The sequence below is a fragment of the Paenibacillus sp. J22P15 genome (genome assembly GCF_056269345.1).
In genome coordinates, this window is record NZ_JBWDNT010000003.1 from 115344 (window position 1) to 173014 (window position 57671).

General features: G+C 44.8%; 60 protein-coding genes (1 of these 60 only partly in view). 46 read left to right on the forward strand and 14 right to left on the reverse strand.

Going from position 1 to position 57671, the window contains the following annotated elements; translation table 11 throughout:
* Positions 1–11 precede the first annotated feature (11 nt).
* On the forward strand, positions 12–533 hold the full coding sequence (locus AC0YN6_RS08835; protein WP_475746396.1) for a DUF420 domain-containing protein: 522 nt from the start codon (positions 12–14) through the stop codon (positions 531–533).
* A 70-nt stretch (positions 534–603) separates the two neighbouring features.
* Here AC0YN6_RS08835 and AC0YN6_RS08840 read toward each other — a convergent pair whose 3' ends face one another.
* Entirely contained in the window at positions 604–1539 is a 936-nt protein-coding gene (locus tag AC0YN6_RS08840; RefSeq protein ID WP_475746397.1) for an NAD(P)-dependent oxidoreductase, read from the reverse strand.
* Between the two features lie 139 nt (positions 1540–1678).
* On the opposite strand from AC0YN6_RS08840, the gene AC0YN6_RS08845 reads away from it, so the two are divergent.
* The 7 genes from AC0YN6_RS08845 to AC0YN6_RS08875 all read left to right on the forward strand — a co-directional run bounded on the left by AC0YN6_RS08845 (position 1679) and on the right by AC0YN6_RS08875 (position 9992).
* A complete protein-coding gene (locus AC0YN6_RS08845) occupies positions 1679–3028 on the forward strand; it encodes a glucose-6-phosphate isomerase (protein WP_475746398.1) in 1350 nt (449 codons plus the stop codon).
* Between the two features lie 36 nt (positions 3029–3064).
* Complete coding sequence (locus AC0YN6_RS08850; RefSeq protein ID WP_475746399.1) at positions 3065–3697, forward strand: YigZ family protein; 633 nt, start codon at positions 3065–3067, stop codon at positions 3695–3697.
* Between the two features lie 242 nt (positions 3698–3939).
* Entirely contained in the window at positions 3940–4740 is an 801-nt protein-coding gene (gene cysT / locus AC0YN6_RS08855) for a sulfate ABC transporter permease subunit CysT (RefSeq protein WP_475746847.1), read from the forward strand.
* A gap of 5 nt (positions 4741–4745) precedes the next feature.
* On the forward strand, positions 4746–5543 hold the full coding sequence (locus AC0YN6_RS08860; RefSeq protein ID WP_475746848.1) for a sulfate ABC transporter permease: 798 nt from the start codon (positions 4746–4748) through the stop codon (positions 5541–5543).
* A gap of 3 nt (positions 5544–5546) precedes the next feature.
* On the forward strand, positions 5547–6611 hold the full coding sequence (locus AC0YN6_RS08865) for a sulfate/molybdate ABC transporter ATP-binding protein (protein WP_475746400.1): 1065 nt from the start codon (positions 5547–5549) through the stop codon (positions 6609–6611).
* A gap of 34 nt (positions 6612–6645) precedes the next feature.
* Positions 6646–7716, forward strand: coding sequence for a sulfate ABC transporter substrate-binding protein (locus tag AC0YN6_RS08870; protein ID WP_475746401.1), 1071 nt, complete (start codon positions 6646–6648; stop codon positions 7714–7716).
* A 182-nt stretch (positions 7717–7898) separates the two neighbouring features.
* Entirely contained in the window at positions 7899–9992 is a 2094-nt protein-coding gene (locus AC0YN6_RS08875; protein WP_475746403.1) for a transglycosylase domain-containing protein, read from the forward strand.
* Between the two features lie 92 nt (positions 9993–10084).
* Here AC0YN6_RS08875 and AC0YN6_RS08880 read toward each other — a convergent pair whose 3' ends face one another.
* A complete protein-coding gene (locus tag AC0YN6_RS08880) occupies positions 10085–10432 on the reverse strand; it encodes a hypothetical protein (protein WP_475746404.1) in 348 nt (115 codons plus the stop codon).
* 164 nt (positions 10433–10596) lie between these two features.
* On the opposite strand from AC0YN6_RS08880, the gene AC0YN6_RS08885 reads away from it, so the two are divergent.
* The 12 genes from AC0YN6_RS08885 (at position 10597) to fur (ending at position 18920) form a co-directional block, all read left to right on the forward strand.
* Positions 10597–11055, forward strand: a complete 459-nt coding sequence (locus AC0YN6_RS08885) for a DinB family protein (protein ID WP_475746405.1) — start codon at positions 10597–10599, stop codon at positions 11053–11055.
* Positions 11056–11181: 126 nt separating this feature from the next.
* Complete coding sequence (locus AC0YN6_RS08890) at positions 11182–11493, forward strand: DUF1806 family protein (RefSeq protein WP_475746407.1); 312 nt, start codon at positions 11182–11184, stop codon at positions 11491–11493.
* A complete protein-coding gene (locus tag AC0YN6_RS08895) occupies positions 11490–12209 on the forward strand; it encodes a PIG-L family deacetylase (RefSeq protein WP_475746408.1) in 720 nt (239 codons plus the stop codon). Before AC0YN6_RS08890 ends, AC0YN6_RS08895 begins: the two co-directional genes overlap by 4 nt.
* A gap of 228 nt (positions 12210–12437) precedes the next feature.
* Positions 12438–12671, forward strand: a complete 234-nt coding sequence (locus AC0YN6_RS08900; protein WP_475746409.1) for a hypothetical protein — start codon at positions 12438–12440, stop codon at positions 12669–12671.
* Between the two features lie 286 nt (positions 12672–12957).
* Positions 12958–13947 carry an ABC transporter substrate-binding protein gene (locus AC0YN6_RS08905; RefSeq protein ID WP_475746849.1) on the forward strand — a complete coding sequence of 330 codons (990 nt, stop codon included), beginning with the start codon at positions 12958–12960 and terminating at the stop codon, positions 13945–13947.
* A gap of 17 nt (positions 13948–13964) precedes the next feature.
* Entirely contained in the window at positions 13965–14960 is a 996-nt protein-coding gene (locus AC0YN6_RS08910; RefSeq protein ID WP_475746410.1) for a FecCD family ABC transporter permease, read from the forward strand.
* A 1-nt stretch (position 14961) separates the two neighbouring features.
* Complete coding sequence (locus tag AC0YN6_RS08915; RefSeq protein WP_475746411.1) at positions 14962–15762, forward strand: ABC transporter ATP-binding protein; 801 nt, start codon at positions 14962–14964, stop codon at positions 15760–15762.
* Positions 15759–16268 carry a HugZ family pyridoxamine 5'-phosphate oxidase gene (locus tag AC0YN6_RS08920; RefSeq protein ID WP_475746412.1) on the forward strand — a complete coding sequence of 170 codons (510 nt, stop codon included), beginning with the start codon at positions 15759–15761 and terminating at the stop codon, positions 16266–16268. The genes AC0YN6_RS08915 and AC0YN6_RS08920 overlap by 4 nt, the downstream gene beginning before the upstream one ends.
* Positions 16269–16288: 20 nt before the next feature.
* Positions 16289–16744, forward strand: a complete 456-nt coding sequence (locus AC0YN6_RS08925; RefSeq protein ID WP_475746413.1) for a DinB family protein — start codon at positions 16289–16291, stop codon at positions 16742–16744.
* A gap of 319 nt (positions 16745–17063) precedes the next feature.
* A complete protein-coding gene (locus AC0YN6_RS08930) occupies positions 17064–17474 on the forward strand; it encodes a DUF4265 domain-containing protein (RefSeq protein ID WP_475746414.1) in 411 nt (136 codons plus the stop codon).
* Between the two features lie 32 nt (positions 17475–17506).
* Positions 17507–18289 carry an SDR family NAD(P)-dependent oxidoreductase gene (locus tag AC0YN6_RS08935; protein WP_475746415.1) on the forward strand — a complete coding sequence of 261 codons (783 nt, stop codon included), beginning with the start codon at positions 17507–17509 and terminating at the stop codon, positions 18287–18289.
* Between the two features lie 151 nt (positions 18290–18440).
* On the forward strand, positions 18441–18920 hold the full coding sequence (gene fur / locus AC0YN6_RS08940; protein WP_475746416.1) for a ferric iron uptake transcriptional regulator: 480 nt from the start codon (positions 18441–18443) through the stop codon (positions 18918–18920).
* A gap of 245 nt (positions 18921–19165) precedes the next feature.
* On the opposite strand, the gene AC0YN6_RS08945 is transcribed toward fur, so the two are convergent.
* Both AC0YN6_RS08945 and AC0YN6_RS08950 read right to left on the reverse strand, forming a co-directional pair.
* Positions 19166–19348 carry a cysteine-rich CWC family protein gene (locus tag AC0YN6_RS08945; protein ID WP_475746417.1) on the reverse strand — a complete coding sequence of 61 codons (183 nt, stop codon included), beginning with the start codon at positions 19346–19348 and terminating at the stop codon, positions 19166–19168.
* 21 nt (positions 19349–19369) lie between these two features.
* A complete protein-coding gene (locus tag AC0YN6_RS08950; RefSeq protein ID WP_475746419.1) occupies positions 19370–20176 on the reverse strand; it encodes a Cof-type HAD-IIB family hydrolase in 807 nt (268 codons plus the stop codon).
* A 146-nt stretch (positions 20177–20322) separates the two neighbouring features.
* On the opposite strand from AC0YN6_RS08950, the gene AC0YN6_RS08955 reads away from it, so the two are divergent.
* The 3 genes from AC0YN6_RS08955 (at position 20323) to AC0YN6_RS08965 (ending at position 22638) form a co-directional block, all read left to right on the forward strand.
* Entirely contained in the window at positions 20323–21747 is a 1425-nt protein-coding gene (locus tag AC0YN6_RS08955; protein WP_475746420.1) for a S41 family peptidase, read from the forward strand.
* Between the two features lie 68 nt (positions 21748–21815).
* Entirely contained in the window at positions 21816–22037 is a 222-nt protein-coding gene (locus AC0YN6_RS08960) for a DUF1450 domain-containing protein (protein ID WP_475746421.1), read from the forward strand.
* Positions 22038–22134: 97 nt separating this feature from the next.
* Positions 22135–22638 (forward strand): ferritin, encoded by a 504-nt coding sequence (locus AC0YN6_RS08965; protein ID WP_475746422.1) that lies wholly within the window; start codon positions 22135–22137, stop codon positions 22636–22638.
* An 88-nt stretch (positions 22639–22726) separates the two neighbouring features.
* Here the strand turns inward: AC0YN6_RS08965 and AC0YN6_RS08970 are convergent, their stop codons facing one another.
* Positions 22727–23755, reverse strand: a complete 1029-nt coding sequence (locus AC0YN6_RS08970; RefSeq protein ID WP_475746423.1) for a Leu/Phe/Val dehydrogenase — start codon at positions 23753–23755, stop codon at positions 22727–22729.
* Between the two features lie 203 nt (positions 23756–23958).
* On the opposite strand from AC0YN6_RS08970, the gene AC0YN6_RS08975 reads away from it, so the two are divergent.
* Positions 23959–24528, forward strand: coding sequence for a GNAT family N-acetyltransferase (locus AC0YN6_RS08975; RefSeq protein WP_475746424.1), 570 nt, complete (start codon positions 23959–23961; stop codon positions 24526–24528).
* Between the two features lie 340 nt (positions 24529–24868).
* Here AC0YN6_RS08975 and AC0YN6_RS08980 read toward each other — a convergent pair whose 3' ends face one another.
* Both AC0YN6_RS08980 and AC0YN6_RS08985 read right to left on the reverse strand, forming a co-directional pair.
* On the reverse strand, positions 24869–25861 hold the full coding sequence (locus AC0YN6_RS08980; protein WP_475746425.1) for an HD domain-containing phosphohydrolase: 993 nt from the start codon (positions 25859–25861) through the stop codon (positions 24869–24871).
* Between the two features lie 18 nt (positions 25862–25879).
* The gene (locus AC0YN6_RS08985) at positions 25880–28114 is read right to left on the reverse strand and encodes a UvrD-helicase domain-containing protein (protein WP_475746426.1); all 2235 of its coding nucleotides are present in this window, start codon (positions 28112–28114) and stop codon (positions 25880–25882) included.
* Positions 28115–28184: 70 nt separating this feature from the next.
* On the opposite strand from AC0YN6_RS08985, the gene AC0YN6_RS08990 reads away from it, so the two are divergent.
* From AC0YN6_RS08990 to AC0YN6_RS09000, 3 genes are all read left to right on the forward strand, one after another.
* The gene (locus AC0YN6_RS08990; RefSeq protein ID WP_475746427.1) at positions 28185–28745 is read left to right on the forward strand and encodes a GNAT family N-acetyltransferase; all 561 of its coding nucleotides are present in this window, start codon (positions 28185–28187) and stop codon (positions 28743–28745) included.
* Positions 28746–28852: 107 nt separating this feature from the next.
* A complete protein-coding gene (locus tag AC0YN6_RS08995; RefSeq protein WP_475746428.1) occupies positions 28853–30145 on the forward strand; it encodes an MFS transporter in 1293 nt (430 codons plus the stop codon).
* Positions 30145–32130 carry a glycosyltransferase family 39 protein gene (locus tag AC0YN6_RS09000; protein WP_475746429.1) on the forward strand — a complete coding sequence of 662 codons (1986 nt, stop codon included), beginning with the start codon at positions 30145–30147 and terminating at the stop codon, positions 32128–32130. The genes AC0YN6_RS08995 and AC0YN6_RS09000 overlap by 1 nt, the downstream gene beginning before the upstream one ends.
* Positions 32131–32152: 22 nt before the next feature.
* Here AC0YN6_RS09000 and AC0YN6_RS09005 read toward each other — a convergent pair whose 3' ends face one another.
* Together AC0YN6_RS09005 and AC0YN6_RS09010 are read right to left on the reverse strand one after the other, a co-directional pair.
* Positions 32153–32488, reverse strand: coding sequence for a DUF1904 family protein (locus AC0YN6_RS09005; RefSeq protein WP_475746430.1), 336 nt, complete (start codon positions 32486–32488; stop codon positions 32153–32155).
* Between the two features lie 110 nt (positions 32489–32598).
* A complete protein-coding gene (locus AC0YN6_RS09010) occupies positions 32599–33525 on the reverse strand; it encodes an RluA family pseudouridine synthase (protein WP_475746431.1) in 927 nt (308 codons plus the stop codon).
* A gap of 188 nt (positions 33526–33713) precedes the next feature.
* On the opposite strand from AC0YN6_RS09010, the gene AC0YN6_RS09015 reads away from it, so the two are divergent.
* Together AC0YN6_RS09015 and AC0YN6_RS09020 are read left to right on the forward strand one after the other, a co-directional pair.
* Positions 33714–35264, forward strand: a complete 1551-nt coding sequence (locus AC0YN6_RS09015) for a stalk domain-containing protein (RefSeq protein ID WP_475746432.1) — start codon at positions 33714–33716, stop codon at positions 35262–35264.
* A 156-nt stretch (positions 35265–35420) separates the two neighbouring features.
* Positions 35421–37313: a B12-binding domain-containing radical SAM protein gene (locus tag AC0YN6_RS09020; protein WP_475746433.1), complete on the forward strand. Its 1893-nt coding sequence runs from the start codon at positions 35421–35423 to the stop codon at positions 37311–37313.
* Between the two features lie 74 nt (positions 37314–37387).
* Here AC0YN6_RS09020 and AC0YN6_RS09025 read toward each other — a convergent pair whose 3' ends face one another.
* The 3 genes from AC0YN6_RS09025 to mnmL all read right to left on the reverse strand — a co-directional run bounded on the left by AC0YN6_RS09025 (position 37388) and on the right by mnmL (position 40070).
* The gene (locus tag AC0YN6_RS09025; RefSeq protein ID WP_475746435.1) at positions 37388–38368 is read right to left on the reverse strand and encodes a type I phosphomannose isomerase catalytic subunit; all 981 of its coding nucleotides are present in this window, start codon (positions 38366–38368) and stop codon (positions 37388–37390) included.
* Positions 38369–38427: 59 nt separating this feature from the next.
* A complete protein-coding gene (gene mnmM, locus AC0YN6_RS09030; RefSeq protein ID WP_475746436.1) occupies positions 38428–39021 on the reverse strand; it encodes a tRNA 5-(aminomethyl)-2-thiouridylate-methyltransferase MnmM in 594 nt (197 codons plus the stop codon).
* 83 nt (positions 39022–39104) lie between these two features.
* On the reverse strand, positions 39105–40070 hold the full coding sequence (mnmL, locus tag AC0YN6_RS09035) for a tRNA modification radical SAM protein MnmL/YtqA (protein ID WP_475746437.1): 966 nt from the start codon (positions 40068–40070) through the stop codon (positions 39105–39107).
* Positions 40071–40351: 281 nt separating this feature from the next.
* Between mnmL and AC0YN6_RS09040 the strand changes: the two genes are divergently transcribed.
* Positions 40352–40561, forward strand: a complete 210-nt coding sequence (locus tag AC0YN6_RS09040; protein WP_475746438.1) for a hypothetical protein — start codon at positions 40352–40354, stop codon at positions 40559–40561.
* Positions 40562–40714: 153 nt separating this feature from the next.
* Positions 40715–41482, forward strand: coding sequence for a tRNA (guanosine(46)-N7)-methyltransferase TrmB (gene trmB, locus AC0YN6_RS09045; RefSeq protein ID WP_475746439.1), 768 nt, complete (start codon positions 40715–40717; stop codon positions 41480–41482).
* Here trmB and AC0YN6_RS09050 read toward each other — a convergent pair.
* Positions 41479–42051 (reverse strand): phosphatase PAP2 family protein, encoded by a 573-nt coding sequence (locus AC0YN6_RS09050; RefSeq protein WP_475746440.1) that lies wholly within the window; start codon positions 42049–42051, stop codon positions 41479–41481. The two genes, trmB and AC0YN6_RS09050, sit on opposite strands and share 4 nt — an antisense overlap.
* 668 nt (positions 42052–42719) lie before the next feature.
* Here AC0YN6_RS09050 and AC0YN6_RS09055 point away from each other — a divergent pair.
* The 5 genes from AC0YN6_RS09055 (at position 42720) to AC0YN6_RS09075 (ending at position 45952) form a co-directional block, all read left to right on the forward strand.
* Positions 42720–43958: a glycosyltransferase family 2 protein gene (locus AC0YN6_RS09055; RefSeq protein ID WP_475746441.1), complete on the forward strand. Its 1239-nt coding sequence runs from the start codon at positions 42720–42722 to the stop codon at positions 43956–43958.
* A 282-nt stretch (positions 43959–44240) separates the two neighbouring features.
* Positions 44241–44738: a translation initiation factor IF-3 gene (infC, locus tag AC0YN6_RS09060; RefSeq protein WP_475746850.1), complete on the forward strand. Its 498-nt coding sequence runs from the start codon at positions 44241–44243 to the stop codon at positions 44736–44738.
* A 34-nt stretch (positions 44739–44772) separates the two neighbouring features.
* The gene (rpmI, locus tag AC0YN6_RS09065) at positions 44773–44970 is read left to right on the forward strand and encodes a 50S ribosomal protein L35 (RefSeq protein ID WP_076268012.1); all 198 of its coding nucleotides are present in this window, start codon (positions 44773–44775) and stop codon (positions 44968–44970) included.
* A 50-nt stretch (positions 44971–45020) separates the two neighbouring features.
* The gene (gene rplT, locus AC0YN6_RS09070) at positions 45021–45380 is read left to right on the forward strand and encodes a 50S ribosomal protein L20 (protein ID WP_475746442.1); all 360 of its coding nucleotides are present in this window, start codon (positions 45021–45023) and stop codon (positions 45378–45380) included.
* A gap of 209 nt (positions 45381–45589) precedes the next feature.
* Positions 45590–45952 carry a hypothetical protein gene (locus AC0YN6_RS09075; protein ID WP_475746443.1) on the forward strand — a complete coding sequence of 121 codons (363 nt, stop codon included), beginning with the start codon at positions 45590–45592 and terminating at the stop codon, positions 45950–45952.
* Positions 45953–45966: 14 nt separating this feature from the next.
* On the opposite strand, the gene AC0YN6_RS09080 is transcribed toward AC0YN6_RS09075, so the two are convergent.
* Complete coding sequence (locus AC0YN6_RS09080) at positions 45967–46428, reverse strand: GNAT family N-acetyltransferase (RefSeq protein WP_475746444.1); 462 nt, start codon at positions 46426–46428, stop codon at positions 45967–45969.
* 557 nt (positions 46429–46985) lie between these two features.
* On the opposite strand from AC0YN6_RS09080, the gene ilvB reads away from it, so the two are divergent.
* The 10 genes from ilvB to AC0YN6_RS09130 all read left to right on the forward strand — a co-directional run.
* Positions 46986–48731 (forward strand): biosynthetic-type acetolactate synthase large subunit, encoded by a 1746-nt coding sequence (ilvB, locus tag AC0YN6_RS09085; protein WP_475746445.1) that lies wholly within the window; start codon positions 46986–46988, stop codon positions 48729–48731.
* A complete protein-coding gene (gene ilvN, locus AC0YN6_RS09090; protein ID WP_054028363.1) occupies positions 48728–49213 on the forward strand; it encodes an acetolactate synthase small subunit in 486 nt (161 codons plus the stop codon). The genes ilvB and ilvN overlap by 4 nt, the downstream gene beginning before the upstream one ends.
* Positions 49214–49336: 123 nt before the next feature.
* A complete protein-coding gene (ilvC, locus tag AC0YN6_RS09095) occupies positions 49337–50329 on the forward strand; it encodes a ketol-acid reductoisomerase (protein ID WP_475746446.1) in 993 nt (330 codons plus the stop codon).
* A 123-nt stretch (positions 50330–50452) separates the two neighbouring features.
* Entirely contained in the window at positions 50453–51997 is a 1545-nt protein-coding gene (locus AC0YN6_RS09100) for a 2-isopropylmalate synthase (RefSeq protein WP_475746447.1), read from the forward strand.
* 279 nt (positions 51998–52276) lie between these two features.
* Positions 52277–53356 (forward strand): 3-isopropylmalate dehydrogenase, encoded by a 1080-nt coding sequence (gene leuB, locus AC0YN6_RS09105; protein ID WP_475746449.1) that lies wholly within the window; start codon positions 52277–52279, stop codon positions 53354–53356.
* Between the two features lie 144 nt (positions 53357–53500).
* Entirely contained in the window at positions 53501–54049 is a 549-nt protein-coding gene (locus AC0YN6_RS09110) for a peroxiredoxin (protein ID WP_076268005.1), read from the forward strand.
* 311 nt (positions 54050–54360) lie between these two features.
* Complete coding sequence (locus AC0YN6_RS09115) at positions 54361–54777, forward strand: hypothetical protein (protein ID WP_475746450.1); 417 nt, start codon at positions 54361–54363, stop codon at positions 54775–54777.
* A gap of 123 nt (positions 54778–54900) precedes the next feature.
* Entirely contained in the window at positions 54901–55725 is an 825-nt protein-coding gene (gene sigI, locus AC0YN6_RS09120; RefSeq protein ID WP_475746451.1) for an RNA polymerase sigma factor SigI, read from the forward strand.
* On the forward strand, positions 55722–57107 hold the full coding sequence (locus AC0YN6_RS09125; protein ID WP_475746452.1) for an anti-sigma factor domain-containing protein: 1386 nt from the start codon (positions 55722–55724) through the stop codon (positions 57105–57107). The genes sigI and AC0YN6_RS09125 overlap by 4 nt, the downstream gene beginning before the upstream one ends.
* A 200-nt stretch (positions 57108–57307) precedes the next feature.
* Positions 57308–57671, forward strand: partial view of an ATP-binding protein gene (locus AC0YN6_RS09130; RefSeq protein WP_475746851.1) — the beginning only. 1007 nt of this gene lie beyond the right edge of the window; only the first 364 of its 1371 coding nucleotides appear in the window; the start codon lies at positions 57308–57310; its stop codon lies off the right edge, out of view.

Sequence of the window (57671 nt, forward strand, 5' to 3'; positions counted from 1 at the left end):
GGATTTGTTTGATGAAGGAAAAAAACTATACACCGCTCATTTCAATCTTAACCATTGTGCTTGTCGGGTTAATTGCTGTTCTGTTTTTCCTGCCTGCATACGAGGGTGAGATTCACTTTGACGTAACGATTTTGCCATTGCTGAATGCGATTTTTAACTGCTTTACTTTCATCGCACTCTGCATAGCGCTTACTGCGATTATGAAAAAAAATGTACGCATGCACCGTGCGTTCATCGGGGCTGCATTTACGTCCACCACATTATTTCTAGTTTCCTACGTGGCATATCATTATTTGACGGAATCAACGAAATATGGAGGAGAGGGCATCCTGCGCTCGATCTACTTCTTCATCCTTATCACGCACATCTTACTTGCGATTGTTGTTGTACCGCTTGCTTTAATTTCAGTTGTGCGCGGACTGCAGATGAACGTTGAGAAGCATCGTAAAATTGCAAGATGGACGATGCCGATTTGGCTGTACGTCAGTCTTACTGGCGTAGTCGTTTACTTAATGATCTCTCCATATTATTAAGAAACCTTAATTCCCATCCATAAAATAGGGATCGTCCACAGTGTTGAACTGCGGACGATCCCTTTTTGAATTAATTATTGTCGCGACTACCGAGTTTGCGGCCAATCCATTGCTCATAGGCTTGGCCGACGCTGGACATATCAAGTTCGTTAAGCCCCATTGACTCGCCAACCTGGAATAAACCTTTCGTTGCCTCTAGCAGTGGAGTAGGCACCTTCAGATTGTCTGATAAGACGGACGAAAGTCTTAAGTCCTTTAACATCAGCTCAAGCGAAAATTGAACGTCATAGTTGCCTTCGAGCAGCTTGGGTCCCTTCATTTCGGCAGCCTTGCTTGCTGCACCGCCTGATTGAACAAGCTCGATGAAGGAAGCGCCATCGATGCCGCCGCTAGCAGCTATAGCCATTCCTTCTGCAAGCGCAACAACGTTTATTCCGACAATTGTATTGTGAGCTAGCTTAGCTATGGAGCCGCTGCCGCTTGCACCCATTGGAATAACCTTGCGGCCCATTGCCAGCAACACGTCTTCGACTTCACTGATCCTGTCCGCATTGCCGCCAGCCATAAATACTAGCGTGCCGCCTTCAGCGGCCGGCTTGCTGCCTGTTACTGGAGCATCTAGGAAAACAGCGCCGACAGCATCTGCGGCTGCAGCTAGCTCCTTAGCAAGCGTTGGCGATATCGTGCTGCTATCAATAAGCGTAATGCCGCTGCGGGCAGCCGAGAAAATACCGTTATCACCCCAATAGACTTCGCGTATAGCTGCATCATTGCTAATCATTGTAATGATGATATCAGCAGTGCTCGCGACCGCTGCTGGTGATTCAAGCTCCTTAGCACCAAGCGCAAGCAGTGTCGTTGCTTTGCCGGGTGTCCGGTTGTATACCGCTACCTCAAAGCCTTTGCGTAATAAATTCGCAGCCATTCCAAGACCCATAACACCTAGTCCAATAAATCCGATCTTTTTCATGTAAATTTCCTCCGCACTCCATCGTTTTTTATTCAAGTATACAGATCTTTCACTAATATTTCATGGTTTGTTGCTTGTTTTTATAGGTCAAATCCGATATTGTAGATGCTAAGTTGAAAAGCATTATAAAGGTGAACCATATTGGTTTACAACATTTTAGGAGGTTTCCATTTACATGAGTAAAACAGTTCAGTTCGATTACAGCAAGGCACTGGGTTTCGTTGGCAAGCATGAGATTGATTATTTGACGGAATCGGTTCGTCTAGCGCATGAGCAATTACATAACGGAACGGGCGCAGGTTCAGACTACCTTGGCTGGATCGACCTTCCGACAAACTATGATAAAGAAGAGTTCGCTCGGATTCAGCAAGCTGCTGAGAAAATTAAATCGGATTCTGAGGTTCTAATCGTTATTGGTATCGGCGGTTCTTACCTTGGCGCACGCGCAGCTATTGAGGCGCTTTCGCACTCGTTCTATAATATTTTGCCAAAAGAACAACGCAAAACACCTCAAGTATTGTTTGCCGGCAACAACATCAGCTCGACATACGTGAATCACCTACTGCAATTGGTAGAGGGCCGCGACTGGTCGATTAACGTTATCTCGAAATCCGGTACGACAACTGAGCCTGCAATCGCATTCCGCGTATTCCGCGCAGCGCTTGAGAAGCAATATGGCAAAGAAGAAGCTCGTAAACGTATTTACGCAACGACAGACAGCGAGAAGGGCGCTCTTAAGAAGCTTTCTTCCGAAGAGGGCTATGAGTCGTTTATTATTCCTGACGATGTAGGCGGACGTTACTCTGTACTTACAGCGGTAGGCTTGCTGCCGATCGCAGCTGCAGGAATCAATATTGAATCGATTATGCAGGGCGCAGCAGACGCATCCAAAGAATACAGCAACCCTAATCTTGCTGAGAACGAAGCTTACCAATACGCAGCAGCTCGCAACGCGCTGTACCGCAAAGGCAAAGTAACGGAAATTCTCGTCAATTACGAGCCATCCCTACACTTCGTTTCCGAGTGGTGGAAACAGCTGTTTGGCGAGAGCGAAGGCAAAGACTTTAAAGGGATCTTCCCGGCAGCTGTAGATTTCTCGACAGACCTGCACTCGATGGGCCAGTTTATCCAAGAGGGTAACCGTAATATTTTTGAAACGGTCATTCAAGTACAAGAAGTGTCTGAGCATATCACCATCGAACACGATGCAGCAGATCTTGATGGCTTGAACTTCTTGACAGGCAAAACGATGGACTTCGTTAACAAGAAAGCATTTGAAGGAACGCTTCTGGCTCACACAGACGGACAAGTTCCGAACTTTATCGTCAACATTAAAGACATGACACCATACACATTCGGATACCTTGTTTATTTCTTCGAAAAAGCATGCGGAATCAGCGGCTACCTGATGGGTGTTAATCCATTCGACCAACCGGGTGTTGAAGCATACAAAAAGAACATGTTCGCATTGCTTGGCAAGCCAGGCTTCGAGAAAGAGAAAGCTGAGCTTGAAGCTAGGCTGTAATCAACCGGTTTGAACGGGATATGGGAGTCATAGCCTATGCTTGAAAGATATAGTACCGTCAGACAACAGGCTAGTGCAGAGATCGTAATTAAGAAGTCCCGTTTCATCGGATATGCGAAGCCAGTGGAAACAGAAGAGGAAGCTGTTGCTTTCATCAATGAGATCAAGCAGCTGCATAAGCAGGCGACACATAACTGCTCGGCTTATATGGTGGGTGAACGTGACCAATTCCAGAAGGCATCGGATGATGGTGAACCAAGCGGGACGGCTGGTAAGCCGATTCTTGAGGTCATCAAGCATAAGGGGCTTAAAAATGTCGCCGTCGTCGTGACGAGGTATTTTGGAGGCATTATGCTCGGTGCCGGCGGACTCGTCAGAGCTTATACAGATGGCGCGGTTGCCGGGATTGAGGCGGCTGACGAAATCGTCAATGTGCTGCATCGCGAGGTTTTCGTTGATGTAGACTACACATGGTACGGTAAGCTGGAAAATGTACTGCATACGAAGGGAACACGGGTAGGCGGGACTGATTTTACAGATCGCGTCATCGTTAGATGTTTGCCGGAAGAGCCTGATGCAGACGCTTTTATAGCTTGGGTAACTGATCTGACACAAGGACAAGCTATCCTTTCAGAAGGAGAAAATGTCTATTATATTGATGGTGAATAGTAGAAGAGGAGTATCAGCGAAAGCTGATACTCCTTTTTCTTGTATCAGGGATTCCAACATCTAGAACATGTATAAGAGAAACCTATAAAAGCAATAAGATTTTCCAAATTTATTATTGACTTAATCCCAGTTTGGATGCTACATTATTAATACCTAGTAATTTAATAGGAATTATGTTTTTAATTGTTTGCAACACCTACGGCACGAGCCGATGGTCTGGAGGTTAAGTCACAGTGAATGCTATGTTTCGTGGTAAAGGGTGGAGCTTCGGTTTCAGAAGCACCATAATGCTCTATTTTGTCATCTTAATTGTTCTACCAATCGTTGGCATTTACACGCAATCATTCTCGCTTGGATGGACCCCTTTCTGGGAAAGCGTATCTGATCCATTGGCTTGGAAAGCCGTGCTGCTTACGGTTAAATTAGCGGTTATCGCAACGATACTCAACATGTTTTTTGGCACGATGATCGGCTGGGTGCTTATTCGCTATCGCTTTCCCGGACGACGCCTGCTCAACAGTTTAGTTGATTTACCGTTTGCTTTGCCTACAGCCGTTGGCGGGCTTATGATCCTGCTTCTGCTCGGGCCAAATAGTCTGGTAGGGGGCCTCGCCCAAAAGGTTGGCATCGAAATCGTGTTTCATGAACCTGCTATTGTGGTAGCGATGCTATTCGTTACGTTTCCTTTCGTCATTCGTGCGATTCAGCCATTGCTTGAAGAAATGGACAAATCAGAGGAAGAAGCAGCCTATACGTTAGGTGCTACACGCACAAAAACATTCTTCCAAGTTATTTTTCCAACGATGCTGCCAGGCATCTTAAGCGGTGCTATGCTTGCGTTTTCCCGAGGAATCGCGGAATTTGGTGCAGTCGTGCTTGTAGCAGGCAATATCCCAGGCAAAACCTTAATAGCATCCGTTTATATTTTCGGAGAGATTGAAAGCAGTAATCCTCAGGGAGCAGCAGCCGTATCGGTGATGTTGTTAACGCTATCCTTCCTCATTCTTTGGACGGTTAACCTTATTCAAGGCAGGAGGGGTTAACTATGATGAGAAGATTGTGGATTACATTAACGTATATCGTTTTTGGATTGCTGCTCATTGCGCCGTTAGTCAAGATTTTTACAGGCTCATGGGCGGAGGGCTGGAGCGGTTTTATTGAAGGCATTACAAGGCCGCAATCGCTGCATGCGCTTATGATGACAGGAATTATCGTTGTGGTTGTTACGGCCATAAATACGGTCTTTGGTATTATGCTTGCGATGTATCTTGTCCGTGCCGAGTGGATTGGGAAGAGGATGAAACGGCTGCTTAACAGCTTAGTCGATTTACCCTTTGCCGTATCTCCGGTTATAGGCGGATTAATGATAGTTCTTATTTTGGGCCCTAATACAATAATCGGAGCATTATTCGAGGACGCAGGCTTCAAAATTGTGTATGCACTGCCTGGGATGATATTAGCGACTTTGTTCGTGACATTCCCTTTGATGGTACGCGAGGTTATGCCGGTGCTTCAGGAGATTGGAGCACAGCAGGAGGAAGCAGCATCTACGCTTGGCGCGTACCCCTGGTATACGTTCTGGAAGGTAACTTGGCCATCGATACGGTGGGGCGTTATTTATGGTGTTGTACTGACTGTTGCTCGTTCACTTGGAGAATTCGGCGCTGTACTCGTAGTATCAGGAAACATTATGAATAAAACACAAACGGCTACGACGCTCGTTTATCAAGATGTTGAAAATTTCAATGTTGTTGCCGCCAACGGCGTGGCTCTAGTCCTTGCGGCATTTTCCGTCGGATTGCTGCTGCTAATGGAATGGGCGAAAAAACGAAAGGAAGTGCATTAAGCCATGCATATTGAAGTACGGAACCTAAATAAAAACTTTGGCGATTTTCATGCAGTGAAGGATGTAAGCTTTGAAATCGAAAAAGGTCATCTGATCGGCTTGCTCGGACCGAGCGGCGGCGGTAAAACGTCCATACTTCGTATGCTAGCGGGGCTTGAGTCTCCTTCCTCAGGTGATATTATTTTTCATGGCAAACGTGTTAATGACTTGCCGCCGCAGGAACGCGGCATTGGTTTCGTATTTCAGAACTATGCACTGTTTAAGCATATGACCGTATATGACAATATTGCTTTTGGTTTAAAAGTAAAGAAGCAGTCGAAGGAGCAAATTCGGGAGCGCGTCATGTACTTAGTGGAGCTTACAGGTCTTAAAGGCTTCGAGCATCGCTACGCACATCAGCTATCCGGCGGTCAACGCCAGCGTGTTGCCTTCGCTAGAGCGCTCGCGCCGGAACCGCAGCTGCTGCTCCTCGATGAGCCGTTCGCTGCTATCGATGCCAAGATCCGAACAGAGCTTCGGACTTGGCTGAAGGAAATGATTGAACGCGTCGGAATTACTTCGATTTTCGTTACGCATGACCAAGAGGAAGCTATTGAAGTAGCTGATGAAATTATGATTATAAGCAAGGGCAAGCTTGAGCAGAAGGGCAGCCCGTGGGACATTTATAAAAATCCGGAAACACCGTTCGTTGCGAGCTTTATTGGCGAATCCACCATCGTGGACAATATCTCACAGCTTAAAGGCTTTGAGGATGCAGCAAACCGCCCAGGTACAAAAGCACTTATACGGCCTGAATATATCGAGATTGGCAAGCCGGGAGAGATTAAGCTAGCTTCGGCCACGCTCGCTGGACAAGTGAAACATTTGCATTTCCGCGGCAGCGAGTGGATGGTCGAGCTGCTCGTTGGTGATACGAAGCTGATAACGTACCGTTCGCTCGAAAAGGATGTATTGCAACCGGGTGATCAAGTAAGGGTACTCGTGCACCGCGCCTATTTATTCAATGACAACGAAAGCTGGATTGCGGAAAATAAATTGAAGGTTGATCCAATGCCTATTCATATTTAACCAATAAGCTATGTAGAAAGAGTTGTATGCGAATATGAAAATCAATCTGGTAACAAGTCAGCGCATGATCATTATGCTGCTTGCTGCGGTTATGCTGCTCGTTGCAGCTGGCTGCGGTAAAGAGGAGCAGACGAATGACAATGGGGCTGGGTCTACCGTACAGGACGGCGATGTAACACTTGTAATCGGTGCATATGCGGTGGTGAAGGATGCTTTCGCGGATCTGCTGCCTGCATTCCAACAATATTGGCTGCAGGAGACGGGGCAGAAGGTTGTTTTCCAAGAATCATACGAGGCTTCAGGTACGCAAGCACGAGCGATAGTTGGTGGATTTGAAGCAGATGTCGCTGTGCTAGCTATGGAAGGCGATCTGGACAAAATAGCCAAAGCAGGTTTCATTACGCATGATTGGAAAGCTCAGAGCTATGGCGGAATGGTCACGAACTCGATCGTTGTATTAGGTACCCGTACCGGCAATCCGCTAGGTATTAAGGATTGGAATGATTTAACGCGCGAGGGTGTAAAGGTGCTTTATCCGAATCCTAAGACTTCCGGCGGTGCGCAATGGGATATTAACGCCATTTATGGTGCAGCTCTTAAGGAGTCAGAGGAGAAGACCGGTACGAAGGATGCGGCTTATGCCAAAAGTTTTCTGAAATCAGTTCATGCTAACGTAGAGTCACTTGATAAGAGCGGCCGGGCATCGATGGCTGCCTTTGAATATGGCGTTGGTGATGTCATCGTTACCTATGAGAATGAGCTGCTTGCTCGGATTAAGAGCGGTGTCAATTACGATATCATCGTCCCGAAGAATACGATACTAATCGAGAATCCAGCTGCCATTGTGGATAAAAATGCTGATAAGCATGGCGTTCGCAAAGTTGCTGAGGCATTTGTTGCCTATTTGCAGAGTGAGCAAGCACAGCATATCTTCGTAGAGCATGGATTTCGTGCGGTAGATGAGAAGGTTGTTGCGGACACGAAGGATCGTTACGAGGTGCCAGAAGGTCTATTTGATATTTCATATTTAGGCGGCTGGTCCGAGGTTAGAGAAAACCTTTATTCGAAAAAAGGTGTCTGGTATCAGGTGCTTGCTGATTTATAACAGCAGCATATAGATGTTTATAAATCGCCAAATAGGTCCCAAAGATGCTGGGGAGCAGTTAGCTGCTCCTCAGCATCTTTTATTTTGTTATATGGGCAGTTAATGAGTCGAACGTACTAAAAATCACATTCTGCTGCGAATGGTGTAGAACGAGAAAGATGCAGGCGCATGGAGGAGAACTGATGAAGAGAGAACCAAATTTGAGTAGAAGAAAGTTAAGAATAAAACGCTTATTGTTCATAGGAGCGGCCTTACTTATTGTCGTTATGCTTGGCGGATGGACGGCTTTTCGCGTCATGATCAGCAAACAAGATATTGGGCAGCTAGAAGTGCCGTTGCCCGCAGCTACGGTTTTGTATGATCAGAACGGAGCGGAAGCAACCCGTATTTCTTTCAATAAGATCGAAGAAATTGGTTATGCAGACATACCCAAGCATATGGTGGACGCTGTCGTTGCAGTAGAAGACAAACGTTATTTCGAGCATGCAGGAATGGATATGCGGGCGATTGGCCGAGCTTTCTGGGCGAATATCGCTTCAGGAGGTACGGTACAAGGCGGGAGCACAATAACGCAGCAGTTAGCCAAAAATGTCTTTTTGTCGCATGAGAGGACTTGGTCCCGGAAATGGGACGAGGTGCTTCTTGCTAAGAAAATTGAGGAAAACTACAACAAAGAAGAAATTATGGGGATGTACCTTAATCAGATTTATTATGGTGAAGGTGCCTGGGGAATTGATAGAGCTGCAAAAACGTATTTTGGCAAGGAGCCAAAAAAGCTAACCGTAGCGGAGGCTGCGCTGCTTGCTGGTCTCATCAAGGCGCCATCCGCGCTTACTCCTTATAAACATTTGGATAAGGCAATAAATAGAAGGAATATTGTTCTTCAGCTCATGAAGGAGCAGGCGTTGATCAGTGAGGATATATATAACAAGGCGATCTCTGAGCCTGTACAATTATTAAGCTCGAAACCTAACCGAGTAGATGACATTAGCTATCCTTATTATGTGGACCAAATTATTCGTGAAGCCACTGAGCAATATGGATTATCCGAAAATGAAGTGCTGCAGGGCGGACTGCGGATATACACCGCATTGGATACGAAAATGCAGCTGTCGGCGGAACGGGTGTATGCGAATGAAGCTCTATTCCCGAATAGTGCGGCAGACCAGCTTATCCAAAGCGGTACAGTGCTGATAGATCCGCGCGATGGCGGAATTCGGGCGCTCGTGGGCGGCAGAGGGAAGCAGCCGTTTCGCGGCTTTAACCGAGCTACACAGTTGAAGCGTCAGCCAGGCTCAACGATGAAGCCCATAGCTGTTTACACACCGGCACTGGAGCTTGGCTATAAGCCAAGTGACGAGCTTGTCGATGAACCAATTAATATTAACGGCTACGAGCCCAGAAACGCAGACGGTGCTTTTCATGGAAGAGTATCACTTTATGAGGCATTAATTCATTCTTATAATATTCCTGCTGTAAAAATATTGAATGAGATCGGAATTGAAAAAGGAATCGATGCTTCTAAACGTTTCGGTATTCCTTTGACTGAAGAGGATCGCACGCTCGGTCTTGCGCTCGGCGGGCTGCATGAAGGCGTATCTCCTCTGCATATGGCGGAAGCCTTTGGTGTATTCGCGAACGATGGTGTTCGCCAGGATGCGCATGCCATTACCCGTATTGAATCCGCAGACGGCAATATACTGGCTGAGTTTAAACAGAGTGAAGGCAGTGAGAAGGTAACGGAGCCTGAAATTGCTCGAACGATGACTGCAATGCTGGAGGGAGTCATTAAGGAGGGAACAGGCGGTGCTGCTGCGCTGGAAGGCCGTCCGATTGCCGGTAAGTCAGGTACGACACAAATGCTCGGAACAACGGGCTACGCCGCTAAGGACAATTGGTTTGTCGGTTATACCCCTCAGCTTGCAGGTGCGGTGTGGCTGGGATACGACCAGAGCGACAGCAGCCATTATTTGTCTACGAGCTCGAAGGCAGCACAGGTCGTCTTTCAAGCCATTTTCGCAGAAGCATTAAAGGACGAGCCGGTTATAGCATTTCCTAAAGCTCCTAATCTTTTGCCTAAGAAGAAGGATAAATCGAGTGTAGACGATGAACCTGAGAGCAAACGTGACAAGAAACAAGAAAAGGAAGACAAGAAGGAACGTAAAGAAAAAGAAAAGGAACGAAGAGAAAAGGAAAAAGAAAAGAGGAAGGAAAGAGATAAAGAAAAAGAACAAGGAAAGGGACGCGACCACAAAAAGGATGATGACAATGATTAGCAAGGGTTTCAGAGTTTAATAAGTGTCTGTGGAGGAGGTTCAGCCTGAAAGGTGTCAGCAACCTCCACACAGTAAGACACGTCGCACATTACTTACTTCCCTTTGGCAACCACAAACCCGACTAGAACGATCGCTAGACCGGCCCATGTACGCCATGATGGAAATTCCTTAAGAAAAATAAACCCCATTAGTAATGATATGAACATTTCTAATCCTTTCGAAGCAAGCAACACATAGCTCAGATTTCCAATTGCTTTATATCCGAACTTTATCCCATAACCAATACAGAGATTGGCGGTAAGGAACAAGGGCAGCGCCAGCAGCTGAAATTTTAATGTTGTCCAGAAATGAGGATCTATGTGTTTGCTTTGGTAGGAGAATGTTATATTTACTATGAGCAGGCCGGTGAGAAGAAGAGAAGAGCTATATACGTATTGCAAGTTGTCCTCCTTATTTTTTTGTCCTTTACAAATAATGTTTCCATCAACCAACATATTTATGATGAAAAATGCATTTGTTCAGTATCCGTTGTATAATGAATAAGCAGTGCACTATTTTTTGTATTGTTAATTAACTTTTGAATGAAGAGGGAGAGAAATATACGATGACAACAATGAATGTTTTTATTTCAAGCTGGCTAAACCATCGTAAAGTATTGCTTGCTATGTTGGATACTGTGCAAGAGGAGCAGCTTCAATATAAGCCATGGGAGAAAGCAATGTCTTTATCCGGTCTTGTTTTGCATATTAATGGTGCGATGGATATGTTCGCAAATACGGTGAAAAACGGCAAATTCACCCCTCCGGCAACAGCAAACGAAGTGAAGACGATTGAAGAGCTGAGAGCAATTGTTAAAGCGGATACTGATTCAACGAAAGCAGTGCTAGAATCACTGTCGGATGAGCAGCTCAAGCAACAGGTAGAATTCAGCGGCATGAACTTGCCGGGAATCGCTTTACTTGAAAGCGCCAAAGAGCATGAGATTCATCACAAAGGTCAATTGTTCGTCTATCTGCGTTTACTCGGAATCGAATCTTTACCTTTTTTCGTAAGTAAATCTTAGGCTGCGTAACATAGTGGAAGGAGTTCATACATAAGACCTTTGGTCTAATGAAACAACTCCTTCTTTTTTTTGCAAACTTAGGTCTAGATGCTCTTATCAATTTTATAGAATTGGAATGAAGCGACTATGAAAACAATAAATAAAATAGAACTAAATGCCGAGTTTCAAAAATTTATAAACCAAGAGATTTACATTCACAGCGAAGCGACCTCCTTCGTCTTTATTCGAAATTTTAAAGTTAATCTCACCGAAGTACATATTGCTGGCGAGGGCTCGTATCGCATTGCTCTAAGATTTGATGAGATGGGCTGGCTGCGTTCGGAAGCACTTACTCATTATGAGGTTGCAAGAGATGGGAAGCTGCTGTTAGCCGGTTTCGATGACAAAGGCAGGATGAACGTTGCTCTGCAACTTGGAAAGGAGCCTTTTCCGGAATGAGTGAAAAAGCGGTTAGCAGGTTATTAGCTGTGTTTGCGCATCCTGATGATGAATCCTTTATTTGCGGAGGAACACTTGCCAAGTATGCGAGCATGGGGGTTGAAATTACTCTTGTAAGCGCTACACGCGGCGAAATGGGACGTCGAATGGGGAACCCGCCTTATGTGAATAGAGAGTCTATGCCGGAGATTCGTGAACAAGAGCTGCGGAACGCTTGCGATGCATTAGGCATCCAGCAACTTATTTTTTTGGATATCCGCGACAAAATGGTTGAGTTTTATGATTCGGAGCGACTCATTGATAGAATAGCAGCTGTTATGGATGAGGTGCGTCCTGATGTTGTTCTTACCTTTCATGAGACACTAGGCGGACATCCTGACCATTGTGCAATCGGAAAAGCGGCCACTACAGCGTTCCATCGGACTAAGCAGCAGGGATCGCTTTATTTTATTAGCTTCGGTGATGTCATGGATGCTCCCGAAAGATTCGGCTATTCAAAGGAACAAATTGTTAAAATCAACATTGCCCATCATTTAGAAGCTAAGCTGGCTGCATTTCGTGCGCATCGCTGTCAAACCGAAATGGACGAATGGGTATGGGAATCGGATCATGAAGCATTAGCGAAGTTTGGCAAGTATGAGTATTTTATCGCGGGTAGTCAAGCCTCACTGCCGAAGGTTAAGGATGATTTATTTCAATGGTCGACTGGGCTATAAGTAACCTCTACATACGAAAGGGGCAGTTCGCATGCAGCTTTAGTTGCTTGCGAACTGCCCCTTGTTTTGTTTAATAAATCTGAAACACATAATGAAGCTAATATTTTATTATTTCACGGTTCTCATTTTCGTTGTTCTGAATATCTTAGATAACGAAGCCCTATTGTTGCAGGTACGCCATCAATCATTTTGCAAAACAATAGAATAGGGCAGCAGGAGGCATACAATTTGAAGGAAGTACGGAAGCCATCACGGAGAAACATGGAGAAGAACCACAGAAGCAGCGGTGATCTATTTGAAATTGAACAAACAATAGCGGAGTTGGAAATTTATTTGGAATCAAATCCGGATGATGAAATCGCTTTGGCACAATATGAGCAATTTCTGAATAAACGCGAGGATTTCACTTTCCTTTTAAGCGAGGGTTACGAGAAATCAGCTCTTTCTGTCATGCAGGCTTAATCAAATAGAGCAAGGATGTCAACATCATGGACATGCTTTTCGCTAGCAAGCCTTAGTAAGACGAACGGAATGATCTCTAGAACCGACAATGCACCAAAAAAAATGCCAGAGAACAGGCAGCTGTCTCTGGCATTTATTAATTCACATTAGCGTAAGATGAGACGAATTATATTAATCCAAAAAACTAATTGAAAATGATTTTCATTCGCTGTATAATGAGAAACGATATCACTTAAATGATACCAATTATCATTATCATCATTATACAGGGGGAAACAAAGTGAAAATGACAGGATGGAAGATAGGAATCATGACATTATTATTAGCAACAACGGTAGCATGCGGTAATAATGCGAATAAGCCAGAACAGGGAACTGAGAATACAGCAACAGAGCAGCCGAGTCCTAATGCAAGTGAAACTCCTGTTTCTGAAGCGAAAATAGAAGTAGATGAAACAAAGGCTGCGGAATTAATTGCTCAATTTAACAATCAAGTTCCAACATCGACTGTAACGATTTCAGTAGCGATCACGGAAATTCTAAATGAGCTGGGAATAGAGCCAGCAGGCGTTCCAACGACGAAAAGTAAACTGCCAGAAGCTTTCGACAGCATACCTCGTATAGGTTCTTCACATCAGCCGGATCTAGAGCAAATTGCAAAGCTGCAGCCTGGTGTTATTCTTGGACCAAGCTCAATTAAGGAGAGCCTCGAGAAATCCTTTAAACCAGCGAACCTGCCAACGGCGTATCTGCCAGCTGATTCTTTAGAGGAACTGAAACTTAGCACGGTAGTGCTAGGCCGAGTATACGGCAAAGAGGACAAAGCAAGCGAGGTATTGCTGAAGCTGAATGAACAAGAGAATGGAGCGATAAAGCTTGCAGAGGGCAAGGATTCTCCAAGCGTTATGCTGCTATTCGGTTCAGCTGAATCATTAATGTTTATGAATGAGGATACGATCGTAGGCAGCTTGGCGAAGAAGCTAGGTGCGACCAACGTATTATCCGACGTATTGAAAATGAAAGAAACTTACATACCGCTAGATATGGAGAGTATCGTAACTGCCAATCCTGATATTATACTGCTCGTTGCTCATGGCGATCCATCTGCCGTAACGAAGAAGCTTGAAGAAGATGTGAAGAAGAACGGTGCATGGGAAAAGCTGAACGCATTCAAAAATGGAAAACTGATCGCACTTGATTACAATCTGTATGGAATTGCCTCATTGGTAAATGCGCCGAATGCATATCAAGATATGGCTAACATTTTATACAACTAATGAGGGGGAGCTTAGAGGTGACGGATTACAAAAAGACGAGAACAACGACGCTTCTAGCTCTCTCGTTTGTATTGCTAATCGTAGCAATCTTGTTCTCGGTTGGATTAGGCAGCGCTAAGTTTGACCTTGTCTCTACATTTCAGGCAATCATGGGAAATGGAAATGAAGCTGCTAATTCTGTTTTGTGGGATATTCGTATCCCAAGAGTATTTCTAGCATTAATTATTGGTGCGAATCTAGCGGCATCCGGAGCGCTGCTTCAAGCGGTAATGTTAAACCCGCTGGCTGATCCTGGACTTACAGGCGTGTCATCCGGCGCAGCAGTTACGGTTCTATTCATTATGCTGGTTATGCCGAGCTACTCTTCAATGATTCCGTTAGCAGCTATCCTTGGCGGCGGATTTGCAGCAGCAATGGTCTACGCATGGGCGTGGAACAAGCAAACCGGATTTACACCGGTTCGCATCATACTGTCGGGAGTTGCAGTGAATGCGGTTTTTGGCGGCGTGATTGGCTTGCTCTCCATTAAGTATAGCGATAAGCTGCCTGGTGCATTGCAATGGATGAATGGAAGTCTATCTGGCAAAGGAATGGGAGACGTGCTTGTCATATTACCCTATTCTATTGCAGGCTGGATTGCCGCAATCCTCTGTATTCGTCAAGCAAACATTTTACGCCTCGGTGAGCAAGTAGCACATAACTTAGGACAAAATCTTAGTCGGATTCGATTTATGCTCTCATTCGTGGCTGTTTTTTTGGCAGCTGTCTCCGTGTCGACGGTGGGACTGGTTGGTTTCATTGGCTTAATCGTTCCACATATGGCACGTCTATTGATTGGTACAGATTATCGGCATACTTTGCCGCTTAGTTTAATATTAGGAGCGTTAGTTCTCTTAGTTGCAGATACGATTGGTCGCACGGCTTTCGGTCCTGTAGGGATACCCGCTGGTATAGTCATGGCATTAGCGGGAGGGCCTTACTTCCTCTATTTGATGAGAAAGGGAGGGGTATAATTTGTTAAAGGTCCAGTCATTGAATATCCGTTATGCGGATCGAACAGTTGTGAGTGACTTTTCACTGGATGTGAATGAAGGTGAAGTCGTATCTATTATCGGACCAAACGGCTCTGGCAAGTCTACTATTTTGAAGGCTGTCTCAAGAATGATTCCTTGCGAAAGCGGACGTGTTTGTATAGCAGACCAAGAGCTTCGCTCCTTAAGCACAAAGCAGGTGTCGCGAATGCTCTGTATGCTTTGTCAGAAGAACGTCAGCCCATCAGATATGACGGTGGAGGAATTGGTTGGTTATGGCCGCATTCCACATAAGAAGTGGTATGAGCGTCTTGATGGCGAGGATTATGAGGTTGTGAACTGGGCGCTGGAACAAACGGGTATGATAGAATTCAAAGATAGGCTTGTCGTCTCTCTTTCCGGGGGAGAAGCGCAAAAGGCATGGCTCGCGATGGCACTAGCACAACGACCTAAAGTGCTGCTGCTTGATGAGCCTACAACCTATCTGGACATTGCACATCAGCTTGAAGTGCTGGAGCTGGTTCGCAGACTTAATCGTGAATTGAAGCTGACCGTAATAATGGTTCTTCACGATTTGAATCATGCAAGCACGTATAGCGACAGGGTATGTGTTATTAAAAACGGGGATAAGCATGTATTTGGCAAGCCGGAGGACGTATTTACGATGGAGCTGATCCGCAGTGTCTACGGCGTGGAAACGGAGATCCAACAAATGGCGGAAACATCGAGCCCCCGAATTCACGTGTTAAAAAAATCTAATGAGAAGAGTGGGGATGACGAATGAAGGCTATGGACATTGAAATGATCAAGGTGCAATATTTGAATTTTACGGACAGCGTGAAGTCGGTCGTGCTGGGTACAATTGATGAAGACGGGAAGCCGTTCGTTTCATATGCTCCTTTTGTTAAATTTGACGGAAAACTATACATTTACATAAGCAAAATTGCACATCATTTCCGTTACATGGAGCAAAACCCGTCCGTTGACGTTATGCTGCTTGCAGATGAGTCACAAACAACGAATTTATTTGCTAGACAACGTGCGCGCTTTGTATGCAATGCTGTCAATATTGGCAACGAAGGCCATGAAGAAGTATTCGAGCGGTTTGAACAAACCTTCGGCAAAAACATGATTGGGATGCTTCGCGGCCTCGATTTCTCATTGTTTGAGCTGACTGCTTCGGAAGGCCGGTATGTAGCAGGCTTCGGTCAAGCATACGATATCGACTTGTCAGGCGAGAAGTTTGAGCATGTAGCAAGAGATGGACACGCACAAGCGAAGAAAGCTTAAGAAGAGGAGCGGACTTTATTATGACAATTACAACGGTATTGCCTATTTGGCGTGCTATTCAGGAACGATTCCATAAAACAGTCAAAGCACTGCCCGAACAGGATTTGACTCTAAAGCTTGGAGTGCACTCTATCGGCTATATGCTTAGACATAACGCGGAGGTAGAGTATATGTTCGCGGATTGGTTCTTCGGTAAGAGCATGCCGGAGGGGCTTGAGATTGCGACGAGTCGGGGAGCTGCTGGCAGCAAAGCAACCTTCGACAATCTTCAGGAATTAGTTGAACTCTTAGAGTCATCAAACGATCATTTAATTCAAGCGATGAATGACCTTCCTGAAGAGAAATGGCATCAAGCCGTCGAATCCCCGTTAGGTGCATCCACTCCGCTCGAGGCAGTCGGCCGCCTAATGTACCACACTGGCATACATTCAGGTCAAATTTCTCTTATTCAGAAAAACGCTCCGAAGGAGCAATAAACAACTTAGAGGTTCATGATACAAGTCTCAGAGATGATTCTCTGGGGCTTTTTTTTGTTGGTCATACTGATCTGGGATGTAGAAAAAAGGGAATTTCTCGATAGTCTCGAATAGGAAAGTAGGTAAGGGGTGGAAGAGTAATGGTGAATATTATAATTAATAGATGGAAAATCGTACTAGCAACTATAATATGACTCTTTGCCTTCTGCGCAGTACCACTTATAATATATATGAATAACATTGGGATGGATAATATTAAGCTTGTTGTTGATTTATTCGGTTAAAGATGGTTAGAAAAAAATGAAAATGGACATAGAGGGTGAGAGGCATTCAAGATTTTATATCATTACATCTTTGCTTCGATGGCGTAGGACAAGAAATTGAGGTATTAGATGTTATTCAACTGGATGATAATTTATATCGGATTGAGGAAAATCCTGTTTTTACGGAAAATGTTGCTTACGGGGACGTCATTCGTGTGAAAGCGTTCGAGGACGTTTCCATGTACATAGAAACGATTGAAAAATCGACGTTTACAAGATATAACTGGCTGCTCAGCAAAGAGGTCATCTATTCGTTAGAGTTGAAACTGTTAAAAAATAAAATCCGCGAAGGGCAAGGTAAGTCGCAGCAAGTGTTTGGCGGTATTTTCATTGTGAATCTGCCTAAACATTCGGATATTGATATTAATAATGAGGTACAAAAGGTTATTGCAGCAGTTGGGAAATAAATAGACAAGCAGTAATGAAGGAGGTAGTTTTAGTGGAGCTTGGATTAAACGGGAAGATCGCTATTATTACGGGTGGGAGCAAAGGGATTGGACTGGCTACGGCATTGCTGCTGGCTTCAGAAGGAGCAGAGGTTGCCATTGTTGCTCGGGAGGTAGAGTCGCTGCGCAGCGCTGCGGAGCAAATTAAGGAACTGACAGGCAAAGAGGTATTAGCAATAAGCGCTGACGTATCACGGCCGGAGGAGGCAGCTCGAGCGGTTGCTGAGACTGTAGAGCGATTTGGCGGTGTCCAGATTCTTGTTAATAATGCAGGGACCGCTGCGGCACGGCCATTCGAGCAGGTGGAGACTGATGCATGGACAGCGGATCTTGATTTGAAGCTGCTAGGAGCAGTTCAATTTGCGCGTGCAGTGTTGCCGCATATGCGCCAAGCAGGCGGAGGAGCTATCGTCAATGTGACTGCGATCGGCGGTAAAACGCCAGGGGCGTCATCACTGCCGACTTCCGTTAGCCGTGCGGCAGGTCTGGCGCTTACTAAAGCGATGAGCAAGGACTTGGCGGCTGACCAAATCCGTGTAAATGCGGTTTGTATTGGACTTATTCGCAGTGCCCAAATCGAGCGGATGTGGCAGGCGAAAGCTCCTGAGCTTAGCTGGGATGAATTCGCTGCTGACAAGAGTCATGGCATACCTTTGGGACGAATCGGAAAGGCACAGGAAGCAGCGAATGTCATTGGTTTCCTCGTATCTGAAGCTGCATCCTTCGTGACAGGTACTTCTGTTAATATTGATGGAGGTATTTCGACAGTGCTATAGTTGGTTGTGTTTTGAGAATTATTAATATATGGTATTTGCTAAATTCATAAAAGTATACTACCATTAAATTATAATGATTCTAAAAGTAAGCCTTTACATATAGTGGAATTTATTGTTGTATAGGCTTTTCAATAAAAGGAGGTAGCTTAGCATGTTAAACATCACTGCGGAAACGGATCGCATAAATCGACATTTGATGGCGAACGGATATAAACTGACGACACAGCGTGAGATTATATTGCGAGTGCTGCTTGAGAACGAAAAAGATCACTTGAGCGCTGAAGGGGTCTTCATGCTCGTGAAGCGAAAAAATTCTGAGATCGGTCTAGCGACCGTATATCGGACACTCGAGCTACTGGCCGAGCTTCATGTCGTTGAGAAGATGAATTTTGGGGATGGTGTAGCTCGTTACGATCTTCGCGGTGAAGATCATGAGCATATGCATCATCATCTGATCTGTGATAATTGCGGCTCACTGACTGAAATTAAAGAGGATTGGCTGTTAGAGATTGAGCAGAGGATTGAAAGGGAGTTTGGCTTTATTGTTTCCGACCACAGGCTTGATTTTACAGGTACCTACAAGTCATGCGGCAAGGGCGAGTGCAAGCGATCACGTAAAGCTGTTTCTTAATGAACTTATAAAGAGGAGGCCTGTCCACTAAGGTGGAGCGGCCTCCTTATTGTGCATACAATCATCAAAAAGGCAGTAACAGCGATGATCGAGCAATTGTCTCAACGATCATCGCGATGGCAAAACATTGCAAGCCTCTATCCGCAAGCGTTATAGAGGAACGATTCTTCATGCCGTCACGGTTAGAGGTATAGAAAGAAAAGGCTGTCTCACAGGGTCATTGACCTTTGCGAGACAGCCTTTAATTATGTTCGACTAATGGCATTTCTTATGCAATTTCGGCAGATGCATGCTTTATCTTTGAGCGCAACAGGGACGGCTTCAAGCAATTCTTTGGGAATGTCATACTGGAAGCACCAACAATTTTGAGCCGCGGGGTCAGCTTCCATCTCACAATTATTCGGTTCGTTGCAAAGGGGACAGTTCATAAAGGCTCTCGCCTCCTAGCATTATTCTGCGGAAGCTTGAAGTACGTACTTCTCGATAACGTGGCGCACGCCTTCCTCATTATTCGAAAATGTAACATAGTCTGCTATATCCTTCAGCGATTGAGTTGCGTTGCCCATGGCTACACCAAGACCTGCTGCCATAATCATCTCATGGTCATTCCATGCATCGCCAAGCGCGATCGTTTGATCCATTGTACAACCGAGATGCTCAGCTAGAAATCTAAGAGCATGTCCTTTTGTACCTTCCTTGTGCATAAACTCAAGATAGTGTGCCTTGGACTTTGTTATATGCACGCGATCTCCAACGAGGGGCTTAAGCTGCTCAGCAACCTCGTCGAGACGAGCGGGATCGTCGATAATAAGCATTTTGTTCATCGGAAAGTCCAGCAGCTTGTTGAAGTCAGTTTCTATTTTGTATGGGATATTTACAAGCTCAGAATAAGCTCTAATTTTATCATTATCCTCTGTGCCGTAAAGCTCATCATTTACGTAAAGCTGCAGATGCAGACCGTTCGCTTCCGCGAAAGCGTTAATCTCCTTGGCCGCGTCAATCGGTACGTTTCTTTCATATAATACTTGTCCATCCAGCAGTGTTTTGACGAGGGCTCCCTGATAAGTAATAATAGGAACATTAAGTTCAATTTGCTTGGCGATCTTTTGAGCGGAAGCAAACATACGGCCTGTTGCAAGTGTTACGGTTACACCTTGTGCAATAGCAGCCTCCATGGCACGCTTAGTGCCTTCCGTTACGGTTAGGTCATCCGTTAATAATGTGTCGTCAACATCAATTGCGATAAGTTTATACATACTAGCAGTAAAGCTCCTCTCCAGCTCTCTATATTTAAGATTAGGTTGATTGTAGCTAAAATGACCCGGACATTCAAGACTCATAAAACTAGGTGTATGCTTTCGAAGTAAGTTTTGCTTCACAAAACTTTGTAGGAGATGAACAGATGAAATATTTTACATCAGAGACTGCGAAACAACGATTTCTAACTTACTGCGTAATGGGGGCAGCTTTGTTTACAGCTCTTGGCTTCGCTATAGGATTTCTATGGATGGGAAATCAATATCCTATGTTGAAGGAGCCAACTTTCAAACAATTTTCGGTTTCCTACAATAAAATTTTGAATGATTATTTAAACGGGGCTGAACCAAAGAAGCTGATCAACGGAGCAATAGAAGGTATGGTCAGCTCGCTCGAGGACCCTTACTCTCGTTATTTGGCGGAGGAGAAGGGCAGCCAATATACGCAATCTTATGAAGGAGAAATATATGGGATCGGTGCTGAAATACGGGAAGAGGAAGGACAGTTCGTCATTTCAGGACTCACGAAGGGGGCTCCTGCCGAACGAGGAGGCTTGCTCCCGGGCGATATTCTTATCTCGGTAGATAATCAGAAGCTGAACGGGAAGACGTTTCAAGAGCTGCTGAGTATTGTTAGAGGAAAGGAAGGAACGTCAGTCTCACTGCAAATTCAAAGGGCGAATCAAGCCGAACTGGTTAAATTAACGCTGAAGCGGGAAGCGATACCGGTGCATACGGTAACATCCGAGCTTCTCGAAGGCGGCATCGGACATGTAACCATAAGCCGATTTGCAGAGAAAACAGCAGAGGAATTCGAGGCGGCAATTACTGAACTGCAAGCGAAAGAGCCTCTTAAGGGCTTGCTGCTTGATATGCGTTCTAATCCGGGGGGCCTGCTGCAACCGACGATTAAGATTGCAAGTACACTTATTCCGAAGAATAAGGTGATTCTGAATGTCGTGTACAAAAACGAACGGCAAACGATTTCCTATAAATCTGATCAAGAGAAAGAATGGACGGTTCCGATTGTTGTGCTTGTAAATGGACAGTCTGCGAGCGCGAGCGAGGTACTGACGGCGGCATTGAAGGAGTCAGCAGGAGCAACAGTCATTGGAGAAAAAACGTATGGTAAAGGTGTAGTTCAAGCTTTTAATCAATTTAAGGATGGCTCAGTTTTGAGCTTAACAGAAGCGCAGTGGAAGACACCTGGCGGTACTTGGATTAACAAAACAGGGGTATCTCCTGATATTGCGGTTGCTCTTCCTGAGTTTACGAAGTTAAGGCCGCTGGCGATCGGCACACATATGAAGATCGGAAGCTATGGCGAGGATGTGAAGACGCTGCAGATGATGCTGAAGGAGCTAGGTTACACGCCTACGGGTCAAGAAGGCATGTTCGACAAGCAAACGGCAGAGGCACTTCGGAAATTCCAGACTGCGGAGAAGCTTGAAGTCACTGGCAGCTTTAATGACAAAACAGGATACCAGCTGCTGCAGCGTCTTCGCGAGAAGTTGGCACGCGAGGACAGCCAACTGTTAAAAGGGCTAGAGGTTCTTAAAAATCGCAGTTGACAACGGGGATGATAATCATTATCATCAAGTAGAGAGTAAATCCTTCGTTGCGCTGCGGGGTGAATGAGATGAGGAAGATCAAATATTGCAAACGGAATCTCAAGAACGGTTTGGAGCCGATTTATAAGGCAATGAAAAATCGATATCCGGATATTAAGCAGAAGAAAAGTGATTGTCTTGGCGATTGCAAAACCTGCAAGCTGGAGTGCTTCGTCGTGATCAAGTCGAAGACGGTAAGCGCGCCGTCTGCTGAGAAGCTCTATAAACGGCTAAAGAAAATGATTGGATAGCTACATAAATTGAGTAAATTCATAGGAACGGCATTTGCCGTTCTTTATTTTTTTATGTTAGAATAAGTACAATCTAGGAAAATAGAGGTGCATGAGCATGAATGATGGATTGGCAAAAGCATTAAATGAACAGATGAATTTTGAATTTTATTCAGCGCATGTGTATCTTGCAATGGCGGCTTACTGTTCAGGTGAGAGTCTTGACGGGTTCGCTAACTTCTTCATTGTACAGGCGGAGGAAGAACGGTTTCATGCAATGAAAATATACAAGTTTCTAAATGATCGTGGTCGTCGTGTCACGCTAACTGCTATTGGAGAGCCAAATAACAATTACTCCTCCATTCTTGACACGTTCGAGCAAGGTTACGGACATGAGCAGCAAAATACAAAACGCTTTTATAATTTATCTGACCTTGCACTCAACGATCGCGAGCACGCGACAATCAACTTCCTCAAATGGTTCATAGATGAACAGGTTGAAGAAGAAGCATTGTTTGATAGTATTATCCATAAGCTGAAGCGCATCGACAAGGACAGCAATGCATTCTATATGCTTGATGCTGAGTTTGCAGGACGCTCCTTCACGCCGCCAGCAGTGTAGTCAAGAGTGAAAAGTAAGAGGTCATCCTCTCCGTAGATTATTCTACTGAGCAGATGACCTCTTTCTCTTTTGTCACTGAATGTAGTGTTCACGCCTTAAGCAGCTGCTCAACGACCTGATCCGCGGCCATCGCTGTGGAGATCGCTTTCTTATTTGCGATTTCAAATATATTCGTCAGCGTGCCATTGATTCTCTCGACATTCTTTTGCGCTATTGCAGTATTCCCGCCATCAAGCTCAACCGACGTTACGATAATACCACCTGCATTTATAACATAATCAGGAGCATACAAAATACCAAGCTCATACAGCTTCTCGCCATGTCGCTTTTCTGCTAATTGATTGTTAGCGGCGCCTGCAACAATACTGCAGCTCAGCTGCCCTAATGAGTAATCATTCAAGACGCCGCCTAAGGCGCATGGAGAAAACACATCGCAAGGTATGCGCATAATGTCACTTGGCTTACAAGGGCTTGCTCCGAAATTCTCGACCACCTTTTTCATGCGCTCTGGATCGACGTCTGTGACGACTAATTTGGCTCCTGCATGCTTCAAATAACGGCAAAGCTGATAGCCTACTTTACCTAAGCCTTGAACAGCAACGATTTTATGTTGAATTTTCTCGGAACCATACACACGCTTGAGAGAAGCTTTGATTCCGAGGAAAACGCCATAAGCGGTCATGTTGGCGGTTAAATCATTTACGGCTCCGAGCGATCCAGATACATCCGTCACATATGAAGTCTCAAGACGAACCCAGTCCATATCCGTAACATTCGTGCCTAAGTCCATCCCTGTAATATAGCTTCCTTGCAGGTTTTCGATATGCTGGCCTAATGCCCGAAACAACACCTCGCGCGAGCTTTGACCGGGCTGGCTGAGAATCACTGCTTTGCCCCCGCCGTAAGGAAGTCCAGAGATTGCTGATTTATAGGTCATTCCTTGTGCTAATCGCAGTGCATCTTGAATGGCGGCTTCATCGCTTTCATATTGCCACATTCGGCAACCGCCGAGAGCAGGACCAAGCTTCGTACTGTCAATTGCAATTATAGCCTTCAACCCAATAGAACGATCATGGAGGAAAATGAGCTGCTCATAGCTTTGTTTCCATACATCCAAGTGGACTCCTCCTTTGAAGCCCTGAATCGTGCTTCTTGTACGTAGTGTATTCATTTTTGCTTAATGGGGCTACAATTCAGTTCACAACTGTATTGTAAAATCAAAAAAAAAAAAATGAGAGGTTAGTATGATCATAATCATTCTTTACCAGATTTAACTGTGAATATTTGTTATCCTATTTATTGAGATTAGGGGAGATCGTAATGAAAGAACAACTGACAGAGCCTATGATAACGGGACATTCCATTTTTTTGCGTCCAGTTCGGGAGTCTGATATGGCGGCTTATTTTCAGTTTTTGCAAGATGCTGAGATGAACTTACTGACTGGCTCGCAACAAGAATTTACTCGTGAAGAAGTTGCAGCATGGATCCGAAAAATAATTGTTATAGATGGGGATCGTATTGATCTCATGATTATATTGAAGGAAACAGACGAGCTGCTGGGTGAGGTTGTATTAAATGAAATTGATGCGATAAACCGGAGTGCAAACATACGTATTGGCATTCAAGGGACACAGCATCGCGGCAAAGGTTATGGTTCGGAAGCGTTGATTCATATGCTGCGATACGGATTTGAAACGCTGCAGCTTCATCGGATTCATCTGGGAGTCTATGCTTTTAATCCGCGTGCTATCCACGTATATGAGAAAATCGGCTTTCAACGCGAGGGAGTAGAACGGGATGCTCTCTATATGAACGGGGAGTTTCATGACTTGATCACGATGTCTATTCTAGAGGATGAGTTTCGCGTCATATATGGAGCGGAGTCCTGAGAATAATAGGTAAGCGTCGCTCCAACTGAAATAGATCTAAAAAGTAGACCTAAATTCATTAAACTAACCTTTTTGAGGAAAATAGGACTAGAAAATAGACTTACGCTTTCTCATAACCTGCCAAATGAGCGTATATGCGTCGTCCTAGTAAATATAGATCTAAAATCTAGACTTATTCTTATCAAACTAACTCTTCCGGCAAAAATAGGTCTAATAAATAGACGTAATGCTGCTCACCAACCACTAAGTTAAACACATATGCTGTTCGGATAAAAATGGCGGTGCAGGGATAACTCCTGCACAGCCATTATTTCATTCGTTTTGTTCAAAGAGACTCTCTTTAATTTTCCACTTCGTTATGATGGAGCGCAAGGAAGGAATCGACGAGATCGGGATCAAAATGCTGCCCGCGCTGTTCACAAATATAAGCAAGCGCTCGTTCTTCGGTCCATTTTTCTTTGTACGGACGCGTACTGGTTAATGCATCATATACATCGACTACTGCAACGATGCGTGCTTCAATAGGAATGTTTTCACCTGCAAGCTGATGCGGGTAGCCGGTACCGTCCCATTTTTCATGATGGTATAAAATAATGTTTTTTCCCATTTCAAGCTCATGTTTAAATAAATCGTCAGTAAGCTCGGCGTAAATTTTCTCAATAATATCAACGCCGATTTGCGTATGCATCTCAACAATTTGACGCTCATAATAGGCGAGGGGGCCGGGCTTGTACAGAATGCCCTCAGGAATGCCTGATTTGCCGATATCATGTAAAATACTTGCATGCGAAATCCGGTTCACGGACTCTTCAGGCCAGCCCAATTGCATTCGTTCATTATGGAAATGGGTAAGTCGTTCTGTTAATTCACGTACGCGTACGAGATGCTGCTCGATACCGGGATCGCGAATTTCGCAAGAAATGGCCAGTACTTTCAGCATGGAGCTTTGTATGGAGCCGATACGTTCCTCAGGTAAATAAAAGCCGCTCTTTAGTTTCTCCAATTCACGGAAAATGCCGATATAGTATACGATCCCATCACTGTGCATTGGTGTTATTGTGATGGAGGAATGCCAGATACTGCTGTCTCTTCGCCGATTGGTCAGGACGCCAGACCATGACAAGCCTTGTTTAAGCGCCAGCTTCATTTGGTCATGTGTTTCTTTCGGTGTATAGGATGTACGTAAAATGCCAGCTTTTTTACCCGTTATTTCTTCCGAAGAATAACCGGTAATTTTCTCGTAAGCAGGGTTTACGGCCAAAATTTGATGCTCTATATCCGTAATGATGACAGCGTCTGCTAATTTGAGATATTGGACTAGTTGATCATTCATGCTGCTAATCGTCGCTCCTTATTTCTTTCTCTTAGGTAATATCTTCGTTCCTTGCTCCATCAAAGACTGACATATAGGACAAGTCCGCGACACAGACTGTGAATCCTCGTAGGTAATGATCCGCTGCCACACCTCACAGGAATTACTTGTGCACAACCATGCAAGAGCTGACTCGGATTCGCCGTCTTCTTCCTGTCCTGACATGAAAGCTGAGCGGATGAACCGTGATAATTCTGCCGGCTTCCCTCGGTACAGAGCAGGAGAACTGATATACAACTCTTCTTGCGCTCTTGTGACAGCAACATAGGCGAGTCGCCGTTCTTCCTCCAGCGCTTCAGCAAGTGCGTTATCCCCTGTTTGGATTGAGCTCCGATCACTATGTTTGTCTGCAGCAAGTGCAGAGCTATGCGGTAGAATACCTTCAGAAGCGCCGATAACGAACACAATAGGAAATTCGAGTCCTTTGGATCTGTGAATCGACATCAGCGATATTGCGCTGCGGTTATGATTATGCTTCTGAAGCTGCTGCACGGCAGCATGCTTGTCCGTAATATCATCAATATAAGCGAGAAAAGCCTCGATCGTATCGTAGCTGCTTGCAGCGGCTTCGAACTCATCCAGTACTTCCTTCAGCCCTTCTTTATGCTCCGTCATTTCATGACGCTTGCTCGTTTCGAGAAATTGGTCATAAAAGGATTGGCGAAGCTGCATAATAGCTTCAGATGGTTTTATTTCAGCTAATGTTTTAATAAGCTTGATGCGCTCTTTGATTTTGTCCTTTTGAAATTCCTTTATTTGTGGAAATTCAAGCAAGTGAATAAGCGGCCATTTCTTTGCACGTTGTTTGTCTTGATTCCAGATGAAAGCCATAGCCTGCTCGCGATTGACATAAAGCGAAGGAAGCAGGATTTCCATCGCATCGAAATTCCGCCGGTCGAGCGCCAGCCGCAGATGCGCAACTAGCGGCTTTATGGCCCATTGGTCATAAAAGAGCTGACCGTCGCCGAAATCGATGAAAGGAAGCTCCTTCGTGAGCAGCAGTTCGATGAGTGCCCTACTGCTGCTCGCGGTACGGAACAAAACAGCAAAGTCGCCATAAGAGCGCACGCCTTGTTCAATTTGCGTCGTAATGGTATCGACAATGAGCTTCGCCTCGTCCTGTGTCGTCTTGAGACGTGCATAGGAAGGGCTGACACCTTTGGACTTGACAGCTGAAAGCGATTTTTCTTTACGCAGCTTATTATATTGGATAATGGCGTTGCCAAGACCTACGATTGTGCTAGTTGATCGGTAGTTAATATCTAGCACATAGGTAATCGCTTCTGAATACTGATGCTCAAAATTCAATATATAATCGTTTTTGGCACCGTTAAAAGAATAGATTGTCTGGTCATCATCGCCGACGACCATGAGGTTGCGGTGCTTGTCTGCGAGCATTTGCACGAGAACGTATTGCACTTGATTCGTATCTTGGAATTCGTCGATCATGATGTACTGAAATCGCTGCTGCAGTGTAGCAAGCAAGGATTTATCATCCTTAAGAAGCTTGTAGGCTTCGAGCAGAAGATCATCGTAATCGAGCTTATCCATCTCCTTCTTCCACTGTTCATAACGTGTGAAGAGCAGCTTTAACTCTCTTTCCTCCGTTGTAGATGTGGGAAGATCCTCGATGTTGATCATCTGCAGCTTAATCGCAGAGAGCTGTGCTAGCAGTGTTTCGGGCTCGTAATCGTTTTGCAGCATAAGCTCTCTCATCAACCGTTTGAAAAAAATATGTTTTTGACCGGTTTCGCCCAAAATACCTTGGCGGTAGCCGCGGCCGCGGAGCAGCTGGAGGCAGAAGGAATGAAAGGTGCGAGCCTCTACACCGCTTGCAGCTTGCGGGTTAAGAACAGGAAGTGCGCGAATGCGGCTGCGCATTTCATCGGCTGCTTTTTTGGAGAAGGTCATCAATAAAATATGCTGAGGCATCACGTCTTGTACAGCAAGCAAATAAGCTGTTCGGCATACGAGCACAGATGTTTTACCCGATCCAGCTCCTGCCAGCGTAAGTGCAGGACCCTGATTGTGGCGAACGGCGGCAATTTGAGACCTATTGAGTGAAATGCCGTATTGCTCTAACGCACGGAAAAAACCAGCATCCTTCTGGCGGGCATCAACAAGCTGACGGCTTGTTTCAGCTTCCGCTTGCGGGGCAAAAGGAACCTGACTGTTCCGTATGCCTATGGGGAATGTATAATAGACATTACTCACTACTTCATCACCTTCAAGAATAATATTCATTTATTATAACAGAACATTAAAAAGAATGAGGGATGTCATCATGATTAGACAAGCAGAGAAAGCAGATTTACAAGGAGTAATGCCATTGCTGCTTTCAGCAATTGGTCATATTGCCTATAGTTTAGCAGGAACCGAGGATGCTGCTGAAGCAGAGCAAATTCTTGGCGACTTTTATATTCGTGAGGACAATCGGATCAGCTACAAGAATGTTCTTGTAGATAGCAGAGAAGATGGAATTGCTGGTATGCTGATCAGCTATGGCGGTGATGACGCGGCACAACTAGATTTGCCTTTTGTTACTCGGCCAGGACGGGAGTCAGGCGCTCGTGCAGATGAGATCATTGCTGTAGAAGCTAAGGAAGGCGAGTACTATTTGGATTCCATTGCTGTTGCAGAGCGTTATCAGGGGCAGGGCATAGCGAAGGTGTTAATCAGCGCTTTTGAGCAAAAGGGCTTAGAGGCAGGGTACAACAAGGTGTCGTTAATTGTAGAGCCGGAAAATACGAGAGCTTATGCGATATATACAAAGCAGGGTTATATCGAGGATGGTTCGATTCAAGTAAGCGGAAGCCCATATATTCGAATGGTGAAAATGAAGTAATTGTTCTTAAAGTTAATTATGGAATAAAAAGGGTTTTTGCGGTAAGATGAGAGAGTTATAAATAGAGATTATAATTGACTTTCATCGTAACCGGGAGCGTGATATTTATGGCCACTGTAAGCTTCAAATCGAAATTAGCATACAGCTCAGGAAACCTATCCGTAAACTTGATTGCACAGGCTTTTGCATCCTACATCGTTTTTTATTATGTGGATGTGCTTGGCGTAAAGCCGACCCTAATCAGCCTCGCAATGGTCATTCACGGAATCGTAAATGCAGTGCTGAATCCGTTGTTCGGACATATTTCGGATCGTACGAGTTCTCGTTTTGGCAGACGTATTCCGTATATGTTATTTGGTATGGTGCCATTAGCTGCATTATTTACGGCGATATGGTTTCCAGTAGGCAGTGGTTCGGAGTTGTTTTGGTATTTTATAACAATTGTTCTACTCTATGATATTTTGTTCGTCATGGTAGTATTGAATTATTCGGCGCTCTTTCCTGAAATGTTTACAACGATGAAGGAGAGAGCAACCGTATCCTCGTGGCGGCAAATGTTCGGTATTTTGGGAATGATTATTGGCGTGGCGCTGCCTCCTTTAGTATATGGGAATCTGGGCTGGGGCCCAATGGGGGCTATTTTTGCGGGTATCGCTCTAATCTTCTTTATTATTATGGTGTCAGCGAGCAAAGAGAAGGTTGTTGTTGAGCGGGAAGAAATAGGTTTTGTTCAGTCCTTGAAATTTACATTCTCGAATAAAGCGTTCGTTTTATTCGTTATCGGCAGCTTTTTCGTACAGTTTACATTCGCTATGCTGCCCGCTGCCATACCTTTCTTTACTAAATATGTGCTTGGTGCCGCAGATGATACGAACTCAATTTTGCTTGGCGCAATCTTTCTCGCTGCAATTCCTTGTGTTTACGTCTGGGGCAGGCTGCTTCAGAGATGGGGAGCCCGCCAGACGGTTATGATTGCAGTAAGTATCTATGCGTTATCGACGATTCCATTTCTATTCGTATCCAGTGTTGCAACTGCAGCCTTGGCGGCGGCAGTGATCGGCATTGGTTTAGCGGGTTTGCTCGTTCTGCTGGACGTTCTGTTGTCCGAGATTATTGATGAGGATGAGAAGCGGACGAGGGTGCGGAGAGAGGGCATGTATTTTGGCATGAATGGTTTTATAGTCAAATGGGGTATTTCACTGCAAGCTGTCGTGCTTGGTATCGTTTTGGAAACAACAGGTTATGTAAAAGATGCGGTTCAAGCAGATGCTGCAGTGTGGGGCATCCGTTCGATGCTAAGCGTCATCCCTTTTATTGCCTTGATTATCGCACTGCTATTCTTCTATTTATATCCTATTCGACATTCTAATCACATAATAAGAAGCGGTGACCCACAGTAATGACTACCTCAATCGAATGGGTGAAAAAGAACCCAGTGCTGCTACTGCTGTTTCTAATTGGAGCAGCAGTGAGAATCTTATACGCGGGCTCTATACCAGGCGGTCTGAATCAAGACGAGGCTTCGATCGGCTATGAGGCTTATTCGATTCTTCATTATGGTATAGATCGAAATGGGATCTCGCTGCCCGTTCATTTGATCGCTTGGGGAAGCGGGCAAAACGCGCTGTATGCGTACTTATCTATGCCTTTTATCTATTTATTCGGTTTAAATGAGCTATCTATTCGAATGGTAAGCATTCTATTTGGGCTGCTGGGCATGGTGCTATTCTACTTAATCGCTGCTCAGTTATTTAAGAGAAAGCACGCGGCAGAGACAGCAGCTTTCTTAATCGTCATATGCCCGTGGCATATTATGATTTCGAGATGGGCGCTCGAGTCGAATATTTTTCCTACACTGGTATTGCTGGCTGTTTACTTCTTATTTAAGTCTATCCATCAACCGAAATGGCTGATTGGTTTCACATTAACACTCGCAGCTTCACTTTATGCCTATGGAACCGCCTATTTTTTTGTACCTGTCTTCGGGGCGGTTGTGCTCGCTTTGCTCATTGTCAGGAAGGTGTTCAAGCTGAAGGAGTTGCTATGGAATGGCGTTATTCTAATGATTCTAGCAGCACCAATTGGCTTGTTTCTTCTTATTAATCGGTTCAGTATGACAACGATTCAATTCCTTTTCTCTATTCCGAAGCTGACTGTGCCTCGAGTAGAGGAAGTGTCTACCGCCTTTGAAGGTCGTATTTTATCGATGCTTGCGGATAATTTCAACGTGTTTTTGAAAATGTATATGACTCAAAATGATGGTCTATTATGGAATGCTATTCCTAAATTCGGATTTATGTATCCGATTGGATTACCGCTTATCGGTATTGGCATCATTTATGGCTCCTTTCAATTGATTAAGCATTTTCGGATCGAGACTGCCGTAATAGCGATTTGGTTCATGACGGCTGTTCTAATGACACTTATTACAGATGTGAATATCAATCGTATTAATATTATTTTTTTTCCGTCAATATTTTTAGCGGTTGCAGGCTTAATGTGGCTGCACAAATATATCAAATATGCATTTGTCATTGCTGCCTTTGCATTCACGATATTTTTCATTTCCTTCTGCGGGCACTATTTCACAACTTACTCGAAACAAATAAGTCCGCTTTTCTATGAATCCTTTGGGGAAGCTATTCAATACGCTTCGGATGAAACGGAAGGCAATATCTATGTGACGGACCAGGTGATGATGCCTTATATTTATGTATTGTTTTATGAGAAGATCGAACCGCAGCAGTTTATAAGTACTGTTGACTACATAAATCCTGGCGGGCCATTTCAGTTTGTTCGATCGTTCGGCAGATACTATTTTGAGAAACCCCAGCTAAGATTGAACGAGGAAGCGGCTTATATTTTCAATAATAATGATGCTATACCTGATGAGGATTCAGGATTTAACATTAAGAGATTCAAGCATTACACGGTTGTAAGCGGTAAAGGAACGATTGGGGCAACGGAGGCTCATGAGTCATTTCAGAACGGCGGATTTGAGCAAGGGCAGCAGTATTGGTCGTTCGGTTCTGGCTCCGGGATAGGTACAAACCGTCCATACAGCGGTTCGAATCTGATGTATATAGACCCAGGCAATGCAAACAGCGTTTCCCAAACCTTCGTGAGCGCCGCTGCCGGTGAATCCGTTCTTTCCGCTAAATTAAGCGCCGGCGGGGATGGCGGAATAATCGGAGTTTCTATCAATGGAGCGACAGTTGAGGAGCATGCGATCAAGGCTCAAGAGGAATATGCAGAGTTTAAGCTGCCTGCTGTATCAGTAAAATTGGGAGATACGGTTTCTATTTATTTTAGCGGAGGATCGGGCTGGTTAAATATCGATGATGTCGAGTGGAATACGGTGGAGTCACAACACCAATTGGATTGAGACTCCGAAGGATGGAATGATGTTATTCTTCGACGGGTTCGCCGTTGATGTAGTAACTATCTTCACGATAAGCGTGGAAAACGATTTCGATTTCGGGTATGCCTAGCTGACTAACGTATTTGGTGACAGTCTGTGCGAAACGATTCCTTACCTGCTGTCCGCGCTCGAACCAGCCGATCTCGATAAATGCGAATTCCGAATCACTAGGTTCATTGCCGTAGACGCTGGTTGTATGCAAGCAAGCCATTGTGAAGTTATCGGTACCGCACTCGCAAATAGCGGCAAGCTCAGTCGCAAGCGGGGAAGAGACAGCTTGCAGCCGCTCGGATGGTACTCCGCGGAATAATAAATGTGGCATAATGAAGCTCCTCTCTGGTTGGAATAAATATCTATCGTATTATAACAAAAATAAGCATCGGCCGCTTTGTGATAAACGGCTGATGCTTATTTAAATTTGGCTAAAGGCTCTTATTCCGTTTCATGGAAGGGCTTGAGAAACAGCTTAGGAATCTCAGTTTCAAAACGTACAAGCTTACCGGTAATTGGATGTGTAAAAGCGAGTACGCGAGCATGCAAGCCAAGGCGGCCAATTATACGTGTGCGAGCGCCGTACTTTTTGTCGCCGACAACGGGATGACCGAGATCCTCCATATGGACACGAATTTGGTTTTTGCGACCCGTCTCGAGGTTTACTTCAAGGAGAGAGAAGTTTTTGTTGGCTCGAAGCACCTTGTAATGGGTAACTGCGTGCTGGCCGTCATTTGGATAGGAACTTGAGTACATTTTGAGCGTTTTGCTTTCCTTAAGCCATGTGCTGATCGTGCCCTTCTCTTTCTTCACGGCCCCTTCTACGAGCGCGACATAGATCCGCTCTTGAACCGTGTCTTGCCAACTGTTTTGCAGCTGCTGCTGAACCGCTTCGCTCTTCGCGAACATCATAACACCTGAAGTGTCACGGTCTAGCCGATGCACGACATAAATCCGATTTTTAGTATTTTCTACCCGTACATGTGCCATGAGCTGCCGATAGGCGGTTACTTCATTTTCCTTTGCGGCATCTGAAGAAATGGATAATAGTCCAGCATCCTTCTTAATGACGATAATATGCTCATCCTCAAACATAATTGTGAGCCCTTCCAGCAATATCTTATCTTGCGGCCGTTCTTTACCTACTGTAACGGTTTGGCCTGGCTGGAGTTGGTAGTTGTAAGCGGTAGTCGATTTGCCGCCAATAGAAACTTGTCCATTTGCGAGTATTGATTTGACAACGTTGCGTCCAGCACCCGAAATGTTTTTTATAAGAAAGGGAAGCAGTTCCATCGGCTCGTTAACCGGATAGGACTTGCTCTTATCTGCTTGTTTTTGAGGAGCTCCGCGCTTTTTCCCCCTGTGCATGCTAAAAACCTCCTAGATTCAATGCTCCTACTATACCATGAGTAAGGGCTTCTGTTCTAATCTTCTAATTCACTTCCAAGCAGCTGTCTATGTAATGCGATCAGATAGACAAAGAGTGAATAGGAATGGTAGGATAAATGATAGATTTACCAATGGTGAAAATGGGAATGTTTGGGGGAAATAATCGCGTGAAAACAAAACTTATGAAATCTTTGCTTAGTCCTTTGCTCGTGGCTGGCTTATTACTTGCCCCTCTTTCAGGAATTAACTCAGAATCAGTATCGGCAGCGAATGTAACCAGTAAAGCATCTGAAGTTTCTTCGCAGCAGCTGCAGGTAATTGTAGATGGCAAGAAGCTGTCACTCACAGCGAACGCTTATGCTGAGAAGGGTGTCACTTTTGTTCCGATGCGCGATATTTTCAATGCACTTGGAGCTACCGTAACATTGGAGAGCAAGACAGAAACGATTTTCGTTCGCAAGGGCAATCATACAATTTCTTTTAAAATAGGCAGGCAACAAGCGGTAATTAACGGAAAAACTGTTAAGCTCGATGCTCCTGCTGTCGTGCGCAAGGGTGTTACGTTTGTACCGGTACGCTTCATTTCTGAAACGCTCAACGCGACGGTGAAGTGGGACAAAGCAGCTAATGCGGTTCGGATAACCTCACAAGAGGCTGCTGAGCAAGCTGAATACGATGCGTGGCTGGAGAAGCAAAGGAATATACCTAAACTTACTAGCAAAGAAATAGTAGACAAATATGATGAGAGCGTCGTCCTAATTATGACGAATCGTGCCCAAGGCAGCGGTGTTGTCATTGGTGACAATCTCATTCTAACGAATTATCATGTCATTGAGGATGCAGCCTCGGCTACGATGCTCAATATTTACGGAGAAGAGTTGAATATAACGGGTGTTGTCAATTATGATAAGGATGCGGATCTTGCTATCATCAAAACAGAAGCCTCGACGCAACTTCCGCCAGTCGTACTCGGTTACGGCCTAAACTCTTATAAAGGCGGAAAGGTCACTGCGATCGGGAGCCCGCTAGGATTGCAAAATACAGTATCCGACGGTCTAATTAGCAATATTACTTATGAGGACGGCATAAGATACATACAAACAAGCGCGCCTATAGATCATGGAAGCTCAGGCGGGGCCTTGTTCAATGAGTTCGGTGATCTTATTGGCATTACAACGCTAGGTTACACGGGATCAAACGCAGATTTGAATTTTGCTGTTTCGATTATTCATGGGGCTAGTCTACATAGTGAAATAACTGAGGAGGAATTGAATAACGCTAAGTTTCTGCCTTCAAGTCTTCCTCAAACGCTAGTGGGAGCACCGCTGGCTGATATTGAGAAGGTGCTCAAGGATCAATTCTCCTTCGTATCCACAACGGAAGGTGAAGCTAAGTTTACAAAATGGGAAGCAAAGCGCGATTCCGCAGGATTTCTTATGCTGACAGCTGATATTGATCCAAGCTTTTATATGTTATACGGAGCATCGACAGCTCAGGAGCTGCGTCTATGGACTATAAATTTAGGGTCTGAGTTCCATAGGATGTTACCGGATGAGAAAATCCAAGTGCTGATTTCATTCGAGCGTGATTACGGCTTTGAGCCGCGAGGATTTGCTGCTAACGAGGTTACACCTCTTGGCGGCGACAAATGGCGGGTTCGTTATCCGGTCATCGACATGCAGCTGAAAAATGAACTTTATATTCGAGTTAGGGTGTAAAAGATGGAGGTATCTGCTGTCGCGATAAGCGGCAAGGGATACCTCTTCTTTTTTTTGTTTTTTTTCTGTACAATAGAAGGCAACTTGCTATAAGCGCTGATGGCTCGTACAATAGCGCTTGATAAGCAAATGCTTAAGTTAGAGAGGTTATTACTTATGAAAGTGGTACTATCCACATTAAATGCTAAGTTTATACACACTTCACTTGCGCTGCGTTGTTTGAAGGCGTTCAGCGGTGATCGATTCGATATTGATATTGCAGAGTACACCATCAAAGATCCAGTGATGAACATCGTATCGGATATTTTTTCGAGAAAGCCGGATGTAGTAGGGTTCTCTTGCTATATTTGGAACATCGAGGAAACGATCACGGTTATTAATATGCTGCGCAAAATCATGCCTGAAATTAAAATTATTTTAGGCGGTCCCGAAGTTAGCTATGATATGGACTATTGGATGGAGCGTGTGCAAGAGGTTGATTTTATCGTGGTGGGAGAAGGCGAAGAGACCTTCCATCATTTGCTAACTGAGATTGAAGGCGATGGCAAGTATCATATGGTGTTTGGGGTTACGTATCGCAAGCAGCGGGAGGATCGCGTGGAGGTAATCATTAATCCGCCGCGTCCGAAGCTGAACCTGAACGAGCTGCCGTCACCGCATCGCTTTGAAGAGGATATTCCTCACCTCGGAAGCCGAGTTGTCTATTTTGAGACAAGCCGCGGATGTCCATTCAGCTGTCAATTCTGTTTATCGAGCATTGAGGTCGGTGTTCGGTACTATGATATGGAAAAGACGAAAGCTGATATTTTGTATTTGATCGAAAAAGGCGCGAAGCTGATTAAGTTCGTCGATCGAACCTTTAATATTAAACGGGATTACGCACTCGAGATTTTTGAATTTTTGATCAAAAATCATCAAGGCTGCGTCTTCCAATTCGAAATTACAGCTGACATTATGCGCCCTGAGGTGCTTGATTACTTAGCTGATAATGCGCCTCCAGGTATTTTCCGCTTTGAAATTGGCGTACAGTCTACGAATGACCCGACGAATGAAGCGGTTCAGCGTCGCCAAAATTGGATGAAGCTTGTGCGTACCGTTATGAAAGTGAAAAACTCGCAAAAAATCGATCAGCACCTCGATTTGATTGCCGGTCTGCCGCTTGAAAACTATGATACGTTCCGCGGAACGTTTAATGATGTATTCGAGCTTCGTCCCGAGGAGCTGCAGCTAGGCTTCCTCAAAATGCTGCGCGGTACAGGTTTGCGCCGTGAAGCGGATAAATGGGGCTATATCTACATGGACAGATCACCTTACGAAATGCTCGGCAATGATCTAATGCCATTTGGCGATATCGTTCGGATCAAGCGGGTTGAGGATGTTCTGGAGAAATATTGGAATGCACACCGAATGGATCATACATTGTTATATTTGGTTGATCGTGTATTCCCATCGGCATTTGATTTCTTCCAAGCGTTCGGCGATTTCTGGGAGCGAAGCGGCTGGCAGAAGATTGGCCATCAGCTTGAGGACCTATTCTCGCGGTTATGGGCGTTTCTGGAATCACTTCCGCGCTCAGCGGAGAATTCTAGCGGAGTGGCACTGTCACTGCAAGATGATATGAACAAAGCTGCCGTGTCGCCAGAAGAAGTACTTGCAATTGCGGGGCAGCGACTGGATACCGATGTGGTGCTGGGGCTAATGAAATACGATTATTTCCTTAATCACAATTATAAGCCGCGCAAGATTTGGTGGGAGTTTACGATGGACAAGTCGCTATGGAGCGGCTGGATGCGTCATCTAGCGGATCGTCCACAGGATGTATCTGCTGAATTCGCGGCTTTAGGATTTGGCGAGAAGGAGCTTCACAAGCATGCAGTTATTGAGAAGCTGCCATTTGATCTTGCCACATTCCTAGCTACTGGAGAGGTCGTACGGGATCAGCATACGCTGCTCATTGTTCTGTATGCGCTCGAGGCAGGCAGCAGCAAGCCGAAGCCGCGTCCGTTCACATTAACGGTTGAAGCAGAGAAAGAAGCGATTAACAAGTAGCTTCAGAAACAAAAGAACCTCTAAACCCATCAAGCAGGCGGGTTTGGAGGTTCTTTTTTGAATCGCAAGTGGTATTAGACAGATGCAGGAACGATACTACGAAGAACAGTGAAGCTTCCAGAAAGTTCATAGTCGCCAAGGTTTGCAGGAAGCAGGAAGCACTCGCCCGCTTTAACCGACTGTTCGCCCTCTGACCATTTCAGCTGTCCTTCACCTTCCGCAACAACAAGGATAACGAAGCTATCCTGCGATGTGGACAATTTCCAAGGGGCTGCGACAATACCCTTCTCAACGATAAAGTAAGGGGATGAAGCGATAGTCAACCATTGTCCAGCAACTGCGGTATCTGTTTTCATACGCTCAGCGCCTGCGCCTTCATAAGCGATGACGTTTAGCGAATCTTCAATATGAAGCTCGCGCAATTCACCATCAAGGCCTAGACGATTATAGTCATGCAAACGATAGGTCGTGTCGGAGTTTTGTTGAATCTCTGCTACAACAACACCTGAGCAGAGTGCATGAACGGTACCTGCAGGGATGTAAAATGCATCTCCAGCCTCGACTGAAACTTCTTGCAGCGCGTCCATAATGCGGCCTTCTGCAATTGCTGCTTCCATTTCGGAACGGTCGATGCCGTCCTTCAGACCGTAGATGATTTTTGCTCCCGGCTTAGCATCAAGGATGTACCACATTTCTGTTTTTCCAAGCTCGCCCTCAGGAAGTCCAGCATATACATCGGTTGGATGTACTTGAATGGACAGGTCATCATTGCAGTCCAGCAGTTTGATCAGGAGCGGGAAGCGGCCGTTTTTCTCTGAGAAGCCCTGTGTACCGAACCAAACGGGACCATAAGTTTCGCGGATTTGGTCTAGACCGACGCCGGCTAGCTCACCGTTCATAACCTTAGTAATTCCGTTCGGGTGATCACTGATCATCCAGCCTTCGCCAATTGACCCTTCGGGCATCTCGAGACCAAATCTCTCTAATGCACGTCCTCCCCAGATACGCTCTTTCATTTCTGCTTTAAATTGTAATGGATAAGGTTTTACTGTCATTATTCATCTCTCCTGTGTCAGTAGTATGTATCTCAATCTTTTTTCTTACAGTAAACATGTCAGCGAGCAGTTGGCCGTTTCTCTGCTGCGACGAGATAAGGTGCTGCTTCACGCTGAATCTGACGATAAATAACCGTCTGTGCTATGGATTGAGGGAGCTGAGCTGCCCAATCCTCTACTGCAGCGGCTTCTTCAGCACCCCCTGGGTGGCCTGGATATAGTACGCAGGTTACAATACCGCCAGGACGGAGCAGTTGGATTGCTGCATTAAGTGCACTTATCGTTGTTGCAGGTTCAGTAATGATCGTTAAATCACTGCTTCCCGGTAAATAACCAAGATTGAACATTACAGCTGAGACTCGTCCAATTACAGAAGGGTCGACCGCCTCAACCATTAGTGCATGATTTCCCAGCACGAGCTTTACTTCAGGCAGCTTATTGCTAACTGTAAGGGAGGAGAGACGCTCTTGTGTACGATCGAGTGCCTCTTGTTGGATATCAAAGGCATATACGGTGCCGTTTGGTCCAACAAGTTCGGCAAGCGCCAGCGTATCTACACCGCCGCCAGCAGTAGCATCAATGACGACATCACCCGGAGCAGTACGCTCAGAGATCCATTTGTGAGCCATGCTTAGGACGGAAAGGAAGCCCATGCCGCACCGCCTCCCTTTATTATAGTGTGGGTATCGCCATGTATACTTACGATATTAACAGACTTATTGATACTCCACATGTGCTAATCCTCCTGCTGCCATAGCTTACCTTGCCACGTATCTCGGCGTTTCAGCTCATCGTCAAATGCATTCAGAACTTCCCATTTCCGACTGCTCCACATCGGACCAATCAGCAGATCTCGCGGCGCATCGCCAGTAAGGCGATGAACGATCATTTCTGGCGGGAGAAATTCAAGCGTATCAACAACCAGCTTCACATATTCATCCTGCTCAAGAAATTGAAGCAGACCAGCCTCGTACTGACGTACCATGGGCGTCTTGCGCATGAGGTGAAGCAAATGAATTTTGATGCCCTGTACATCCATTTTTGCAACGGCGCGACCGGTATCGAGCATCATCTCATGCGTTTCCTGAGGAAGGCCATATATGATATGTGCACATACGCGAATACCGCGAGCGCGGAGACGCTGAACGGCATCGAGATAGCAGGCTGTATCATGCGCGCGGTTAATGAGCTCCGAAGTTGATTCATGGACGGTTTGAAGGCCCATCTCCACCCAAAGATAAGTTCGCTCGTTCAGTTCAGCCAAATAATCGACGACATCATCGGGCAAGCAGTCGGGACGGGTTGCAATGGACAACCCCACAACGCCTGGCTGCTGCAATATCACTTCATAATACTCACGAAGCTCCGAGACGGGCGCGTACGTGTTGGTATAGGCTTGAAAGTACCCGATGTACTGCGCATCTTGCCATTTCTGATGCTGACGGTCACGTATATTGTTGAACTGTGTAACGAGATCATCCCGTCTGCTGCCGGCGAAATCGCCTGAGCCGCGAGCGCTGCAAAAGGTACAGCCGCCCTTCGCAATGGATCCGTCACGGTTCGGGCAAGTGAAGCCGGCGTCAAGCGTAACCTTAAATACTTTGCCGCCAAATTGCTCACGCATTTCGTAATTCCATGTATGAAATCGTTTATCGCCCCAGAGCATCAGCTGCTGCGGTTGCGATGGGGTAAATTTAATCATCGTTTTCCCCTTCTTTCAAGACGTACACCCTATATTTTAGCGAAAAACGAGACTAAAAGCCACGTTTGTTATACGAAAGGTCGCCGAATGTTCGGAAAACGCTTTATTTGGAAAATATTTTTGAAATGGGTCAATTTAGACTTGCTTAACCTAACATGAAGTGTTATATTAAAAGTGCGACATAACAACAAATAAACCTGACATAGCCCATTTGCACCTGCATTCATGAAACGTCGATTAAATGTGATTACTCTTAAAATAAATCGATGAGGTGATTAGTGATGAGTAATATGACAAAAATTCCGAATGGTGACAACACCGTTACTGTTGAACTAACTGTAAAAGAATTGATGGCGCTTACAGGTGTCCGTTTTCACAATAACCATGGCGTTGAGATTTCCGCTCGCAAGAAATTGAATGAAGTATTGGTAGAAAACTATGAGCGCGAACAGCGCGAGAATGCTCCAATACCTTACCAGCTATTGCTGTAACAACTATACATCCAAATACATGACCATGAAGCCGCATTGCCTATTACAGGCAGCGGCTTTTTCTATTCCTCTTTACATTGCGCACATTCTTGGGCACAATAAGGACTAGTCTACTCGTTGCATCGTCTACGATAAATGGAGGAATCACTGTATATGCGTTTAAGAGGAAGAAAAGGTATTCGTGAAAGTCTAGAGGGACAGCCAGAGCTAGTCGTACTTGATGCCGCGCCTCACAAAGGAAAGTGGCGCGAGTTTTTTGGCAACGATCAGCCTATATATGTAGAGCTTGGCATGGGCAAGGGCCGTTTTATTAGTCAAATGAGCGCTCGTTATCCGCACATCAATTTTATTGGTGTCGATATGTACGATGAGCTTCTCCGCCGCGCCAGCGAGAAAGCACGCATCGTTTGGGAGCAAAAAGGGGAGTCTCATCCGCCGAACCTAGCGCTGCTTCGCGCTAATATTGAAGGGATCGAGACGATGTTTGCACCAGGCGAGCTTGAGCGCGTTCATCTGAATTTTAGTGATCCATGGCCGAAGGCCAAGCATGCTCGCCGGAGACTAACGCATCCAAGACTGGTTTCCAAATATATCGAGCTTCTTAACGAGCGTGGAGAAATACATTTTAAGACCGATTCACAATCGTTGTTCGAATTTTCATTGAACAGCTTTGCAGAAATGGAGCTTATCATGCGCAATATTTCACTCCATTTGCACAAAGAAGGTCCCCGAGAGGACCTTGTGTTTACTGAATATGAGATGAAGTTTATGGAAAAAGGACAAAATATTTATCGCGTTGAAGCCGTTATTGGTTCCGAGGCGCTGCGGAAGCATCGTGAAGCGAAGCATGAGAAGTCTCTTATAGAAGAGGCGGAAGCAAGTCAATCAGAATCGAATGATTCTGATGACGAAGACAACTAATTTATTCCTAATGTGGACAAGGGCCAAGAATAATTGACCGCGATGGCAGTTACCGTTCCGATGAGTGCACCTGCTGCAACATCGGAAGGGTAATGCAGTCCAAGATACATTCTTGACCATCCAACAGATATTCCGATGATAAGGACGAATGGTATCAGCAGGGTTAGCCACAAACCGCTCGTTAATAATATCGGGATAAGCCAGGCAAAGATGGCTGTTGTGTGCCCGGATGGAAAAGAAGAGTCTGCAAGCGGCTTATGACCTGTGTTTACATCAGGCAAAGCCTGATAAGGACGAAGACGCTTAAATTTTCGTTTGACGATTGCTACTGGCAAGTGGCTGATAATTACCGCTGTCAGGCATTGCCAGCCTGTAATGCTCCAAGGCGCTGGAGCTAATAGTGCATATATTAGTGCGGTTGCGAGCGTAAAGGTGGCGCCGCCCATATGTGTGACTGTACTTAACCAATTCCCCACAAACCGATGTCTCTTTCTCCCTGAAGGTCTCCGATTAGCCCAAATCAGCATTCTTTGCTCACTCGTCTTCAGCCAGCCTATCATTCGTTCCATCGTTGACATCCTCCTAACGGTGGCTTACTCCTAAAACTTTTTATCCATTAATGACTCAATTTTAGCATGTTTTTGTTCGCTGAGCGTAAACTATTTCTTGTCCACTTATTAAGGATAAGTAAGTATTATAGCACTAACTTGAAAGTTATGTGCCTTATTGTACGAATGCTCCAAATAAAGGGTGGAAAGATTGATTTCAAATTGTTGTTTAATAATGTGTATTTGATGGTAAAACTGTAATGGACAAATTTCACGGCGTTGTGACAGATCATGTCGAAACCGTAAAAGACGTCGAAAGAGTATGTTCGTTCACTCTTTTGTCACATATTACCATTTCAAATCAGGAAACATTTTCACACATTTTACCGTAAATAAGGACGATAGTGCTAAAAACTTAGCAATTGGTTGAAAATAAGGCTGAGTCGTCGTAAAAGGAGGTAATGTATTCATTGGGGTGCAATGCAAGCGTTTTTCTGACGAGATTAAGCGCAATGAAGACTAATTCAACTTTTGACAAAGAAGTTGTTTCCGTGGAGAATCAATAAAGGTCCGAGAGTGTTTGCAGAGAAACACTTGTACAAAGAGAAAATATATAATAAAAAGCTTTACAGCAGCCTGACATGGCGCTGAAAAAAGCAAAAAAATGGGGTCTAAAGGGGTAATGCCGCATGTTCAATACGATTATGCTAGTAGTTCAAATTCTGTTTGCATTGCTAGGCGTGTATCAGCTGTTCTTAACGTTTTTTGGATGGCGACGTAAAAAAGAAGATCTTTCCCATGCACCGAAAAAAAAATTCGCGTTGCTGGTCGCAGCTCATAACGAAGAGCAGGTTGTAGGCGCGTTGATTGAAAACCTGCAAAAAATGAAATATCCACGGGAGCTTTATGATATTTATGTGATTTGTGATAATTGCACCGATGGTACAGTCGATGTTGTGAATAGTTATGATGGAGTATATGCATGCGTTCGTGAAAACCCAAGCCAGCGCGGTAAGGGATATGCAGTCGAATGGATGCTTAAAGAGTTGTGGAATATGCCTAGAAGCTACGATGGGGTTGCGATCTTTGATGCCGATAACCTTGTAGCTACTGATTTCTTGCAGTATATGAATAATGATTTGATTAATGGATTCAGAGTAATTCAAGGTTACTTGGATACGAAAAATCCAAATGATTCTTGGGTTAGTTCTGCAAATGCGATCAACTATTGGTTCTGTAACCGACTTTGGCAGCTTCCGCGCACCAATCTGGGTCTCGCTAATTTCCTTGGCGGAACAGGGATGTGCTTCGATGCAAAGCTACTTCAGGAAATGGGCTGGGGTGCGACAAGCTTGGTAGAGGATTTAGAGTTTACAGTCCGCTGCATTAAAAAGGGGATTTATCCGAAATTCAATTTCGAAGCCAAGGTGTTCGACGAGAAGCCTATTACATTCCAAGCGTCAGCTCGCCAAAGGCTCCGCTGGATGCAAGGCCATTTTGATGTTACTCGTAAATATATGCTGCCTTTGCTCTGGCAGGGAATCAAGGATCGCAGCATGACGAAGATAGATGCTGCCCTTTATGTGTTTAATGCTTATAATTATTTAGCTGGATTTTTTATTGCTGCGATCATTTGGGGAGATATTTTGCTGTCAGGCGGAGATAACGTGACCTCTGTCTACAACCTGCTTCCGCTTTGGTTAAGCATTCCGTACATGGCATATATTTTTGTGCAGATCCCATTGTCTATGTACATGGCTAAAGTTTCGTGGAAACTTTATCTGCGCATTCCAACCTTCTTGCTGTTCACCTTGTCATGGTGGCCAATAACGGTTCATGCGTTCTTCACTCAAAATAATAAGAAGTGGAGCCATACCCAACATACGCGCGTCATCAGACTTGAAGAGGTTCAAAGCAAACAAGGTTAAAAGGCTGTTGACAATGCTTCGTAGGCCATGGTATAGTAACACGGTAACATTTACAACTAACTTAATGACGCACAAGCAGAAGCGCCCGCTTCTCACCTTTCGGCTAAGGCTGGCTGGTTCGCGATAATCGATTAGTCATTCCATTATTTCAACTGAAATGATGTTCTGACATACATGTACGGTTATGAGATGCGGGTTCCGAGCGAACCCGCATTTTTTTATTGCGTAGAGACATGAACAAACCAATTTTGGAGGTGGCACGTTATTAGCAGAGAACATCAAATCAATGATGAAATCCGGGCTAGAGAAGTGCGTTTAGTAGGCGCTGAAGGCGAGCAAATCGGTATTAAATCCATTCGCGATGCTATGCAGCTTGCTATCGAGCTTAACTTGGACCTGGTGAACGTCGCTCCGACGGCTAAACCGCCGGTATGCCGCATCATGGACTACGGAAAATTCCGTTATGAGCAACAGAAGAAAGAAAAAGAAGCTCGTAAAAACCAAAAGATCGTTGATCTTAAGGAAGTTTGGTTCCGTGCTAACATTGATGAAAATGACTACCAAACGAAATATCGCAACGTAGTTAAGTTCCTCAATGAAGGCGATAAAGTGAAAGCATCTGTAAGATTCCGCGGTCGTGAGATTGCCCATGCATCTCTTGGCCAAAAGATTTTGGATCGTCTTTCAAAAGAGGTTGCCGAATTATGCAGCGTTGAGCGCGCTCCTAAGCTGGAAGGCCGGAGCATGATTATGATTTTGGCACCCAAAACCAACAGCTAACTACTGATGAAGAAATTTAAGGAGGATAACTGATATGCCTAAGATGAAAACTCACAGCAGTCTGAAAGACCGCTTTAAAATTACTGGAACTGGTAAAGTAAAACGTTACAAAGCTTACCGTAACCACTTGCTTTCACACAAATCCGGTCGTCAAAAACGCGTACTTGCTGGCCAACCGCTTATGGCTGCTGGCGACGTTCGTCGTTTGAAACAAGGCCTTGCTAACTTGTAATAATAAGTTCCACCAAATAAGCTAATTCAACCTACAGGAGGTTTCCACTCATGGCAAGAGTTAAAGGCGGATTTGTCCGCACTCGTCGTCGCAAAAAAATTCTAAAGCTAGCTAAAGGTTATTTCGGTTCGAAACATCGTCTGTTTAAAACAGCGAAGGAGCAAGTTGGTAAGTCCCTTATGTACGCTTACCGTGACCGTCGCAACAAAAAACGTGACATCCGCAGACTGTGGATCGTTCGTATTAACGCGGCAGCTCGTATTAACGGACTTTCGTACAATAAATTCATGCACGGCTTGAAACTTGCGGGCGTAGAAGTAAACCGCAAAATTCTTGCTGACCTTGCAGTAAACGATATGGCTTCGTTCAATTCGCTTGCTGGCGTTGCAAAAGAAAAAATTAACGCCTAGGCGTTAACAATATATAAGGGCTGTCCAAGTCATCGATTAGATGATTTTTGGACAGCCCTTTTTTTGCGTAAATGTCGATAATGGTCTCTGATGAAAAGTGAAAATGACTAAAACGACATACGCACATTTATTTTGCAGTGGACAAATAAACAGACGGAAACTGCCCCGAGGGAATATGATGTATGACAACGGGAAAGGAGGGATTTCTCATGCATAACGTTTCCAAGCAACAAGTACGGAAACTGGTCGGCAAGTCCATTTATGCAGTGCGTCCAGACGGTTCGGTCGTTATTGGTAAGCTTGTAAGAGTTCACAATAACAAATTGGTCGTCGTGCCACTTCAAAAAGATAAAGGCAAGCTGGTGCACACGAGTGCAATCTTGCCTCTCGTATTGTTTGACCTTCTTGCAATCGGCACGCTTCCTTTATGGGGAGGCGGATTTGGCGGTGGTTTCGGCGGCGGCAATTGCTGCAACAACAACTTCAATCAGTGTTGCAATGGCGGCTACGGGGGGTACGGAAACCAAGGGTACGGAAACCAAGGGTACAACGGATACAACAATGGTTTTTAATAGCGGTTAAGTAATCATAGCGGGGTGAGCGGCTTTATTAATTCATAGCAGCGAAGCTCAGGATGGTAGTAAACGGTATAGTAACCAAGTTTACTATAAAGATGGTGTGCTTTATCATTTACCTGGTCGACAAACATCCTGGCAATTTTGCAGTTGTGCGTCCTGCCGTAGGCCTCGCTATGAGCTATTAATGTTCTGCCCCATTGCCTATTTCGGTGATCAGGATGAGTGACCATCATATCCAAATAAAGCACCTCGCCCATCACTTCGAAATGAAGGAAGGAGACTGGCGGACTTTTTTTAGAAAGGGATGCTACATAAGTAACACCGCGGCGGAATCGCTTAGGCAGCTCGCGAATAGTCTGGGCGTCATGCTGATGCACCGTATGGGATAAGGGAATAAGCTCGCTGCGAATGAGGCGAATCACTTCGGCTTGATCGAACCTAGGATCATAAATTCGAATCATGTTCATCATTCCATTTCTGCTGCGCCGAATGGAAAGTGACGTAGCATGAATTTGCCGTTTTGGGGCTAAAATAATATATGTAACTAAACGGGGGATTGCGCCTAATACATTTTCTAACAAGAGTTGCGTATGGTTCTTGACGAACGGAGATTCACGGCATATAATAAGGAAAGTCTTATCTACCACGTACTGGTATTCATACCATATGGTAAATATAAAATCAGCATTGATGAGGACGAAGTGCTTAGGGCCCTTTTGAACAGAGAGCGCATGGATTAGCTGCAACCATCGCCAAAATCCCTTTTCTACGAGCTCACCTCGGAGCTGTTTCCTTGAAAAGCAACAACTTATGATGTTGCCTATTAGGGGGAATCGCAGGGCAAGCGTTACAGTGCCATTGGTAGAACGTACATTTATGTCGTTCTTACTTGTAGAGGTTATATATCGGGAGATATATAACGAATTTGGGTGGTACCACGGAAGATATACCTTTCGTCCCTCGTTGCTTCGTATTGAAGCATGAGCGACGAAAGGTTTTTTTGTTTTTTCTGAGAGGAGGATGACTGATGATAACGCAAGGTGCAACACTGAAGTCAAAAGAGGAATTGAAGGAAAGACTCTCGAAGCCCGAGGTTATATCTGGTTCAGAAATTTTGCTTAGAAGTCTATTACTTGAGGGTGTAGATTGTGTGTTCGGCTATCCAGGTGGAGCAGTGTTGTACATTTATGACGCGATGCACGGAAACCCCGATTTCAATCATTTACTAACACGTCACGAGCAAGGAGCAATTCACGCAGCGGACGGCTACGCTCGCGCAAGCGGCAAAGTAGGCGTATGTATCGCTACATCAGGTCCGGGCGCGACAAACCTAGTTACGGGGATTGCAACGGCGTATATGGACTCGGTACCGATGGTTGTTATTACCGGTAATGTCATCTCCAGCCTAATTGGCAGCGATGCATTCCAAGAGGCTGACATTACAGGAATTACAATGCCGATTACGAAACACAGCTACTTGGTTCGCGATGTTGAAGACTTGCCGCGCATTATTCACGAAGCGTTCCATATTGCCAACACTGGACGTAAAGGTCCAGTACTTATAGATATCCCGAAAGACATTTCTGCAGCTAAGACATTGTTCAAGCCGGTTACAGAAGTGAGCATCCGTGGATACAATCCAACGGTAACGCCTAATAAGAATCAAGTTGATAAACTTATTAAAGCGATAGAACAAGCGGAGCGTCCGATCATTCTTGCTGGCGGCGGAGTTGTTTACTCCGGTGGACATGAAGAGCTGTTCGAGTTTGTAACGAAGACTCAAATACCGATTACAACGACTTTGCTTGGTTTGGGAGCTTTCCCAAGCGGAAACGATCTATTCCTAGGCATGCCAGGTATGCACGGCACATATACGGCTAACAAATCGATTCAAAGCGCAGACTTGCTAATTAATATTGGCGCTCGCTTCGACGACCGCGTTACCGGCAAACTTGCTGGTTTTGCTCCACTGGCGAAAATCGTGCACATCGATATCGATCCTGCGGAAATCGGCAAAAACGTTCCAACAGACATCCCAATTGTGGGTGATGTGAAGACGGTACTTGAAATTGTTAATAAGCAAGCGAAACGTGCAGATAAAGCGGACGATTGGCGTGCGAAGCTCAAAGCTTCTTGCGAGCAATATCCGTTCAGCTATAAGGATTCTGATGTTGAACTGAAGCCGCAGTGGGTTGTAGAGCTAATCCATGAGACGACGAATGGCGATGCTATTGTAACGACTGACGTTGGCCAACATCAAATGTGGGCTGCGCAGTATTACAAGTTCAACAAGCCGCGTTCATGGGTTACTTCCGGAGGACTAGGAACGATGGGCTTCGGTTTCCCTTCAGCTATTGGTGCTCAAATGGCGAATCCAGATCGGGTTGTCGTTTCCATTAACGGTGACGGCGGGATGCAAATGTGTGCGCAGGAGCTCGCGATTTGCGCCATTAACAACATTCCGGTTAAGGTAGTAATTATCAACAATCAGGTGCTAGGAATGGTTAGACAGTGGCAGGAGCTTATCTATGATAACCGCTACAGTCATATTGATCTCTCAGGCAGCCCTGACTTCGTTAAGCTGTCAGAGGCTTATGGCGTTAAAGGTTTCCGCGCAACGAATAAAGAAGAAGCGCGTGCCGTATGGGAAGAAGCATTACGCCATCCAGGTCCAGCAGTCGTTGAGTTCGTCGTTCGTAAGGATGAGAACGTGTACCCAATGGTAGCGCAAGGAAGCACCATCGACGAAATGATCATGGGGGATGCGGAATGAAAAAACACACGATCGCAGTAATCGTTAACGATCAGCCCGGCGTTCTACAACGTGTATCAGGATTGTTTGGACGCCGCGGGTTCAATATTGAAAGCATTACCGTTGGTTCCAGTGAAGAAGCTGGCTTGTCGCGTATGGTCATTGTCACTTCGGGTGATGACCATACCCTCGAGCAAGTAACGAAACAATTGTATAAGCTAATTGATGTAATCAAGGTTATTGATCTTAGTTCTAATCCGATGGTTGCACGCGAGCTTGCACTTATTAAAGTCAATGCAGAGCCTGCATCACGTCCAGAAATTCTAGGTGTAGTTGAAACTTTCCGCGCTGCGGTAGTTGATATCGGCACTCATTCGCTTATGGTACAAGTAGTAGGGGATACAGAAAAAATCGATGCGATGGTTGAACTGCTTAAACCATACGGCATTCGTGAACTTTCCCGCACCGGCGTTACGGCATTAAACAGAGGCAACTCCAAGTAGTCATATTACATCATTCAACATCCCGCTTTGAGCGGGAGTTTAAGGGGAGAACCGCTGCTTATGGGTCATTCTCTGCTTAAACACCCGCTCAAAAGGGTCAAATTAAAGGAGGCATTTATTATTATGGCAGTTACAATGTACTATGAAAAAGACGCTGATCAAGGCGTACTACAAGGTAAAACAATCGCAGTTATCGGTTACGGCAGCCAAGGTCATGCACAAGCACAAAACCTTCGCGACAGCGGCTTGAAAGTGGTTATCGGACTTCGTCCTGGTAAATCTGCTGACATTGCAAAGAAAGACGGTTTCGAAGTACTTACAGTAGCTGAAGCAACTAAAGTTGCTGACGTTGTTCAAATCTTGCTTCCTGATGAAACACAAGCGAAAGTTTACAACGACGAAATCGCTCCTAACTTGAAAAAAGGCGCGGCTCTTATGTTCTCACACGGTTTCAACATTCACTACGGACAAATCGTTCCGAGCAAAGATACAGATGTATTCTTGGTAGCTCCAAAATCTCCTGGTCACATGGTTCGCCGTACGTACCAAGAGGGCTTTGGCGTTCCTGGACTAATCGCAATCGAGCAAGATGCTACTGGCAATGCTAAAGCAATTGGTCTTGCATATGCTAAAGGTATCGGCTGTACACGTGCAGGCGTTATCGAAACTTCATTCAAAGAAGAAACAGAGACAGATTTGTTCGGTGAGCAAGCAGTTCTTTGTGGCGGCGCTACAGCACTAGTTAAAGCAGGTTTTGAAACACTTGTTGAAGCTGGCTATGCTCCAGAAATGGCTTACTTTGAGTGCTTGCACGAGCTTAAATTGATCGTTGACATGATGTATGAAGGCGGAATGGCGTCAATGCGCGATTCTATCTCCAACACAGCTGAGTACGGCGATTATGTAACTGGTCCTCGTATCGTTACAGAAGAAACGAAGAAAGAAATGAAACGCGTTTTGGAAGATATCCAATCCGGTCGTTTCGCTCGTGACTTCATCTTGGAAAACCAATCGAACCGTGCAATGCTTACAGCTACTCGCCGTAATGAAGCAGCTCACCCGATTGAGCAAACAGGCGCACAGCTTCGCGAATTGATGCACTGGATCAAGAAGTAATAATAGATAGAATGCATGACGATATCCCGGTTCGCCGGAGCGTTGGACGGAGCGGCTCACGCATCGTCCAATTGCTCTTTAGGCGTGCCGGGATCATTCTGTTCACGGAGGTGCAAGGCACAAATGCGGAAAATTTATGTTTTCGACACAACGCTTCGTGACGGAGAGCAATCTCCTGGTGTAAACCTAAACACGAAGGAAAAGGTAGAGATTGCCCTTCAGCTTGAGAAGCTTGGAGTGGATCGTATGGAGGCTGGTTTTCCAGCTGCGTCTCCTGGCGATCTAGCTGCGGTGAATGCGGTTGCACGTGCAGTAAAAAACGCAACGGTTATTGGTCTTTCACGCTCTCGCGAGCAAGACATTGATGCAGTTCGTGAAGCGCTAATCGGTGCGCAGGATCCGTGCATTCACGTGTTTTTGGCTACCAGCCCTATTCACCGCAAGCACAAGCTTCGGATGGAGAAAGATCAGGTGCTGGAAACGGCAGAGCGTGCGATTCGTTATGCAAAGCAATATTTTGACAAAGTTGAATTCTCAGCAGAGGATGCCGGCCGTACAGAAATTGATTTTCTGTGCCAAGTAGTTGAGATGGCGATCAAAGCGGGAGCAACGGTCGTGAACATTCCGGATACAGTAGGTTATATGAACCCGATGGAATTCGGAAACATTTTCAAAACCTTGAAAGAGAACGTTCCGAATATCGAAAAAATTCAGCTGAGCGCACATTGTCACAATGATCTCGGTATGGCGACTGCAAACTCGCTAGCTGCGATTCTGAATGGTGCGGATCAAATTGAAGGAACGATTAACGGAATCGGAGAGCGCGCAGGCAATACGGCGATCGAAGAGATCGCAATGGCACTTGCTACGCGTCCGGATTACTTTGGCGCTCAAACGACGCTGAATCTGAAGGAGATCGCGAAGACGAGCCGTCTTGTCAGCAAGCTGACTGGTATGGTTGTTCCTGGAAACAAAGCTATTGTTGGTGCTAATGCGTTCGCGCATGAATCGGGTATCCATCAAGATGGTATGTTGAAAGAGAAAACAACCTACGAAATTATTTCACCGGATACAATCGGTCTGAAGGAATCAAAGCTGGTACTCGGCAAGCACTCTGGACGCCATGCGTTCCGTGAAAAGTTGATCGACCTAGGTTATGAGCTTGAGGATGATGCGGTTAATTTTGCATTCGCCAAATTCAAAGATTTGGCTGATCGCAAGAAAACCGTTAGCGATGAGGATATTTTGGCTCTTCTTGAAGAGAAGCTTATTGATACACCGGAAGTTTTCAAGCTAGAGACGATCCAAGTGAGCTATGGCAACCAAACGACGCCAAGCGCTTCTGTTCGGATTCGTACAGCTGAGGGCGAAGTAGTAGATGAAGCCGCAATCGGCAACGGTTCTGTGGATGCGATTTACAACGCTATCGATAAGGTGACGCAAGAAGCTGTTGAGCTTGAAGATTATTCAATCAAATCGGTATCGCAAGGAAAGGATGCTCAAGGCGAGGTACACGTTGTTCTGAAGCAGGATGATGTTTCTGCACAAGGACGCGGACTAAGCACGGATATCCTAGAGGCGAGCGCACGTGCTTATATCGATGCGCTTAACCGACTGATTGAGAAGCGCAAGACGCCAGGTCGCCGTGATAAGATGAGTTTGATTTAGATAGGAATACAAAAAGTCAGTTCGCCAAGGTTTAACCTAATGGCGAGCTGCCTTTTTTTTGTTATTTACATAATATAACTCTCGAATATAGGAATCACACTCTCTCTATAGTTATAGCCTATAAAGTAAATAGAATTTATATCTTGGTAATCATTCGGTTTTTATGGTACAAATGATAATAGAATGAGAATGATGGTGTAGACTTGATTCTTTCAACGGTTTTCAGTAGAAACGTTGCAGGGACAACTATAATCGAAAAAGAGGAGTGTTACATTAATTATGTCAGAAGTTAAAAAAATTGCAGTTATTGCAGGCGACGGTATCGGACCAGAGGTAGTTGGCGAAGCGATTAAAGTACTTAAAAAAACCGAAGAGCTTTATGGCTACAAGTTTGAATTGGAGCATGGTCTTTTCGGAGGTATCGCGATCGACGAGAAAGGCACTCCATTGCCGCAAGAAACACTTGAGCTTTGCAAAGGCGCTGACGCGGTATTGCTTGGCGCAGTAGGCGGTCCAAAATGGGACAACAACTCTAAAGACCTTCGTCCAGAAACAGGCTTGCTCGGCATTCGCAAAGCACTTGGCCTGTTCTCGAACATTCGTCCAGCAACGGTGTTTGATTGCTTGAAAGATGCTTCGACTTTGAAGCCGGAAGTTCTTGAAGGCACAGACCTTATCGTTGTTCGTGAATTGACTGGCGGTATTTACTTTGGTGAGAAATTCCGTCGTGAAGGTGCTGGCGGCGAAGAAGCGGTTGATACTTGCGTATACAACGTGCAAGAAATAGAACGCATCGTACGTCAAGCATTTGATATCGCGATGACTCGCGGTAAACGTCTAGCTTCTGTAGACAAAGCCAACGTTCTTGAGACATCTCGTCTATGGCGTGAGGTTGTAAACCGGATCGCACCAGAATACCCTGAGGTTGAGCTGGAGCACGTGCTTGTCGATAACTGTGCAATGCAATTGCTTCGTCGTCCTTCAAGCTTCGATGTCATCGTAACTGAAAATATGTTTGGCGACATTCTAAGCGATGAAGCTGCAATGTTGACGGGTTCAATCGGTATGCTCTCATCTGCTTCACTAGGTGAAGGAAGCTTTGGATTGTACGAGCCGGTACATGGTTCTGCACCTGACATCGCAGGACAAGGCATCTCCAATCCAATTGCAACAATTCTATCCGTAGCGCTTATGTTCCGCCTTACATTCGGATATCACGAAGCTGCTGCAGCAATTGAAGCAGCAGTGAAAGAAGTACTTGATGCAGGCCACCGTACAGGCGACATCGCTGTTGATAAGAGCCAAGCGATTGGAACAACAGAAATGGGCGATTTGATCGTAGCTGCTCTAAAAAAATAATCCTTAGATTATAATTATTATAAATTAACAATAACTATAATATTGACTTCGTTATAAACTAGTGATAGTATTTACTAGGTAAGTCACACAGATAAAGTGACATTAACAATAAAATTTATGGTTAACACAAGGAGGATTTCTATTATGGCAGAACGTTTGGTAGGTCGTCAGGCCCCTGATTTTTCAATGGAAACAGCAACAGGTGACGGTAAAGATTTCGGAACAGCTTCACTTGCAGATTACAAAGGCAAATGGTTGGTATTGTTCTTCTACCCACTAGATTTCACATTTGTTTGTCCAACTGAAATTACTGCTTTGAGCATGGCTGCAGCTGAGTTCAAAAGCTTGAACACTGAAATTCTTGGTGTCAGCATCGATAGCAAACATAGTCACCGTGCATGGATCAACACGCCGGTTAACGATAACGGTCTAGGTCAACTAGAATTCCCACTTGCAGCAGATATTACGAAAAGCGTAGCTCGTGACTACGGTGTATTGATTGAAGAAGAAGGTATCGCTCTTCGCGGCCTATTCATCATCAATCCAGAAGGCGAAGTACAATATCAAGTTGTTAACCACAACAACGTTGGCCGCAGCGTAGATGAAACTCTTCGCGTATTGCAAGCTTTGCAATCCGGTGGTCTTTGCCCAATCAACTGGAAACCAGGTCAACAAACTTTGGTATCGAAATAATATTTCGTATCGCAGTATTACAAAACCCGTGCCATTTAATGGTGCGGGTTTTGTTTTTATTTAGGCAGCTGCATGGATAATGTGAAGTGAAAGCAGGAATTTCGTCCATGCAGAGCGAATAAGGTATACTTAGCGACAAATATTAATAAATAAGAGGTTTGCATACGCAAACCTCAGATGATGCTTACGAAGTAGGGTTTGCATACGCAAACCTCAGTTGATGCTTACGAAGTAAGGTTTGCATACGCAAACCTAAGATGATGCTTACGAAGATAGGTTTGCATTCGCAAACCTTTGAGGAGGAGTCGTCAATGAGTTTTTGCTGTGGAGCTAGTATGATTGGAACACAGGGTACTTTAAAGCATATTAGGACACATATTCACAATGTGCCCATTATGTTTTGCCCTGTATGTCACCGTGTTGATATTCATTATTTAATTGAAAATGAATACGAAATATTAGCCGAATATGCGCATGGCGACGGTGCTGCTGAAGTAGATTTTCAGGAGTACGTAGAGCAAGAAGGCAAGGCGCTGCTTGAAAATTGCGTCAACCATGAGAATGAAGATCCAATGGATGTTGTGCTCAGTCAAATCGATATGGCGCTCGATTTGCTTAGCTTCGCTAAGCAGATTGAGGATACGGAATGGCAGCTTGTACTCAAGAAGCGTCTGGGGATGCTCAACAACAGAAGGAATAAGCTCCGTCAACGCCGTACTTCCGTTTAGTTTTTTAAACATGAATGGTGAGCCTCCTTCCAGGGGGCTTTTCTTTTTTTAAATAAATGAAGATTTTCTCAGAATGTACCCCCCGAAACCAGATAGACATAAACGAATCATACTAATAGTGAGGTGGAGCGGTTGTTACTTGTTCTGTTCAAACGCTTTCTGCGGAAGTCTACTTCTGCCATAGCTGCGGATGATGAGCAGAAGCTCACTCCCGAACAATGGGTTGCTTATATTCGCGAAGGTGACGATCTGCTTCGTGAGCAGTTCATAGCAGACTACAAACCTTATATCATGAAAGTAACAAGCCGATTTTGCAAACGGTATATAGATCCGAACCGAGATGATGAATTCAGTATAGCGCTGCTCGCTTTTAACGAAGCCATTAATCAGTTTGCTAGCCATGCTGGAAAATCATTCCTCGGATTCGCTGAAACCGTGATTCGTCGTCGGCTTATTGACCATGTCCGGAAAGAACAAAGGCATTCTCAAGTCGTACCTTATAGCATGTTCGATGCAGAGGACGAGGAACAGCCTCAATATAATTCAGTCGAGACAAGACAAGCGATGACGGCTTTTGAAAGGAATCGGACAGAGGACGAAAGAAGGCTGGAAATTACAGAGCTTAATCAGGAGCTTATGAAATTCGGCATTTCATTTGCTGAATTGGTGGAAAATTCTCCTAAGCATAATGACTCGAGAAAGCTGTTGATTGGGATTGCCCATACACTTGTAAGTGAAACGAATTTGTTAGATTCATTAAGGCAAACGAATAAGCTTGCTGTAAAAGAGCTAACCGAAATGTGCGGTGTTTCCCGCAAAACGGTGGAGAGAAACCGGAAATATATTATCGCTATTGCTCTTATTATTTCTGGTGCATATCCTTTCATGCATGATTATTTACATATATCCGGTGCAAGTTTAGATGAAAAAAAGGAGGCGAGCGAATGAAGCGTGGAGTCGTTATGAGCATTCATAAGAAATATGCAGTTGTGATGACGGCGGACGGTCAATTTTTGCAAGCTCCTATTCATGTATCTGCACAGATTGGTGAAGAAATTACGTTTGAAGATGAGTACAAGATACGACGCACCATGCGGCCAGTCTATTGGTATGGCAGTGCTGCTGCCCTTATTTTGATATTATTTGTGCCGCTTTTCTTCTTTATGCAGCGAGACTCACAGTCGGTAGTTGCCTATGTAAGCATAGATATTAATCCAAGCGTAGAGCTAGGCGTGGATGAAAAAGAGAAGGTACGTGAGCTTCGTGCTCTAAACGAAGATGGAGAAATAATAATTAAAGGACTTGCTTATGAGGGGATTCACGTAGAAGAGGTGGCTGCTTCTGTTTTGGAGAGGGCTAAAGGCTCACATTATCTCGACACACCAAATAAAGATATTTTCATAACAAGTGTGGTGTTAAACGACAATTTTGCAATTAAAGGCGATTATGAGCATATTTTGACGGGAAAAGTCGACGAGAAGCTTAAGTTTTTACTCACTCAACTGGAGGCAGAAGCGACAAGCGCTTCGATTACGACATTATCGCTACCAACTGAGGTGCGTGAGCAAGCAGCTGAAAATGGCATATCCTCAGGTAAAATGGCCGTGTATTTGATGGCAAAAGATGAAGGCTACAATCTCGAATTGGAGCAGTTAAAGCAGCAATCCATTGATAAGGTAACGGAACCGATTGGCGGATTGAAGAAGATTGTAGATGATGCAAAGGATACGAGTAAAGAAAAGCTGAAGGAGCTTGCCGTGAAGGAGAAAGCAGAGAAGGCGAAGCAGCAAAAAGGCGATAAAAAACCAAATGCGAATAAACCGGCCGCGACTCCAAATACGAATAAGCCCGTTAAAGTAGAGAAGCCAAAAAATCCTGTTATTAATGGTGTAAATAATTGGAAAAACTCGGATAAGCCTAATAAAAACGGGACGTGGAACAACTGGCCGATTAGAACTCCCGGTAGTCCGAATAAGCCAGATCAACCAAACCGGCCGAACGTGGACAGATACGATAACGATAAAGAAGATCAAGACAAAGATAAAGACAAAGAAAAAGACAAAGATAAAGACAAAGATAAAGATAAAGATAAAGACATAGACAAGGAAAATGATCGAAATCGTGATCAGAACGATGACAACGATGATCGTGAAGACAGCTGGAAGCAAGATCGTGATAATAATGATCGTTATAAAGACCGTAATTATAACAGTAACGAAGATCGAAGAGATCGGGATAATCAAAGCTGGAACGATCGATACAGTGATAAGAAGAATAAAGATGGTAAGGTGAATTGGGATAATAGTCATGAAAGCAATCATAATGACTAACAATCATATTAGATTCACAAAAAATGGGGGGATTGGATTGAGGCAGACTAAAGTCCTACATGACAAATGGAATGACTTGCTGCCTACTTCCGATACATAATTCGACAGGATTTCCGATTGACAGCGATTGTAAACTCCCCCTATGATTAGTAATAACTGTAACCGTTATTTATATAGATATTGCCGGGGAGGAGTACATGATGTTGGCCATTCGAAAGCGCTATTTCCCGGCGCTTGCCGAGTATATACGAAGTGGTAAGGAAGTATCATTATTCCATGCTAACGAGCTTGGCAAGGAGCTTTACGGAATTAATCCAGAAGAGATTATTGCCGTTCATGAGGAGTGCATTCAGTCTTTAGCCGCAAATGTGGACTCAGAGGAAGCTGTAAGATTATATAATCGTTCCTTTGTTTTCTTGATGGAAATCATGGTTGCATGCCGTTTCCGTTTACAGCCCGAACGCTCAACGGAGCAGAAATTTTCTGAAATGCGGGAAATGCTTTTTAGGTCCAATCGCTCCTTTGAAAGGGTCAAGAATAAGTATGAAAATGTATTGCAGCACA

Bases quoted from the DNA above. Each gene is read 5' to 3' on its own strand.
- AC0YN6_RS09005 (WP_475746430.1), bottom strand. From the start codon at position 32,488: ATGCCACATTTATTATTCCGCGGAGTACCATCCGAGCGGCTGCAAGCT.
- AC0YN6_RS08835 (WP_475746396.1), top strand. From the start codon at position 12: ATGAAGGAAAAAAACTATACACCGCTCATTTCAATCTTAACCATTGTG.
- AC0YN6_RS09010 (WP_475746431.1), bottom strand. From the start codon at position 33,525: ATGCACAGGGGGAAAAAGCGCGGAGCTCCTCAAAAACAAGCAGATAAG.
- AC0YN6_RS08875 (WP_475746403.1), top strand. From the start codon at position 7,899: ATGAAGAGAGAACCAAATTTGAGTAGAAGAAAGTTAAGAATAAAACGC.
- AC0YN6_RS09000 (WP_475746429.1), top strand. From the start codon at position 30,145: ATGACTACCTCAATCGAATGGGTGAAAAAGAACCCAGTGCTGCTACTG.
- cysT (WP_475746847.1), top strand. From the start codon at position 3,940: ATGTTTCGTGGTAAAGGGTGGAGCTTCGGTTTCAGAAGCACCATAATG.
- AC0YN6_RS08865 (WP_475746400.1), top strand. From the start codon at position 5,547: ATGCATATTGAAGTACGGAACCTAAATAAAAACTTTGGCGATTTTCAT.
- AC0YN6_RS09100 (WP_475746447.1), top strand. From the start codon at position 50,453: ATGCGGAAAATTTATGTTTTCGACACAACGCTTCGTGACGGAGAGCAA.
- AC0YN6_RS08960 (WP_475746421.1), top strand. From the start codon at position 21,816: ATGAGGAAGATCAAATATTGCAAACGGAATCTCAAGAACGGTTTGGAG.
- AC0YN6_RS08950 (WP_475746419.1), bottom strand. From the start codon at position 20,176: ATGTATAAACTTATCGCAATTGATGTTGACGACACATTATTAACGGAT.
- fur (WP_475746416.1), top strand. From the start codon at position 18,441: ATGTTAAACATCACTGCGGAAACGGATCGCATAAATCGACATTTGATG.
- AC0YN6_RS08870 (WP_475746401.1), top strand. From the start codon at position 6,646: ATGAAAATCAATCTGGTAACAAGTCAGCGCATGATCATTATGCTGCTT.
- AC0YN6_RS09040 (WP_475746438.1), top strand. From the start codon at position 40,352: ATGAGTAATATGACAAAAATTCCGAATGGTGACAACACCGTTACTGTT.
- ilvC (WP_475746446.1), top strand. From the start codon at position 49,337: ATGGCAGTTACAATGTACTATGAAAAAGACGCTGATCAAGGCGTACTA.
- rpmI (WP_076268012.1), top strand. From the start codon at position 44,773: ATGCCTAAGATGAAAACTCACAGCAGTCTGAAAGACCGCTTTAAAATT.
- AC0YN6_RS08890 (WP_475746407.1), top strand. From the start codon at position 11,182: ATGAAAACAATAAATAAAATAGAACTAAATGCCGAGTTTCAAAAATTT.
- mnmL (WP_475746437.1), bottom strand. From the start codon at position 40,070: ATGATTAAATTTACCCCATCGCAACCGCAGCAGCTGATGCTCTGGGGC.
- leuB (WP_475746449.1), top strand. From the start codon at position 52,277: ATGTCAGAAGTTAAAAAAATTGCAGTTATTGCAGGCGACGGTATCGGA.
- trmB (WP_475746439.1), top strand. From the start codon at position 40,715: ATGCGTTTAAGAGGAAGAAAAGGTATTCGTGAAAGTCTAGAGGGACAG.
- AC0YN6_RS08965 (WP_475746422.1), top strand. From the start codon at position 22,135: ATGAATGATGGATTGGCAAAAGCATTAAATGAACAGATGAATTTTGAA.
- AC0YN6_RS08885 (WP_475746405.1), top strand. From the start codon at position 10,597: ATGACAACAATGAATGTTTTTATTTCAAGCTGGCTAAACCATCGTAAA.
- AC0YN6_RS09115 (WP_475746450.1), top strand. From the start codon at position 54,361: ATGAGTTTTTGCTGTGGAGCTAGTATGATTGGAACACAGGGTACTTTA.
- AC0YN6_RS08895 (WP_475746408.1), top strand. From the start codon at position 11,490: ATGAGTGAAAAAGCGGTTAGCAGGTTATTAGCTGTGTTTGCGCATCCT.
- AC0YN6_RS08845 (WP_475746398.1), top strand. From the start codon at position 1,679: ATGAGTAAAACAGTTCAGTTCGATTACAGCAAGGCACTGGGTTTCGTT.
- AC0YN6_RS09050 (WP_475746440.1), bottom strand. From the start codon at position 42,051: ATGGAACGAATGATAGGCTGGCTGAAGACGAGTGAGCAAAGAATGCTG.
- AC0YN6_RS08975 (WP_475746424.1), top strand. From the start codon at position 23,959: ATGAAAGAACAACTGACAGAGCCTATGATAACGGGACATTCCATTTTT.
- AC0YN6_RS08980 (WP_475746425.1), bottom strand. From the start codon at position 25,861: ATGAATGATCAACTAGTCCAATATCTCAAATTAGCAGACGCTGTCATC.
- ilvN (WP_054028363.1), top strand. From the start codon at position 48,728: ATGAAAAAACACACGATCGCAGTAATCGTTAACGATCAGCCCGGCGTT.
- AC0YN6_RS08920 (WP_475746412.1), top strand. From the start codon at position 15,759: ATGAAGGCTATGGACATTGAAATGATCAAGGTGCAATATTTGAATTTT.
- AC0YN6_RS09110 (WP_076268005.1), top strand. From the start codon at position 53,501: ATGGCAGAACGTTTGGTAGGTCGTCAGGCCCCTGATTTTTCAATGGAA.
- AC0YN6_RS08945 (WP_475746417.1), bottom strand. From the start codon at position 19,348: ATGAACTGTCCCCTTTGCAACGAACCGAATAATTGTGAGATGGAAGCT.
- AC0YN6_RS09055 (WP_475746441.1), top strand. From the start codon at position 42,720: ATGTTCAATACGATTATGCTAGTAGTTCAAATTCTGTTTGCATTGCTA.
- AC0YN6_RS08955 (WP_475746420.1), top strand. From the start codon at position 20,323: ATGAAATATTTTACATCAGAGACTGCGAAACAACGATTTCTAACTTAC.
- mnmM (WP_475746436.1), bottom strand. From the start codon at position 39,021: ATGGGCTTCCTTTCCGTCCTAAGCATGGCTCACAAATGGATCTCTGAG.
- ilvB (WP_475746445.1), top strand. From the start codon at position 46,986: ATGATAACGCAAGGTGCAACACTGAAGTCAAAAGAGGAATTGAAGGAA.
- AC0YN6_RS08925 (WP_475746413.1), top strand. From the start codon at position 16,289: ATGACAATTACAACGGTATTGCCTATTTGGCGTGCTATTCAGGAACGA.
- AC0YN6_RS08860 (WP_475746848.1), top strand. From the start codon at position 4,746: ATGAGAAGATTGTGGATTACATTAACGTATATCGTTTTTGGATTGCTG.
- AC0YN6_RS09125 (WP_475746452.1), top strand. From the start codon at position 55,722: ATGAAGCGTGGAGTCGTTATGAGCATTCATAAGAAATATGCAGTTGTG.
- AC0YN6_RS08990 (WP_475746427.1), top strand. From the start codon at position 28,185: ATGATTAGACAAGCAGAGAAAGCAGATTTACAAGGAGTAATGCCATTG.
- rplT (WP_475746442.1), top strand. From the start codon at position 45,021: ATGGCAAGAGTTAAAGGCGGATTTGTCCGCACTCGTCGTCGCAAAAAA.
- AC0YN6_RS09080 (WP_475746444.1), bottom strand. From the start codon at position 46,428: ATGATGAACATGATTCGAATTTATGATCCTAGGTTCGATCAAGCCGAA.
- AC0YN6_RS09025 (WP_475746435.1), bottom strand. From the start codon at position 38,368: ATGACAGTAAAACCTTATCCATTACAATTTAAAGCAGAAATGAAAGAG.
- AC0YN6_RS08995 (WP_475746428.1), top strand. From the start codon at position 28,853: ATGGCCACTGTAAGCTTCAAATCGAAATTAGCATACAGCTCAGGAAAC.
- AC0YN6_RS08850 (WP_475746399.1), top strand. From the start codon at position 3,065: ATGCTTGAAAGATATAGTACCGTCAGACAACAGGCTAGTGCAGAGATC.
- AC0YN6_RS09075 (WP_475746443.1), top strand. From the start codon at position 45,590: ATGCATAACGTTTCCAAGCAACAAGTACGGAAACTGGTCGGCAAGTCC.
- AC0YN6_RS09020 (WP_475746433.1), top strand. From the start codon at position 35,421: ATGAAAGTGGTACTATCCACATTAAATGCTAAGTTTATACACACTTCA.
- AC0YN6_RS08905 (WP_475746849.1), top strand. From the start codon at position 12,958: ATGACAGGATGGAAGATAGGAATCATGACATTATTATTAGCAACAACG.